Origin of the sequence: Aestuariivirga sp., assembly GCF_046093005.1 — a bacterium.
Classification (GTDB): Bacteria; Pseudomonadota; Alphaproteobacteria; order Rhizobiales; family Aestuariivirgaceae; genus Aestuariivirga.
Genome location: NZ_JBJTER010000031.1, coordinates 1 through 55,711, shown reverse-complemented (window position 1 = coordinate 55,711; position 55,711 = coordinate 1). Strand labels below are relative to the sequence as shown.

Below are 55,711 nucleotides of genomic sequence, written 5' to 3'. Positions count from 1 at the left end.
TCCCACAACCTCACCCATGCGCTTGCCTTTTCCGACCGGGTGATCGCGCTGGGCGGTGGCCGCATTCAGCTTGATGCGCCGTCCAGCGCCCTGAAGGAATCTGATTTGCGGGGTCTTTATGTCTGAAGCCACTCTCCCCGCGCGTCTCGGGCGGCCGAGCCCCTTCGCTTTCGTACTGGCGCTCGCCGCCGCTGCTTTCGTCATCGCCAGCTTCACCACCAGCGGCGTTTCGATCGATAAGCTGGTGCGCGGGCTTCCGGCGCTGGGGCGGCTGGTGGACCAGATGTTTCCACCATCCCTCGAGCGGATTGAACCGGTGCTGTGGTCGCTGCTGCAGACCTTCCAGATGGCCGTGGCGGGTACGGTCCTGGGCCTGATCCTCAGTCTGCCGCTGGCCATTCTCGCCGCGCCCAGCCTGTCGCCGCATCCGGTCATCGTATGGGCGGTGCGCGGCCTCGTGGCCTTCTTCCGCACCGTGCCGGATCTGGTCTGGGCCATCGTCTTCGTGATCGCGGTGGGGCTGGGGCCTGCTGCCGGCGTGCTGGCGCTGATGATCGACACCATCGGATTTGCGGCGCGCTTCTTCGCCGAGGCGATGGAGGAAACCGACAAGGGCCCGCGGGAGGCGCTCACCGCCATGGGCGCCAGCCGCAGCGGCATCATTTTTTCAGCGGTGATCCCGCAGGCGCTGCCATCGATGATCAACACTTCGCTGTTCTCGCTGGAGAAGGCGACGCGCGGCTCCGTGGTGCTGGGTCTTGTCGGCGCTGGCGGAATCGGGATCGAGTTGAAGGTCTCGCTAGAGCTGTTCGACTATGACCAGGCCGCGACCATCATCATCGCGATCTTCCTGCTGGTGCTCGCCGTCGAGCGCGCCTCCACCTGGGTCCGCGGCCGCGTTCTGTAGCGATCTCAGGAAAGCGCAGAATTGCGCCACGGCCTCATCGAGCGGGCCATCATTGACGATCCGGACGACTGTCATACCCGGCGGATAGTCCGGCACCTGGCGGGATACGCGCTGCATTGCCTGCCCGGCGCTCTCGCGCCCGCGGGCCAGGATGCGCGCCACCAGCACCTCTGGCGGCGCGGTGATCTCCACCACCGAGACGCGCGCAAAGCGGCCGCAGGCCTCGGCGATGGCGGCGCGCGAGCAATTGACCGCGACGATGGCGCCCGCGGCAATGTCGCCCTCCACAGCCTGGCCGATGCCATAATAGTTTCCATGCGCGCCCCACCACAGGCAGAACGCGTCTTCGGCGACGGCGATGGCGAATTCCATCTCCGTCATCGACACATGATCTTCGGCGGCCGGCATATTGAGACGCGTGACGAAGCGCCGGGGGAAAACAAAGCTCCGGTCAGCCTTCAGCGCATCCTTCGCCGCGTTCAGAACGCTGTCCTTGCCGGCGCCGCTGGGGCCGACGACGAGAACCAGATGTCCGGGTCTTGCCATCATCACATCACCCGCCGGCCTTCGCGCCAGACACGCCGCACGATGGGAATGCCACCTGCCACCCGCACCTGAAGAAAGTCCGCGCGCTTGCCGGGAGCGATGACGCCGCGGTCCTCGAGCCCCGCGGCGCGGGCGGGATTGAGGGTGATCAGCCTGATCGCCTCGGGAAGCGAAATGCCCGGCACCTCGGCCGCCAGCCGGAACACCGCCGGCAACAGGCTCGACGGCACATAATCAGAGGAAAGGACATCGAGATGACCATTCGCCGCCACATCGGCGGCGGAGATATTGCCTGAATGCGACCGGCCGCGAACCACATTGGGCGCGCCCATCAGCACCGCCAGCCCGTTGCGGTGGGCGGCGGCGGCGGCCTCCTGAGTGGTCGGAAACTCGGCAATCGACACGCCGTCGGCTATGGCCTCCTCGACATGGGCGAGCGTGGCGTCGTCGTGGCTTGCCACCCGCACACCCATGCTCCGCGCCAGTTCCAGAATGGCCTGCTTGTTGGCCGCCGCGTAGCGTGACTGGAATTCCCGGCGCTCGGCAATGTAGCCGTCCATCTGTTCCGGCAGCACCAGCTTCTTGCCCAGATAGTATTCCTTGAACTTCTCGATGGAAACGAACTGCCGGGCGCCCGGCGTGTGATCCATGATCGAGATGATATGCAGGGGGCCGGAGGCGGCCGTCATCCGCGCGGACTCGGCGGTGTCAGGGCATGGCAATTCGCAGCGCAGATGAATGAAATGTTCGGCCCTGAGCTGGCCCAGCTCCTGTGCCTCGACGATTGCCGTCGCCAGGGTCCGGGCATTCTGCGCCGACAGATCGCCCGGATCGAAAGTGCCGGCCCGCAACGCATCGAACACGGTTGTGATGCCCGCTGCGGCGATTTGCGCGTCATGCGCCATCACCGCCGGAACGGCCGGCCAGTTGACGCCCGGCCGGGGATGATAATGACTTTCGAGATGATCGGTGTGCAGCTCGACGATACCAGGAACCAGATAGTCGCCCTCGAAATCCTCGGCGGCTACCGCAGCGGGGCCCGCGGCCACTTCAGCGACCGCGCCATTCCTGACGCGCAGGGTTCCATCCACCACCTCATTGGCAAGCACGATCCTGGCATTGGTGAAAACCGTCTCGCTCATGCCGCCGCTCCCGCCGCTGACGCTGAAAGTGGCGCATAATTGGCCGCGAGAAACGGCGCGCCTGGCGCGGCTTCAACGAACAGCGTGAGGCCGGCAATGGCGATGGGCTCCGCGAGGGCCGGCGCGAAATGCGCGTCCGCGGCTACGGCCAGCCGCGATTCCTCGGGCGGATCGAGCCGTTCTGTCAGCGTCATGTGAAACCGGAATTCGTCCAGCACATAGGGGTAGCCCCAGCGCGTCAGATGCTGATCCTGGGTGGGCGTGAGCCGCGCCGCGCGGCGGCGGTTCAACTCTTCCTCGGTCGGCGGTAAGCGGAATCCGTCAAGCTCGCGCACGCAACGCGCGGCAAGACCGGAGAGCGCGGGCGATGGCCCCGACGGAACCAGAGCCAGAAATCCGCCGATCACGCCCACCTTCAGCCTGATGTTGAAGCAAGCCTCGCTTGATCCCAGCGACGCTACGGCCTGCGCCAACTCTTCCGGCGTCTTGTCATCGCGGAGCGGGAAGGGCGCTTTCAGTGTGCCATGGAACCCGTAGCGGCAAGGCTCCATGGTCATCCGCCCGATGCCCAGAACATTGGGCTGGTCAACGGCTTGCCCTGTCCAGGCATCGCGGCCAAGCCAGCGCGAGCCCAGCGCATGCAGCAGGCTGTCCGGCGGCGGCGCGAAATAGATGGCGTATCGCATGCCTGGCAACTCCTCAGGCCAGCGGAATGTCACGGGTGCAGGCCAGGCGGCGCTCGCGCTCGTCATGGAACACGCCGAGAATAGCGCTGCCGCGGGCTTGTGCCTCGGCGATCAGTTCCAGAACGCGCAGCCGGTTTTCGGCATCGAGCGAGGCGGTGGGCTCATCCAGCAACAGGACCGGAAAATGCGCCGCAAAGCCGCGCGCGATGTTCACGCGCTGCTGTTCGCCGCCAGAGAAGGTCATGGGCGAGAGCTTCCACAGCCGTTCCGGAATGTTGAGCCGTGCGAGCAGCAAGCGCGCGCGTCCCAGCGCCAGTTCCTCGGGCATGCCGCGGTCGAGCAGCGGCTCGGCGACGATCACCTCCGCGGGCACGCGCGGAATGACCCGCAGAAACTGGGTCACATACCCGATGGTCTGCTTGCGCAGCGCGAGGACCTGGCGCGGCTCGGCCTTGACGACGTCCGTCCACAGCCCGTTATCAAAGACGCGGATGGCGCCGCCGGTGGCCCGATAAGTGCCGTAGATCAGCTTCAGGAGCGAGCTCTTGCCGCGCCCCGAGGGGCCGGTGACGGCCACGGCTTCGCCCGGCTTTAGTTCGGCTGAAAGCCCGTCGAACACATCGATCCTGGCTCCCGACTGCTGGTGCAGCAGAAAGCTCTTGGACAGGTTTTCGATCGCCAATACCGCGCTCATCCGTCAGACCTGCAAAACCGAGGAAACCAGAAGCTGGGTGTAGGGGGCCTGCGGATCCTCCAGCACCTGATCCGTCAGCCCTTGTTCAATCACCTCGCCTTGCTGCATGACCATCATGCGCGTGGAGAGCAGCCGCGCCACCGCCAGATCATGGGTGACGACGATGGCGGCGAGATCGAGCCGCTTCACCAGTCCGCGAATGAGGTCCAAGAGCCGCGCCTGCACCGATACGTCGAGCCCGCCGGTCGGTTCATCCATGAAGACGAGCCGTGGCGAGGTGACCAGGTTGCGGGCGATCTGCAGCCGCTGGCGCATGCCGCCGGAGTAAGACCACGGACTGTCGTCGATGCGATCTTCCGGCACCTCGACGCGCTTCAGCCAGTCGACGGCGGTCTCGCGGATGTTTCCATAGTGGCGCGCGCCCACGGCCATCATGCGCTCGCCGACATTGGCGCCAGCGGAAACGCCCATGCGCAATCCCTCGCGGGCGTCCTGATGCACGAAACCCCAGTCGGTGCGCATCAGCAGGCGGCGCTCCGCCTCGCTCATCTCATCCAGCGCCACGCTCCGGCCATCGCGCATCCTATAGACGGATTTGCCCGCGCTTGCCGGCAGATGGCCGGAGAGGCAGCGCAGCAGCGTGGTCTTGCCCGAGCCAGATTCGCCGACGATCGCCAGCACTTCACCCGCGTGGAGATCGAAGGATACATCGCGGCATCCGACGCGCGGTCCGTAGAATTTTGAAATTGCGCTGACCGAGAGCAGGGCACTCATGACTTGCCCCGCCGTTCGGCGCAATAGTCGGTGTCCGAGCAAACGAACATTCTGCCGCCCTTGTCGTCCATGACGATCTCATCGAGGAAGCTGTCGCGCGCGCCGCACAGCGCGCAGGGCTTATCCCAGCGCTGCACCTCGAAAGGATGATCCTCGAAATCCAGGCTCTTGACCTTGGTATAGGGCGGGATGGCGTAGATGCGCTTTTCGCGGCCAGCCCCGAACAGCTGCAGCGCCGGGCAGTTGTCGAGCTTCGGATTATCGAACTTCGGGATCGGCGAGGGATCGAACACATAGCGGTCCGCCACCCGCGCCGGATAGGCATAGGTGGTGGCGATTTCGCCGTAATGCGCGATGTCCTCATAGAGCTTCACATGCATCACGCCATATTCCTCCAGCGCATGCATCTTGCGGGTTTCGGTCTCGCGCGGCTCGAGGAAGCGCAGCGGCTCCGGGATCGGCACCTGAAAGACGAGGATCTGGTCCTCGGTGAGCGGCGCTTCCGGAATGCGGTGGCGGGTCTGGATGACCGTCGCTTCCGCGGTGCGTTCGGTGGTGGCAACTCCCGCCGTCTTCACGAAGAACTTGCGGATCGACACCGCATTGGTGGTGTCGTCGGCGCCCTGGTCGATGACCTTGAGCGTGTCTTCCGGCGTCAGCACCGAGGCCGTTACCTGCACGCCGCCGGTGCCCCAGCCATAGGGCATCGGCATTTCACGGCTGGCGAAGGGCACCTGATAGCCGGGCACCGCGATGGCCTTGAGGATTGCCCGGCGGATCATCCGTTTGGTCTGCTCGTTCAGATAGGCGAAGTTGTAGGCAGGCGCGTTCATTCCGCCGCCTCCAGCTTGCCTGGGCCCCGGTCAATGTCGTCGCGCATGCGGCGGAGCATCACCAGTTCTGACTGGAAATCGACATAATGCGGCAGCTTCAGGTGCTCGACGAAGCCGGTGGCCTGCACATTGTCGGAGTGGGAGAGCACGAATTCCTCGTCCTGGGCGGGGGCGACGCGCTCCTCGCCAAGTTCTTCGGCCCTGAGCGAACGGTCGACCAGCGCCATCGACATCGCCTTGCGCTCACCCTGGCCGAAGCACAGGCCATAGCCGCGGGTGAATTGCGGCTTCACCGTCGCGGAGCCCTTGAACTGGTTGATCATCTCGCATTCGGTGACGGCGATCTCGCCGATCACCACCGCGAAGCCGAGCTCTTCGGGCGTGAAGCTCACCTCCACCATGCCGAAGCGGATTTCGCCAGCGAACGGATGGGTGCGGCCATAGCCGCGCTGGGTGGAGTAAGCGAGCGCCAGCAGGAAGCCCTCGTCGCCGCGCGCCAGGTTCTGAAGCCGCAGGTCACGGCCGGCCGGGAAGCTCAACGGGTCCTGGGTCAGGTCTTCCGGCTCCTGGTTGTCGCGCGAAGGCTGCTCCATCAGACCTTCAGCGCCGAGCAGTTCCAGCACGCGCGGCATATCCGCATGAAGCGGCGCCGGCGCGGCGGACGCCGTTTCAGGCGGCGCGTCGCCAGCCAGCGAAAAATCGAGAAGCCGGTGCGTATAGTCAAAGGTGGGACCAAGGATCTGGCCGCCCGGAATATCCTTGAAGGCGGCGGAGATGCGGCGCTTCACCCGCATGCGCGATGTTTCCAGCGGCGCGGCATAGCCGAAGCGCGCCAGCGTGGTGCGCGTGGCGCGGATCAGGAAGATCGCTTCGATCAGGTCGCCGCGCGCCTGTTTGACGGCCAGCGCCGCAAGGTCACGGTCATAGAGCGAGCCCTCGCACATCACGCGGTCGACGGCCAGCGTCAGCTGCTCAGCGATCTGCGCAAGGCTGAGGGAGGGCACCGAGGGGTCGCCGCGGCGCTCCTCGCCCAGCAGGCGGTGCGCGGCGTCGATGGCCTGTTCGCCACCTTTCACGGCCACATACATCAGGCGGCTTCCTTCAGTCGGATGGCGGTTGACCGCGGCAACGCGGCGATGGAGCTGGACGTGGCGAAGAACACATCGACACCGAGCGGAAACCGGGCGTGGTTGCGCTCAAGGGCTTGCCAGAACGGACTGCCGATGCCCGCCACGCCGAAGCCGGCGGGCGACGGAATACCGGGCCCGGCGATCTCGATCGCTCCGGTGTGAAAGCCCGGGACCTGGATCACCAGGCTTGCTGACCGGTCTGGGTATTCATGGGTTCCCTGGGCCAGGTCTTCGAGGGCCGGAGTATCATCATCCGCCGTGAGGAATAGGAACAGCGCCCGTGAAACATCGGTGACCAGGGGCGCTCCCGTATGAAAGCGCAGGTACTGAGCAAGTTCAGCATTGGCGAGGCGAGGTGAAAACCACACCGGCGTCTGGAAATCGCACAGCGTGAGCGCGATGGCCGCCGCCGCGGGCAGCAGCGGCGCGGGCGGCGTGAGCGCGGACGGCACACCGGTGACGACGCCAGGCCGCGCCATGGCTTTCATGATCGCCCGGAAGGCATGCGCCGCGTCCGCGGCAGGTTCGGCGAAGCCAGCCTCAGTCATCGCCGCGCACCATGGTGAAAAAGTCGACTTTGGTGGCAGCCGCCTTGGTCGAGGCCATGACATGGGTTTCCTGAAGGCTCTTCTCCAGCGGACGGATCACCGTTTCGGAGATTTCCGCGTGGCGCGCGGGCAATTGCAGCAGGCCGTCGCATATCGCCGCCAGATGGGCGTGGGCGGCGTTGCGGCCCATGACGTAGGCATGTCCCTCGACGTTCTCCGCAAGGCGCACGGCGCAGCGCGTCACAGTCGCTTCCCCAAGGTTGAAAGCGCCGCCCGTGGCGCCCATGCGACCGCGCAGCATGACCAAGCCGGTTTCCGGCGCGCGCAACACACGATGCGGCGTGCCGCTCAAGCCATTGGCGACGGCTTCAAGCCTGCTCCACGGCGACAATGCGAGAATTCGCATCCATGCCGCGCGCCCGGCAGAGCCGGACTCATTGTTAGCATCAAACATGACCCGTCTAACCAACCGAATGTAACGGCTGCATGACAACCCCTGACCGCTCGTATTTTTCGAGAAACGCCTCGGCCGAAAGGGCGCGGAAATCAGGCAGGGCCTGCTTCAGCTGCGCATGCGTCCAGTCCCACCAGGCCAGCGCCTGCAGGCGGTCGGCGATGGCCTGCGGATGCCGCCATTTGATGAGCCTGGCGGGGGCGCCCGCCACCACGCCATAGGGCGGCACATCCTTGGTCACCACCGCTTTCGCGGCGATGATGGCGCCATTTCCGATAGTCACGCCCTTCATGATCACCGCGCCATGGCCGATCCATGTGTCATGGCCGACCCGCACCGGCCGCGAGCGGCGCCAGTCGAAGACGGCGGTCTCGTCAGCCTCGTCCGGCCAGTAATAGCTGGAGCGGTACATGAAGTGATGCAGCGAGGCGCGGTGATAGGGATGTTCGCCGGGGTTCAGCCGGGTAAAGGCCGCGACATTGACGAACTTGCCAAGCTCCGAATATGCGATGTCGGCGTAGCGCGCCGTGTAGCTGTAATCGTCCAGCACCGATTCCAGAATATGGGCCCCCTCGCCGATCTCGACAAAATGGCCGAGCTGGCTGTTCCGCACATTTGCGCCGGGATGCAGGTAAGGCTGCTTGTCGAGTCTTGGCATGGCGAATCTCCGGCGCGAGTTTCTGCCGGCTGGAAATGACGGTAGTGTGAAGGCTGGCGGTTGCAGCTACCGCGCGAGGATAAGACCGCTCCTCCCCGCGTCACGAAATTGTTGAAAAATCACAAGAATTGTTGGTTCATGTGATTGATTGCCCATGCCTGCCCCGTCCTCACCGGCGCCGCCCTGGAACGGCTGGGGGACCACGGCATCATGTCCTGGGCCGGGGTAAACGGCGCCACCGGCGACGGTTTCCGCCCGCAAGCCGGAGAATACACTGGGCTTGCTCCCCTAAGGCGCTTCCGGCAGGCAACGCGAGGCGGCGTGAATTCACGGTGGCAGGGCCCGGCGAATGATCGCGGCGATCGCCTGCTCCCGCGCCGCCTCAGGCAAGTCCGTCAAATAGGGCAGCCTTCCCGCCACCATGAGGTCAGCAAGACCATGCGCCAGGGCCCAGGCGGCACTGACGTCAATGAGTGCTGAACGGTCCCGGCCTGGCGGGCCCCTCTTGCCCGTTACGCGGGCGACTTGAACGACGAGATCGTCAAATGCTGCCTCGGCCGCGCGGGACAGGTTTCCGTCGGCGAAGTCTGGACGCCGGGAGCCGAACATCAGCCTGAAGAGCGCCGGATTTTCGATTGCGAAAGCCAGATAGCCGAGGCCAGATGCCACCAGCTGTTCGCGCGGCGCGGGCCTGGCCTTTCGCCTGAAAGCTTCCTGCCGCGCCACAAAGCGCTCAAAACCCCGCGCGGCCAGCGCGGTCAGCAAGCCATCGGCATCCCGGAAGTGGTGCGCCGGCGCGGCATGGCTGACCCCGGCCCGCTTCGCCACGCCGCGCAGCGAAAAACCCTCGATGCCCTTCTCCGCGAGTTCCTTCCCGGCGGCGTCAAGCAGCGCTGCGGCCAATTCGCCGTGATGATAGGGGCGGCCCGCATCGGACAAGCGGCGCGTCTTCTTTCCGGGGGCTCCGGTCATGAAATTAACTGACCCCGGAAAGTTGTCACTGTCAAGATAATGCTTGACGCCCGGGGGCGCATTGCTAGTATCTTGACGTTGTCAAGTTTCCGGCGCGAGCCGGAGTCAGGAGATCGTCGTGACCCCCGAAATGCTGTTCGAGATCGCCAATCCAATCGCTCTAGCGGGGTGGCTTGCGCTCGCCTTCGCGCCCCTTGCGCCGCGGCTGGCGGGCATCGCTGGCGGCGTAATCGCGCCGCTTATTCTTTCCGTTGGATACACCGCGATCGTACTTGCGTTCTGGCATTCCGCGGAGGGTGGGTTCACCAGCTTGCCAAGCGTCGCCCAGCTGTTCGAGAGCCAGTGGCTGTTGCTCGCGGGCTGGGTTCACTTCCTCGCCTTTGACTTGATCGTCGGCGCGTGGGAGCTGCGCACCGCCAGACGCGAGAACATCCCGCATCTGATATTGCTGCCGTGCCTTCTCGTCACCTTTCTTTTCGGGCCGGCCGGATATCTGCTGTTTCAGGCGATCCGCGCATCGCTGAGAGCGACGAGAACCTCAGCGGGGGCGCCGGCATGAACAGTCTGGCAGCGGCCTCACCGCGCTACACCGCCCTTGCAATCCTCCTGGCGCTGGCGATGATTCCCGTCTTTGGCGCGGCGGCGCTGGACACGCGGCTCTTTCAGGGCATCGATGTCTGGATAAAGCCGCTGAAGTTCCTCACCGCTCTGGTGATCTATCTTCTGACGATCGCCTGGTTCGCGCGGTATGCGGCGCCTGAGATTACCGGCCGCGCCTGGTGGCGCTGGTATGAACGCGCCATCGTCGTGGGGGTGCTGCTGGAGATGATCTGGATCGGGGGAGCCGCCGCCATGGGTGTTGGTTCTCACTTCAACAGATCAACGCCGGCCATGGGAGCCATTTATGGTCTGATGGGTTTCGCGGCGCTGTTGCTCACATCCTCCAGCCTGACCCTGGCGTGGGCAATCCACCGGAACAAGAACAGCACGCTGCCGCCAGCCATGAGAACCGGCCTTGTGTGGGGTTTGACGCTGACTTTCGTTCTGACGGCGGTAACGGCGAGCAGGCTTTCGATGATGGGCAGCCACTGGATCGGCGGCGAGGCGAGCGACGCCGGCGGGCTGATGTTTTTCGGGTGGGCGCGTGATGGAGGCGATCTCAGGGTTGCCCATTTCTTCGCCACCCACGCGATGCATGCGGTGCCGCTGGCCGCGCTCTTGTGCGTACCCCTGTTCGGAGGCGCGGCGGTGGCGCCGGTAAGGGCGCTGGCGCTCGCCTATGCGGCGTTCGTCGGCTTTACAATGGTGCAGGCGCAGCTGGGTCAGCCGTTCCTTCCGGGACTTACGGCTCTTTTCCCATAGAACGGCGGGCTGGCAAAGCTATTGCGCGGCAGGGCTCGGCGGTTCTATCGTAGAAACACCGAGAGTAAAGGACGCCGCGCATGAACGTGATTTCCCGCCACCTCTGCGATCTCGGCCGCTTCGATGCCGATCCGGCCAAGTCCTACACGATCCCCGCCAACTACTATATCGACCCCGCCATCTATGAGCGCGAGAAGGAGTCGATCTTCTTCAAGGCGTGGAACTATGCCGCGCATGTGAGCCAGCTCGAAGCCGGCGGCGATTTCGTCACCCTGCGCATCGCCGACCAGAGCATCGTGGTGATGCGCGGCCAGGACGGCGTGCTGCGCGCCTTCTACAATGTCTGTTCGCACCGCGCCCATGAGCTGCTGCAGGGCTGCGGCCGCGCCAAGCTCATCACCTGCCCCTATCATGCCTGGACCTACCACACCGACGGGCGGTTGCGCTCCGCCGTGGGCCAGAAGCGGGTCGAGGGCTTCGCGGCCGGGGAATTTGCCCTGAAGCCGGTGCGGGTGGAGGAATATGCGGGCTTCGTGTTCGTGAACCTCGACCCTGATGCCCCGGCGCTGGCCACCCAGGCCAGCACCCTCGCGGCGGACATCAAGGGCTATTGCGCGGACGTTCCGGCGCTGAAATTCGCCCACCGCCTGACCTATGAGATCAAGGCCAACTGGAAGAACGTGGTCGACAACTTCCTCGAATGCTACCACTGCTCGATCGCCCATCCGGCCTTCGTCGATCTCGTCGACATCAAGAACTACAAGACCGAAACCTTCGATATCTATTCGAGCCATATCTCGCCCGCCGGCCGGGCGGACAACACCGCCTACCGCATTCCCGACGGCCCGTCGTCGAACTTCGCCGCCTGGTGGCTGTGGCCCAACGTGACCTTCAACGTGTTTCCGGGGGCCGCCAACATCACGGTCCTGCACATCCAGCCCACCGGCCCCGAGACCACGCTCGAGCATTTCGATTTCTTCTTCGCCTCCAGCACGCCGACGGCGGATGAGCGCCAGGCCATCGACTATCTCGACAAGGTGCTGCAGCCAGAGGATATCGGGCTTGTCGAAAGCGTGCAGCGCGGGCTTCATTCGCGCGGCTACAACCAGGGCCGGCTGATGGTGGACAAGGACCGCAGCTATAATTCCGAACACGGGCTTCACCATTTCCACGCGCTGGTGCTGAAGAGCCTCGGCGATCTTTAGTCCGCAGCCGTCTGGCTTGCGTCAGCGGCCGCCAAGGAGTGTGCGATGGAAAGACGCGATGCGATGATCACCATGGCGGCGGCGGCGTCCGGCGCGGCGCTTGGCTCGGGCCTTGCCGGCGCCCAGGCGGCCGCGCCCAGCGAGGGAAATGCCGTGGTCAATATCGCGCCGCCCGATCCCAACGCGTTCATTCCCGGGCGCTTCGCCGGCAAGACCTTCATCGTCACCGGCTCGGCGCGCGGCATGGGCGCCGGCGCGGCGCTCCGCCTGGCGCGCGAGGGCGCCAATGTGGTGGGCGTCGACTGGCTCAGGGACCTCGGCGAGGAAACCGCGGCCCAGGTGCGCCAGGCCGGCGGCCGCATGGTGTTCGTGCATGGCGATATCGGCGAGGCCGCCACTGGCGAGGCGGCGGTCGAAGCGGCGGCGGCCAATTTCGGCGGGCTTGACGGCGCCATCAACAATGCCGGGGTGATGGACGGCGTCTATTCCGGCGAGCCGCCGGATTTCGAGGCCCAGCGCCCACTCGTCTTCGCGCCGATCCATGAGGCGACCGAGGAATACTGGACGAAAGTCTTCCGCACCAATGCAACCGGCACCTTTCTCACGCTGCGCGCCCAGCTGCGGTTTCTGGTCAAGCAGCGGCGCGGCGGGGCGATCGTCAATGTCGGCTCCATCGCCGGCATGACCGGGCTTGCCGGCAACCCCGCCTATGTGGCGAGCAAGCACGCCCTGAACGGGCTCACCCGCAACGCGGCGATCGATTATGCGCCCTATGGCATCCGGGTGAATTCGGTGAACATGGCGGCGACCGACACCCCGATGGTGGCCCGCGCAGGAGCGCTGGTCGCGGCTTCGATGAAGGTTGCGCAGGGACCGGCGATGGGCAGCATCAAGACCAACAGCATCCTGTCCTACACCGCCACCGATCACCGCCCGGCAACGGTCGCCGAGCAGGTTGGCATGATGCTCTTCCTGCTTTCCGACGAGGCGGCGAACTTCACTGGCGCAATCTTTGCCACCGATGGCGGCTGGACGGCTTATTAGAGAAAGTGCCGGTCTGACTGAATCGCGCGGTACAGTGGCCGCGGACGTCCAGGCCGCGCCGCTTCAAAGAGACCGTTTCTTGCTCAACTGAAGGTCAATGCCTTGAACGCCCTGGTCTGCGCGGTGAGCGCGGTCTCGACCGGCAGCCGCTCCATCGACGAGGCGCCGTAGAAGCCGTGGCAGTTGCGGGTGTTGCGGAAGATGAACTCCGCATCAGCCGGCATTGACACCGGGCCGCCATGCACGATGACGATCGCCTCCTTGTTGACCCTGAGCGCCGCCTCCGCCCATTCATCGACCAGTGCTGGGCAATCGGCGAGCTTCAGCGCCGTCCTGGAGCCGATGCTGCCGCCGGTGGTGAGGCCCAGATGGCAGACGATGATGTCCGCCCCGGCCGCCGCCATCGCCGCGGCCTCGCCGGCATTGAACACGTAAGGGGTGGTCAGCATGTCCTTGTCATGGGCGAGCCGGATCATGTCCACCTCGAGCCCGTAGGACATGCCGGTCTCCTCCAGATTGGCGCGCAGGATACCGTCAATGAGGCCCACGGTTGGGAAGTTCTGCACGCCGGAGAAACCCAGCGCCTTCAGGTCATCGAGGAACTTGTCGAAGATGCAGAACGGGTCAGTGCCGTTGACACCGGCCAGCACCGGCGTTCGTTTGGTGACGGGCAGCACTTCGCGCGCCATCTCCATCACGATGTCATTGGCATTGCCATAGGCGAGAATGCCGGAGAGCGAGCCGCGCCCGGCCATGCGGTAGCGGCCCGAATTATAGATGACGATCAGGTCGATGCCGCCCTCTTCCTCGCATTTGGCGGAAAGCCCGGTGCCGGCCCCGCCGCCGATGATCGGGATGCGGCGGCGCTTCATGTCCTGGAACCTGGCGACAAGGGCCTGTCGTTCGAAACGGGGCATAGGGGGGTCCTCAACTGGTGGCGGGGGCAAGGCCCAGAATGGCGCGGGCTTCGGCGGCGCTTGCCGGGTGGCGGTCATGGCTGGCGCAGAGTGCGGCGAGGCGGGCCACCAGTTCGGCGTTGGAGGCGGCAAGGCGGCTCGCGTCCCAGCGGACATTGTCCTCAAGCCCCGTGCGGCAATGGCCGCCGCGTTCGAGGCACCAGCGGTTGACCTCCAGCTGGTGGCGGCCGATGCCCGCCGCGACCCAGGTCGATTCCGGGGCCAGCCGCGTCACTTCATCGACCATGAAATCGAAGGCCTGGCGCACCGCCGGCATGGCGTTCTTAACCCCCATCACGAATTGCACGTGCAGGGGCCGCCGCAACAGGCCCTCATCGGCGAGCGCCAGCGCCTGATAGAGCATCGAGAGATCGAACACCTCGATCTCCGGCTTGACGTTGTGGTCCAGCATTTTCCGCGCCAGAAAGCGGATGAGCTCCGGCGGATTTTCATAGATGATGCTGGGGAAGTTGCAGGAGCCCGTCGAGAGCGAGGCCATGTCGCAGCCCAGGTGCAGCATGCCGCCGCGCGCCGTGCCCTGGCCGGAGCGGCCGCCGGTCGAGAACTGCACGATCATGCCCGGGCAATGGCGGCGCAGGCCTTCGAGCAGCCTGGCGAAACGCTCCGGGTCGGAGGTCGGCGTCTGATCGTCGTTCCTCACATGCACATGGGCGATGCTGGCCCCGGCCTCGAAGGCGGCATGGGTCGATTCCACCTGTTCGGAAACGGTGATCGGCACCGCGGGGTTATGCTCCTTGCGCGGAACCGAACCGGTGATCGCCACCGTGATGATGCAGGGCGTGGTCATGCCTTCGCCTCATAAAGCAAGACCGTGGCCGATACCACGGGGAGCCGTATCGCCGGCGAAAGGCGGTTTCCAGGACCAGCGGGCGGCGGCGGCGCCCGCAACAACGGACATGAACGCGGCATCCGTATCTTTACCAACAGTGTAATGCACGCTTCCGCGGACGCGGCACCCGCGGGTTTTGATCGCTTCTCGGCGCGGCCGGGGAGATTGGCCAAACGCCGGCTCTATGCCGCCCACAAAGTCCTTGCATCCGGACGCCTGCTGGCGTTCAACTTGCCATCACGACTGGGTTATAAAGGCCAGACCCCCGATGACCTCGCTGTTGCCGCTGTCCCGCGCCATTGACCGGCTGAGCCAGTATGCGGCGGCGGTTGCGGCGGTGTTCGGTTTTCTGAGCTGCTTCATCAGCGCCGCCAATGCGGTATCCCGCTATCTGTTCGACGCCTCGTCCAATGCCTGGCTGGAAATCCAGTGGCAGCTTTTCGCCGCCACTTTCCTGCTCGGCGCCGCCTGGGTTCTCAAGCTCAACGAGCATGTGCGGGTTGATCTCATCTACAGCGGCCTTTCGCCCCGGGGAAGGCTGAAGGTCGATATCTTCGGCTTTCTGTTCTTCTTCTTCCCCTTCTGCATCCTGATGCTGGACATGACGGTGCCGTGGTTCTTGCGGAGCTACTGGTCCGGGGAGGGGTCGGCCAATGCCGGCGGCCTGCCGGTCTGGCCGGTGAAGGCCCTGCTGCCGGTTGGTTTCGCATTGTTGCTGCTCCAGGGCCTATCCGAATTCATCAAGCGCATCGCGGCGCTGCGCGGCGTCACCGGCCTCGTCGCCGGCTACGAGAAGCCCCTGCAATGATGGCGGAGGCTGCCCATGCTTGACTATGGCCTGCTGGCGCCCGCCATGTTCGCGGGCCTCATCATCTTCCTGCTGGTGGGCTTTCCGGTGGCCTTTTCGCTGGCCACGCTCGGATTGTTCTTCAGCTTCATCGCCATCGAGACCGGCTATTTCGGGGTTGAGTTCCTGCAGGCCCTGCCGGCGCGCGTCTTCGGCCTCATGTCGAATGAGCTGTTGCTGGCCATTCCGTTCTTCACCCTGATGGGCGTGGTGCTGGAGAAGTCCGGCCTCGCCGAGGATTTGATGGAAGGCTTCGGGCAACTGTTCGGCCCGGTGCCGGGCGGGCTTGCCCAGGCGGTGATCTATGTCGGCGCCATCCTCGGCGCCATCACCGGCACGGTGGCGGCGAGCGTCATCGCCATTGGCATGATCGCCATCCCGATCATGATGCGCTACGGCTATGACATGAAGATCGGCACCGGCGTCATCGCCGCTTCCGGCACCATCACCCAGGTGATTCCACCATCGCTGGTGCTGATCGTGCTGGCCTTCCAGCTGGGCGTGCCGGTGGGCGACATGTATCTCGGCGCCATCGGGCCGTCGATCGCCCAGGTGCTGCTGTTCTCGGGCTTCATCGCGCTGGTGTCGCTGTTGCAGCCGCACCGGGTGCCGGCGCTGCCGCCCGAGGCCCGGACGCTGAAGGGCTTCGCCCTTTGGTCCAAGGTGGCCTGGGGCATGGTGCCGTCGCTCGTCCTCATCTTCCTCGTGCTCGGCACCATCTTCATGGGCATCGCCTCGCCGACCGAGGCCGGCGCCATGGGCTCGATGGGCGCCATCATTCTGGCCATCGCGCATCGCCGCTTCACCCGCAAGATGCTGTGGGAATCGATGGACGGCACCATGCGCATCACCGCCATGGTGATCTTCATCCTGATCGGCGCCACGGTGTTCAGCCTGGTGTTCCAGGGCGTCAATGGCGGCAAATGGATCGAGCATCTGCTGAGCCACATTCCCGGCGGCCGCCTCGGCTTCCTGATCTTCGTCAACGTCTTCGTGTTCTTCATCGCCTTCTTCCTCGATTTCTTCGAGATCGTGTTCATCATCGTGCCGCTGCTGATTCCCACGGCGGTGGCGCTTGACATCGACCTTGTGTGGCTGGGCGTTCTCCTGTGCGTGAACATGCAGACGGCCTTCATGCACCCGCCCTTCGGCTTCGCGCTGTTCTATCTGCGCGGCATCGCGCCGCCTGAAATCAAGAGCCGGGACATTTACCTGGGCTCCATTCCATGGATCATCCTGCAGCTCATCCTGGTGGCGCTGATCATCACCTTCCCGGCCATCGTCGATTACTGGATCGCGCCCGAAGCGGTCCTGAACGTCGCCGACGTGCAGCAGCAGCTTGACCAGATCCAGCTGCCCACCATAGAAACCCCGTCCATTAATCCGTAATCCGGGCCGGGCCGTATCCCGCCAATAACTTGCAAAATGGGAGGACTGACATGAAAAGACGTAATCTTCTGACCGCCGCCGCCACCGGCACGGTCGCTGCCGCGGCGCTTGCCGCCCCGGCCATCGCGCAATCGTCGCCCAAGCTCAGCTGGCGGCTCACCTCCGGCTTTCCCAAGGCGCTGGACACCATTTATGGCGCCGCCGAGGAATTCTCCAAGACCGTGGCTGAGGCCACCGACGGCAATTTCCAGATCCAGGTCTTCGCGGCGGGCGAAATCGTGCCGATGCCGGAAGCCGCCGACACGGTTGCCGCCGGCACCGTCGAGATGACGCACACGGCGAGCTATTATTATTGGGGCAAGAACCCGGTCTATGCGCTGGGCACCGCCGTGCCCTTCAGCCTCAATGCCCGCGGCATGAACGCCTGGTTCTACCATGGCGGCGGCATCGACATGATGAACGAGTTCTACCACAGCCAGAACCTGCACATGCTGCCGGGCGGCAACACCGGCGTCCAGATGGGCGGCTGGTGGCGCAAGGAAATCCACAGTGTCGCTGACCTGCAGGGCGTCAAGATGCGCATCGGCGGCATGGGCGGCAAGGTGATGGAGGCGCTCGGCGTGGTGCCGCAGCAGATTCCGGGCGGCGAGATCTATCCCTCGCTGGAGCGCGGCGCCATCGACGCGGCCGAATGGGTGGGGCCTTATGACGACCAGAAGCTCGGCCTCAACAAGGTGGCCCAGTTCTATTACTACCCCGGCTTCTGGGAAGGCGGCCCGGCGCTCAACTTCATGATCAACCTCGCCAAGTGGAACGAGTTGCCGAAGAATTACCAGGCCATCGTGTCGGCGGCGGCCGCCACCGCCAACCTGTCGATGCTGGCGAAGTATGACGCCCGCAACCCGCAGGCCCTGAAATCGCTGATCGGCGGCGGCGCCCAGCTTCGCCCCTATCCGGATGACGTGATGGCCAAGGCCTATGAGGCGGCGAACGCCCTCTATGCGAAGATCTCGGCTGAGAACCCGGAGTTCAAGAAGATCCTGGAAAGCCAGTTCGCGTTCCGAAACGAAGCCAATCTGTGGAACCAGGTGGCGGAACTCACCTTCGACGTGTTCATGATCCGCAACCGCCCGAAAGGCTGATCAACGCCGCAGCGGGGGCCGGCGCCGTTACTTCAGGCCGGTTTCTGCGATTTCGACTGACGACATCTAACGTCCCCCGGGTCTTGTTGCCCCGGGGGGCTTTCATTGATGGAAGCCGTATTCTTCTGGCCAGGGCACTGCGCGCTGGACCATGATTGTGATCGGTCCCGCGAGGGCGCCATGCCGAAATTCGCCGCCAACCTGTCGATGATGTTCACCGAATGGAGCCTGCTTGACCGTTTCGCGGCCGCCGCCGACCACGGCTTCCAGGCCGTCGAAATCCTGTTTCCCTATGCCCATGCGCCAGACGAGATCGCCCGGCGGCTTGAGGATGCGAAGCTTGCGCTGGCGCTGTTCAACCTGCCGCCCGGCAACTGGGAGGCGGGTGAGCGCGGGCTGGCTGCCGTCCCCGGGCGAGAGGCGGCGTTCCAGGCGGGGCTGCAAACCGCCCTGCCCTATGCCGAGGCCTGCGCCGTCAAGCGCCTGCATCTGATGAGCGGGCACGGCGAGCGGGCCGACCCGAAGGCCCGCGAAGCCTATGTCAACGCCATCCGCCACGCCTGCGCCGTTACCGCGCCGCGCGGCATCGACATTCTGATCGAGCCGATCAACGGTCGTGATATGCCGGGCTATTTCCTGAACGACTTCGGCTACGCCGCGGAACTCATCCGCACCCTGGGCCTTCCGAACCTCAGGCTGCAATACGACATCTACCACCGCCAGATCCTGCATGGCGATGTGCTGCGGAGCCTCGAAGCTCTGCTGCCGCTGATCGGCCATGTGCAGACATCCTCGGTGCCAAACCGCCACGAGCCGGGAACGGGCGAACTCGATGACGCGCGGATTTTCCGCCATCTCGACGAGATCGGTTATGAGGGTTTCGTAGGCTGCGAATACCGCCCGGCGGGCGGAACGCTGGACGGTCTGTCGTGGATGAAGGCGGTTTGAGGCTCAGCCAAGCCTTGTGTGCACCGCCGCACTGTCCACGAGTTCGTCGAGCAGCGCCATGGTGGCCGCGCCGGAACTGGCGAAGGGGTCGAGCTCGGCGCGCACATGGTATTTGAGCAGCAGGCCGGGGTTGACCTTGGAAAGATCGACGCGGCCCATCGTCCAGTTCGAGAACTTGCGCTCGCGGATTTCCTCGAACACCAGAAGCCGCACATTGGCATGGCGCTGGTCCCGCACGATGGAATTATAGAGATCGCAGACCTCGTCGCGGCTGCCTTCCAGCACCTGGATGAAGACATCGCCACTGTGGCAGAGAATGCCGGTGATGCCGCGCGCCGGATTGTTGATCCGTGAGCTTTCGAGAATGTCCTCGATCATCGCGTTGGAGAGGTTCGAGGCAGCGCGGCTTGCGTAGACACAGCGGACCATCATGCTGGTAATCAGTCCTTCAAATTGACAAGCGAGAGGAATTCGCGGCGCAGCGACGGGTTCTTGAGGAAAGCGCCGCGCATCACGCTGTTCACCATCTTGGCGCCGGTGTCCTTGACGCCGCGCCAGTGCATGCAGAAGTGATCCGCCTCCATGACCACGGCGAGCCCGTCGGGCGCCACCTTGCTCATCAGCAGATCGGCCACCTGGGCGATGGCTTCCTCCTGAATCTGGGGCCGCGACATGATCCATTCGGCGAGGCGCGCATATTTCGAGAGTCCGATCAGGTTGGAATGCTCGTTCGGCAACAGGCCGATCCACAGCCGGCCCATGATCGGGCAGAAATGGTGGCTGCAGGCGCTGCGCACGGTGATCGGGCCGACGATCATCAGCTCGTTCAGATATTCGGCATTGGGAAATTCGGTAACCGGCGGCGGCGCCACATAGCGGCCGCGGAACACCTCGTTCAGATACATCTTGGCCACCCGCCGGGCGGTGTCCGGGGTGTTGTGATCATGCTCGACATCGATGACCAGGCTTTCGAGCACGCCCTTCATCTTGCCCGCCACCTCTTCAAGCAACGCGTCCATCTCGCCCGGCTCGATGAAGGCCGCGATGTTGTCGTTGGCGTGATAGCGCTTCTTGGCCGCCTCGATGCGCGCGCGGATGCGCGCCGAAACCGGACCGGCCTTGCCTTCAGGCGCATTCGCGGGTGGTTTGTCCATCGCCATTACTTAGCAGCGCCGTCCCGCCGATACAACCGTTCCGGCCTCAGGCGGCAATGCCGCGCGTCAGGAACAGGCTGTAGGGATCGGGGCGGTAGCCGCCAAACGGCCCGCATTCGGTAAAACCATGCGCCTTGTAAAGCGCCACCGCGGGCGCAAAGTAAGCGAAGGAGCCAGTTTCAAGACTCAGGCGCCTGAGGCCCCGCGTCCGCGATGTTGCGATGATATGGCGCAGGATCGCGCCGCCCACGCCGCGGCGGCGCGCGCTTTCCGCGGTGTGCATGGACTTCACTTCGCCATGCGTGCCGTCAAGCGGTTTCATGGCGCCAATACCCAGCAGCGTCTCGCCCTCCCATGCCGCCCAGAAATCAATGCCGGGCGCTGCGAGCTTATCGAGGCTGAACACATGGCAGCTGCCCGGCGGGGTCACCTCATGGCATTTGTCGTAATGATGGCGCAGCAGCGCCACGATGCGCCGGTCTGTCAGATCGCCGCGGATGATCTCCATGTCACACCATGAACAGAAGATATCTGGCGCCGGATTCCGCCGGCGTCTCGAACAGGCTTTCGCCATGCAACCGGTAGCGCAGGCAATCGCCTCGCGAGAGGCGATGGCGAATACCGTCCACGGTCAGCATCAAGGCGCCATCGCGCATCACCAGATGATGGTCGAGGCCGGGGCGCGGCGGGCGGTCATAGGCGATGCGGGTTCCGGGATTGAGGTCGACTTCGATAACTTCTCCGGCAAGGCCCGGCGCGGGTGGCGAGACGGCAAGGCGATGATAACCGGTCTCGGGGTCTGTCCAGGCCATCTGTTCATCGCGGCGGATGAGCGGCGTGAAGCCCTCCTCCACCAGGATCATGAGCCGCGACAGGGTGAGGCCAAAGGCAGCGCAGACCCGGCACAGCACGGCAGCGGTGGGGCTGACCTCGCCGTTCTCGATACGCGACAGGCTGGCGCGGCTGACCCCGCTCCGGCGGGCCAGTTCCTCCAGCGGCCACTGCCGTTCGCCGCGCAAGGCCCGGATCTGTTCAGCAATACGGCGTTCAACCGTCACTTGTTCCATATTTGAAATAACATCCCAAATACGGGACAAATCAATATGCCAAAAGGACTCTGGCTGATTCCCTTCTTGCACTGTAACGCTCAATCTGCCATAAGCAGATAGGACAGGGACACTGTCCTTTCGCGGCGATTAACAAGGTATGTGGACTCCCGGATGACCCGGAATACGGCCACCAAGACCCTGAGCGCAACGGCCAAAACGGCCGGCGCCGCCGCATGCCTGCCCCCGGCGGCGCGCCGCAAACGCACCTAACGGGCGAAGGGCTCAAAGGGCAGGATGCCCGGGAGTTCGATCGCCTGAACCGGTCCGGCAGCCGAGCCAAGGCTGCCCAGCCCGGCCAGATCGGCACCCCGCGCATCATATAAGAACGGCAATACCGGCCTCCGGCAGCGGAAGCCGGTGCGGCGACAAGGGTTGAGGAAGACGCAAGGAGTATCGGCCATGACCATCCAGTACCGGCCTGAAGGACTTCCCGAGGCGCATGGGCTTTACGACCCGCGCAACGAGCACGATGCCTGCGGCATCGGGCTGATCGCCGACATCCACAACCGCAAGAGCCATCGCATGATTGCCGATGGCCTGTCGATCCTCAAGAACCTCGAGCACCGCGGCGCGGTGGGCGCCGACCCCAAGGCTGGCGACGGCGCCGGCCTGTTGCTGCAGATCCCGCATGATTTCTTCGTGGAAGAGGCCGCGCGCCTTGGCTTCGAGCTTCCCGGCCCTGGCCATTATGGCGTCGGCCAGCTGTTCATGCCGCGCGAGCCCGTCTACCGCCAGGACATCGAGCGCATCTGGTGGGAAACCACCCGCGAGGAAGGCCTCAAGGTTCTGGGCTGGCGCGACGTTCCGGTCGATTCCTCCGTACTCGGATATTCGGTGAAGGGCACGGAGCCCGTACACCGCCAGGTGTTCATCGGGCGCGGGCCCACCATCCGCGACGAGGCGCATTTCGAGCGCAAGCTGTTCGTCTGCCGCAAGGTGGTCTCGAACCGCGTGCTCGATGTGCTTGGCCAGCGCGCCAGGACCTATTACCCGGTGTCGGTTTCGGCGCGCACCCTCGTCTACAAGGGCCTCGTCCTGGGCAAGGACCTCGGCGCCTATTACCGCGACCTGGAGGACGAGCGGCTTCAATCCGCCTTCGCCATGGTGCACCAGCGCTTCTCCACCAACACCTTTCCCAGCTGGCCGCTCGCCCACCCCTACCGCTTCGTCTGCCACAACGGCGAGATCAACACGGTGCGCGGCAACTATAACTGGATGGCGGCGCGCCAGGCCAACATGCGCTCCGACATTCTGGGCGAGGACCTCTCCAAGCTGTGGCCGATTTCCTATGAAGGCCAGTCGGACACCGCCTGCTTCGACAACGCGCTCGAATTCCTGACCATGGGCGGCTATTCGCTGCCGCATGCCATGATGATGCTGATCCCCGAGGCCTGGGCGGGCAACCCGCTGATGGACGAGGACCGCCGCGCCTTCTACGAATACCACGCCGCGCTGATGGAGCCGTGGGACGGCCCCGCCGCCATGGTGTTCACCGACGGCCGCATGATCGGCGCCACGCTGGACCGCAACGGCTTGCGCCCCTCGCGCTACCTGACCAGCGCGGATGGCCGCATCCTGCTCGCCTCCGAAATGGGCTGCCTGCAGTTCGCCGAGGAGAACATTACCCACAAGTGGCGGCTGCAGCCCGGCAAGATGCTGCTGATCGACCTCGAGCAAAAGCGCATCATCGCCGACGAGGAGTTGAAGAGGGAACTCGCTGCCGCCCACCCCTACAAGGACTGGCTGAAGCGCACCCAGATCGTGCTCAAGGACCTGCCCGCCCCAAAGACCAGGCGCGCCAGGTCCACCGTGGCCCTGCTCGACCGCCAGCAGGCCTTCGGCTACACCCAGGAAGACCTCAAGATCCTGATGGCGCCGATGGCCCAGACCGGACAGGAGGCTGTGGGATCGATGGGCAATGACGCGCCGATCTCGGCGCTGTCCGACCGGCCCAAGCTGCTCGACACCTATTTCAAGCAGAACTTCGCGCAGGTGACGAACCCGCCCATCGACCCGATCCGCGAGGAGCTGGTGATGTCGCTCGTGTCGTTCATCGGGCCCCGGCCCAACCTGCTCGATCTCAAGGGCACCTCGGCGCATATGCGGCTCGAGGTGGCGCAGCCCATCCTCACCAATGACGACCTCGAGCGCATCCGCACCATCGGCGCGGTGGCCGACAATCCATTCCGCACCGCCACCATCGACATCACCTATGATGTGGCCAACGGACACCAATACATGGAAGCCGCTCTCGATTCGGTGTGCGCTCTCGCCGAACGCGCGGTGAAGGACGGCTACAACATCATCATCCTGTCGGACCGCGCGGTTTCCGCCGAGCGGGTGCCGATCCCGTCGCTGCTCGCCACCTCGGCCACCCATCACCACCTGATCCGCAAGGGCCTGCGCACCTCGGTGGGACTTGTCGTCGAAACCGGCGAGGCCCGCGAAGTGCATCAGTTCTGCGTGCTGGCCGGCTATGGCGCCGAGGCCATCAACCCCTATCTCGCCTTCGAGACGCTGGAAGACATGCTGCCGACGCTCGAGGAGAAGATCACCGCCTACGAGGCGCAGAAGCGCTACATCAAGGCCATCGACAAGGGCATTCTCAAGGTGATGTCCAAGATGGGCATCTCCACCTACCAGTCCTATTGCGGCGCGCAGATCTTTGACGCGGTCGGGCTTTCCTCCGATTTCGTAAGCAAGTATTTCACCGGCACCTCTTCGCAGATCGAGGGCGTGGGGCTGCTCGAAATCGCCGAGGAGGCGTTCCGCCGCCATGAGGATGCCTTCGGCGAAAACCCCGTGTTCCGCGCCGCGCTCGACGTGGGCGGCGATTATGCCCAGCGCATCCGCGGCGAGGCGCATGTGTGGAACGCCGAGACCATCACCAACCTCCAGCACGCGGTGCGCGGCAACGCCAGGGACAAGTATCAGGCCTTCGCCAGGCTGGTGAACGAGCAGTCCGAGCGGCTGAAGACCATGCGCGGCCTGTTCCGCATCAGGTCAGCCGAGGAGATGGGGCGCAAGCCCATCGATGTGAGCGAGGTGGAGCCCGCTGCCGCCATCGTCAAGCGCTTCGCAACGGGCGCCATGTCCTTCGGCTCGATCAGCCGCGAGGCGCACACCACGCTGGCGATCGCCATGAACCGCATCGGCGGCAAGTCCAACACCGGCGAGGGCGGCGAGGAAGCGGACCGCTTCAAGCCGCTGCCCAACGGCGATTCGATGCGTTCGGCCATCAAGCAGGTGGCGTCGGGCCGCTTCGGGGTAACGGCGGAGTATCTCGTCAACTCCGACATGATGCAGATCAAGATGGCGCAGGGGGCAAAGCCCGGCGAGGGCGGCCAGCTTCCCGGCCACAAGGTTGACGCCACCATCGCCAAGGTGCGCCATTCGACGCCGGGCGTGGGCCTGATCTCGCCGCCGCCGCACCATGACATCTATTCGATCGAGGACCTGGCGCAGCTGATCTTCGACCTGAAGAACGTCAATCCGGCCGGCCAGGTTTCGGTGAAGCTCGTCTCCGAAGTGGGTGTGGGCACCGTGGCGGCGGGCGTGTCCAAGGCACATGCCGACCACGTGACGATCTCGGGCTATGAGGGCGGCACCGGCGCATCGCCGCTGACCTCGATCAAGCATGCGGGCCTGCCCTGGGAGATCGGCCTTGCCGAAACCCAGCAGACGCTGGTTGCCAATGACCTGCGCGGGCGCATCGCGGTGCAGGCCGACGGCGGCATCCGCACGGGGAGCGACGGGGTGATCGCGGCCTTGCTCGGCGCCGACGAGATCGGCTTTGCCACCGCGCCGCTGATCGCGGCCGGCTGCATCATGATGCGGAAGTGCCATCTGAACACTTGCCCGGTGGGTGTGGCCACCCAGGACCCCGAGCTCCGCAAGCGCTTCAAGGGCGAGCCCGAGCATGTGATCAATTATTTCTTCTTCGTCGCCGAGGAAGTGCGCGAGCAGCTGGCGGCCATGGGGCTCAAGAACTTCGACGAACTCATCGGCGAGACGCAGTGGCTCGACCAGTCAATGGCGATTGCCCACTGGAAGGCGCGCGGCCTCGATTTCAGCCGTATCTTCGCCAAGCCCGATGTGGTGGGCCCGGTCCCCACCCGCAAGGTGACGGCGCAGGACCACGGCATCGATCGCGTGCTCGACCGCAAGCTGATCGCCGCCGCCGAGCCGGCGCTGGCGCGCGGGGAAGCTGTGAGGATCGAGACGGAGATCCACAACTATGACCGCACGGCGGGCGCCATGCTGTCCGGCGAGGTGGCCAAGCGCTATGGCCATGCCGGGCTTCCCGAAGACACCATTATGGTGAAGCTCCGCGGCATCGCCGGCCAGAGCTTCGGGGCCTGGGCGGCGCGCGGCGTCACCCTTGAGCTCACCGGCGAGGCCAATGACTATGCCGGCAAGGGCCTGTCGGGCGGCAAGCTCATCGTGCGCCCGCATGACAAGATCGGCTTCGTGCCCGAGCGCTCGATTATCGTCGGCAACACCGTGCTCTATGGCGCGATCACCGGCGAGTGCTATTTCCGCGGCGTGGCGGGCGAGCGTTTCGCGGTCAGGAATTCCGGCGCCGTGGCGGTGGTCGAAGGCGTTGGCGACCATGGCTGCGAATACATGACCGGCGGCTGCGTGCTGGTGATCGGCGAGACCGGGCGCAACTTCGCGGCCGGCATGTCCGGCGGCGTTGCCTATGTGCTGGACGAGGGCGGCGATTTCGCCAAGCGCTGCAACCTGGCCATGGTCGACCTGCAGCCGGTTCCGGCCGAGGAGGCGACCCGCGAGAAGCTGCACCACGCGGCGGGCGACCTGCACAACCATGGTCTGGTCGACGTCACCTCGCACATGGACCGGCGCGACGCCGAGCGCGTGTGGGAGCTGTTGTCGCGGCACCTGCGCTACACGGGCTCATCGCGCGCCCGGACGATCCTTGACAACTGGGCCAGCTTCCTGCCGAAATTCGTGAAGGTGATGCCGGTGGAATATGCCCGCGCGCTTCAGGAGCTGGAAGCCGCGCAGAAGCACAGCGACGGCATGACGATCGGCGTCAAGAGGAGTGCGTGAGATGGGCAAGGTAACGGGTTTCCTCGAGATCGAGCGGCAGGACCGGAAATACACCCCGGCCGCTGACCGTGTGCGCAATTACAAGGAATTCGTGATTCCGCTTTCCGAAGAAAGCGTGAAGAGCCAGGCGGCGCGCTGCATGAATTGCGGCATTCCCTATTGCCACAACGGCTGCCCGGTGAACAACCAGATCCCGGACTGGAACGACCTCGTCTATCTCGGCGACTGGGAGGAGGCCTCGCGCAATCTCCATTCGACCAATAATTTTCCGGAATTCACGGGCCGCGTTTGCCCCGCGCCCTGCGAGGCCTCCTGCACGCTGAACCTCGAGGATACGCCGGTCACCATCAAGACCATCGAATGCGCGATCGTCGACAAGGCCTGGGAGAACGGCTGGATCAAGCCCGAGTCCTACCGCGGCAAGACCGGCAAGAAAGTGGCGGTGATCGGCTCCGGCCCGGCTGGCCTTGCCGCCGCCCAGCAGCTGGCGCGCGCCGGCCACAACGTGCATGTGTTCGAGAAGAACGGCAAGGCCGGCGGCCTCCTTCGCTACGGCATCCCCGATTTCAAGATGCAAAAGCACCTGATCGACCGCCGCCTCGCGGTGATGGAGGCGGAAGGCGTTACCTTCCACTACGGCGTCAACATCGGCGTCACCCAGGATGCCCGGCAGATCGCCGACAGTTTCGACGCAGTGGTGCTGGCGGGAGGCTCCGAGAAGCCGCGCGACCTGCCGATCCCGGGCCGCGACCTCGCCGGCATTCACTTCGCCATGGACTTCCTGCCGCAGCAGAACCGCCGCGTTTCCAAGGAGCCGCCACTCGACAACCGCCCGGTTCTGGCGGCGGAGAAGCACGTGGTGGTGATCGGCGGCGGCGACACGGGCTCCGACTGCATTGGAACCTCGGTTCGCCAGGGCGCGCTCTCGGTGACCCAGCTCGAAGTGATGCCAAAGCCGCCCGAGACGGAAAACAAGCTTCTCACCTGGCCGAACTGGCCGCTCAAGCTGCGCACGTCGTCCTCGCACATGGAAGGCGCGGAACGCGATTTCTCGGTGATGACCAAGGCGTTCTCCGGCGAAAATGGCGAAGTGAAAAAGCTTCACTGCGTGAAGGTCGATGCCGCCATGAAGGAAGTGCCGGGCAGCGATTTCGAGATCAAGGCCGATCTGGTGCTGCTGGCCATGGGCTTCGTCCATCCGGTGCATGACGGCATGCTCAAGGCGCTGGGCGTCAAGCTCGACGGCCGCGGCAATGTCGAGGCCAATGTCGCGAACTACAAGACCTCAACGCCGAAGGTGTTCTCGGCGGGCGACATGCGCCGCGGCCAGTCGCTGGTGGTGTGGGCGATCCGCGAGGGCCGCCAGGCAGCCCGCGCCGTGGACGAGTATCTGATGGGCGAGACCACCCTGCCGCGCTGAAGCAGCCTGCGTCATTTCCAGGTCATGATTGCCGTTGCAGTGTCTCCTCAGTTTTCGTTGCAATGCCGGCCGGGAATCGCCTGACGGTCAGAGCAGAATGCCTCTTCATGGCGCTTCCATTGTCCTGTCCCGCTGACGGAGCGGCAGAAGGCATGGGAGACATGACGGGAAGAACGGCGGCCGCGCTTCACCGCCCGCGCCATTGGGGCACCGGGCAGTCATTCTTGTGAGTATCAAGCCGCGTAATGCTCATCATGCCAAGATCTGATCCGGGCGTCCTCCTGCCACCGCCACGAACAGGATTGCCGGGTCAAGCGGGCGATGATGAGAGTTTGCTGTCTGGAACACCTGCGTTCAATTGATCAGCCGATGCTCCAGAGCGGCACAAGTTGAGCTGAAATCAATCTCAAGTTTTATCCTCCTCGCGGGGAGGGATCAGCGGATGCGCGCGCCGCTTTCGGCATCGAACACAAACAGCCGGTCCCTGGTGAAGGAAACCCCGACCGCCTCACCCGTGGCGCCGGCAAAATCCTTTGACGCCTTCACGGTGAGCATGTCCTGGCCAGCCTTCACGGTAACCAGCGTGTGGTCGCCGATCAGTTCGACTGCATAGATTTCGGCGCTCAAATGGCCCTGGCCGGTGGCGGTGACGGCGCAATCCTCCGGCCTTGCCCCGAGAATGGCTTTGGCAATGCGCCCCGCCACCGGAACATCCACACCGCCGCCGCGGGTCTGGAACCGGGATCCGTCAAGCGCGCCGTGGACCACGTTCATGGGCGGCGAGCCGATGAATTGCGCCACGAACAGGTTGGCGGGATCATTGTAGATTTTCGCAGGCGTATCCAGCTGCTGCAAGACGCCCTTTTCGAGGATCGCCACGCGGTGCGCCAGCGTCATCGCCTCGATCTGGTCATGCGTCACATAGATGGTGGTTGTGCCAAGCTCCGACTGCATGTGCTTGAGTTCAGCCCGCATATGGCCGCGCAGCTTGGCGTCCAGGTTGGAAAGCGGCTCATCCATCAGGAACACCGAGGGCCGCCGCACCATGGCGCGCGCCAGCGCCACGCGCTGCCGCTGCCCGCCGGAAAGCTGGCGCGGATAGCGGTCCAGCAGCTGGTCGATCTGCACCTGGGCCGCCGCCTCGCGAATGGCTGTGTCCTGCTGGTCCTTCGGCACCTTGCGCACCTTGAGCGGAAAGCCGATGTTTTCCGCCACCGTCTTGTGCGGGTAAAGCGCGTAAGACTGGAACACCATCGAGACGTCACGATATTTGGGCAGTACCTCGGTGACGTCGCGGTCGCCGATCAGGATGCGGCCGGACGAGGCCGTCTCGAGCCCCGCAAGGATACGCAGCGCCGTGGTCTTGCCGGGGCCGGACGCCCCGAGCAGCACCAGAAACTCGCCGGGCGCCACTTGCAGCGAGAGCTCCTCCAGAACCCGCACCGGCCCGAAGGATTTCGCGATGCGGTCGAACGTGACGGGTACGCCTGCCGATGAAGCCATTGCCGAACCCCTGCCCCCTCTTCCCTAACCCTTGACCGCGCCCAGCAGCACACCCCGGGCAATGAAGCGCTGCAGGATGATGGCCATGATGATAACCGGAATGATCATGATGACGATAACGGCGCACATTTCCCACCACAGGATGCCTTTTTCGCCGGCGTTCTTGGCGGCCACCATGATCGGCATGGTCTGCGCCCTGGACGTGGAAAGGAAGACGGCGAAGAGATATTCGTTCCAGTTCAGGATCAGCGTGAGCAGCGTCGTGGCGGCCAGGCCCGGCCGGGTCAATGGCAGCACGATCTCCCAGAAGATGCCAAAGCGGCTGGAGCCATCGAGCTGGGCCGATTCCTCCAGTTCGATCGGCAGGCTGGCAAAGAAATCATGCATCAGCCACACCACGATCGGGAGGTTGGCCACCGCATAGACGATGATCAGCGCCAGATGCGAGTCGAGAAGCCCCACCGCCTGGAACATCATGTAGATGGGGATGATCACCACGATGGGCGGCAGGATGCGCTGCGAGATGATCCAGAACAGAATGTCGCCGTTGCCGAGCGTGGACTTGAAACGCTTGCCGAAGGCGCGGGCCAGCAAGAAGAACAGCGCCAGCGCCACGGCGGCGCTCACATACCACGGAATGCCGGCATAGCTTGTGGCGGCGATCATGGCGAGCGCCAGCAGGATGAAGACGATGACGTTGCCGAATTTCGGCTTGTATTGCACGCGCGCCAGCGCATAGGCCGCCATGCTGCCCACCGCCACGCAGAGCGCCGTCGAGGCGACGCCGATCACCAGCGAGTTGGTGAAGGCGAGGTAGGTCTTGCAGATTTGCGGCTCCATCGGACTGAGAGCAATCAACGGCGACACCAGGAAGGCGAAGGCGTTGTAAAAAAGCAGCACGACTTGCCGGCCCACCGAATAGAGATCGCAATTGGCATCCGCCGTGAGATGCACGCGCCAGGCATCGAGATTGGGTTGGAAATCAACGAAAGGAATATAGAACGGCCCCTGGTTGACGGCAGCGGCGTCCTTGAAGGCGGTGATCACCACCCAGTAGATCGGGAAAATCACGAACAGCGACCAGAAGGCGAGCAGGCCGTAGGCGACGATTTTCGCAACCGGCGACATCTTGCCAACCGATGGCGGCTCGAACAGCCTCTCCATGAGACTGCGGCCGGATTCTTCAAACTTGAGGGACGAAGCGCTCATTTGGCCTTCCTCAACTGACCGAGCACCACATAGTTGAAGAACGAGGCGCAGACCACGACGGTGAGGATGAGCAACAGATAGGCCACCGCGGCGGAGGAGCCCATGTCATTCGCCCGCCAGAGGAAATAGGAATGCAGCGTCATCGACTCGGTGGCAATGCCGGGGCCGCCGGAGGTCATGATATTGGGCAGATCGACGATCTTGAAGGCCTCGATCATGCGGATCAGGATGACGGTCACGGCCACCGGCACGATCTGCGGCCAGGTGATGTCGCGGAAGATCTGCACGCCCGACGCGCCATCGACTTGCGCGGCCTCGACCTGGTCGCGCGAGACGTTCTCGAGTGCGGCCAGCATGACGATGAAGATGAAGGGAATCCACTGCCAGGAATCGCCCAGGATCACGAACCAGCGGGCGGCCCAGGCATCCGTCGACCAGGCCCAGTCGCGCAGCCCGATGGCGTCCCATAATGGCTGCAGCGGGCCCTTGGTGATGTCCAGCACCATCTTGAAGGCATAGCCGACGCCCAGGGGCGTGATCATCAGCGGGATGAAGAACAGCACCCGGAAGAAATTTTTGCCCGAGATCGGCTGCGAGCAAAGAAAGGCAAGCCCGGTGCCGATCACGAACTGCACGGTGCAGCCGACCACCACATAGAACAGCGTGGTCATCAGCGTGCCCCAGGGATTGCCAGAGAGCAGCGTGGCGCCGAGGATAAAGCCGAGGAACACGAACATGGCCGCCGAAATCAGCCGGCCCGCCATGCCGATCCACGATGCGCCCTTGCGCCAGGACCGGTACAGCCACCACAGCGCCAGCGCCAGCGCCACGAAGGAAAACGCCCAGCCCAGCAGGCTGACATTGGCGAGCTTGCCGAGGAAATGCGCCTGCTCGTTGCCGGAGAACTGGGCGAGGAAATTGTCGAACCAGACGAAACGGAACCTGAGGCCGTTGGCGGTGAATTTCACCCGGCTCAGCGCGAAGACAATGGAATAGAAGGTGGGAAAGATCGCGAAGATCAGAATGAGGATGACAGCGGGCGCGATGAAGAAGGTGCGCGAATGGCGGTCAACCCATTCGCTCCAGCTGCCGGCCCCAAACGGGCCAGCCGGGGAATTCCCCGGCTGGTATGTCGTTTCAGCAGATGGCATTGCTGGCGCTTAGAGGCCGAGCGCCAGGGCCTGAGCCTTGATCTGCTCGTCGCGGCCGAAGTCTTCCGTGATCTTTTCCCAGCCCTCTTCGATGTTGGCGAGGGCCTCGTCCACGGTGATTTCGCCGGCCAGATAGCGGGCGAGTTCGGTGTCGAGCACGACGCCGGTGTACTGCTGGGCGCCGGGGATCTTCATGTCAGACGCCATGTTGGGGTTGTTCAGCGCGCCGTTGATGGCGCCGAGATAGTTCTCGGCGAGCTCCTTCGGCATGCCGGCCTTCACCCACAGATCGGTGCTGGCGAGCTGCGACAGGCGGTAGGGGTTGTAGCCGGTGGACCCGATGGTCACGTCCACGTTCGACTGCGCCGGCTGGTTCATGTAGGAGAGGAAGGCATAGGCTGCGGCCTTCTTCTTCTCGTCCGCCTTGGCGTTGATGGCGCCGGCCCAGCCACCGAAGGCGGCGAACGGCGCGTAGTTGATGCCGTCAATCGAGTTCGGCGCGTTCTCCTTGGTCACCGGCACGAGCTTGCCCGTGGCGCGGTCCAGCACTTCCTTCGATCCCACCGCCGAGACGGCGTAGATCTTGCCCTTGACCTTCTCGGCGTCGGCATCGAGCTGCAGCGTGCCCGGATCGCCCCACTCGATGAGCAGGCCGCAACGGCCAGCCTTGAACACCGCGCGGGTATCGCCGATGTCCATGTTCAACTCTTCCGGCGGACCATACTTGCCGGTTTCCTTGTAGATCTCGAAGGCCTTCTTCCAGGCTTCGTTGTTGATCAGCGGCTTCATCGTGGCGTTGTCGAAATGGAAGCCCTGCGCCGTTCCCTGGGTCTGCACCAGTGACGAGGCGATCGTCTGGATGGCGAAATAGGACTGGGCGTTGCGCTTCTTGAAGATGCAAGAGCCGTAGTCCGCCTCGCCGTCGCCATTCATGTCCTGGCCATGGATCTTGGCGGCGATGTCGATGTAGTCCTGCCAGGTCTTGGGCGGCTGCAGGCCGGCCTTTTCCAGCACATCGGTGCGGTAATAGACCATCTGGAAGTCGCCATCGACCATGAGGAGCTTGGTCTTGCCGCCGATCTTCTGGCCGAACTCGCGGAAATAGGGCGCGATGTCAGCCATCTCGATCTTGGTGTCCTTGGCGACATGCGGGTCGAGGTCCTCCAGGAGGCCCGCCGCGTCGAGCTCGACGCCCCAGCCGGCGGCGAACACGCCCATGTCGATGGAGTTGGTGCCCGTCGTCCAGTCATTCTGGATCTTCGGGAAGATTTCCGCGAATGGCACTTCGTTGACGACGATCTTGGCGCCCGTCAGCTTCTCGAAATCAGCGCCGCGTTCCTTCAGCGGGCCGGCGATGACCGGGCCCGGACGCGTGAGAATGTTGACGGTGACGCCGTCAAACTCGCCGGCGCTGGCCGTTGCCGAAACCCCGGCCAAGGCAACAGCAGAGACGACGGCCATGGCGGCCGCCTTCATGATCTTCATTGGACTTCCTCCCTTTGGGTACAAAAAACAACTTATCTTCCGGAACCGGATTGGCACCGGCTTGATGCTTACTGTAGCCAAGTTTTCGAAGCTTGCAAGCCCGTCACGGCCGCCGGGCCTCTTGACGAGACGGTTGCGGGCGCGGCGGCCGGGGACTAATCTCATTCTGCAATCTTACAGGAGGCCCTTGCCATGATCCGTTCCCTGACACCTGCCCTCGCGGCACTCCTCTTTTTCGCGCCGGTGGCGATGGCCGACTCCGCTCCCTCGGCCGATGAAATGGCGAAGATCGAGGCAGCACTGAAGGCCTGGGGTTGCGCCGCCGGCAAGGCCGAGGATGTCGAGAAGGAAGACAGCGGCATCTATGAGGTGGATGACGGCAAATGCGCCGACGGCAAGGTCTATGATTTCCGGCTGAGCAAGGATTTCGCGGTCACCACCATCTCGGCTGACTGACGGCGGGCGGTTTTGGTAGCGGGGGAGGGAGTTGAACCCCCGACCCCAGGATTATGATTCCCGTGCTCTAACCAACTGAGCTACCCCGCCGGAGATGGCGCGCATATAGGGCCGCGGCGGCAAGCAAGTCAAGCCATTGGCGCTGATCCACCGCCGGGCCTCAGCGTAAGGCAGACATGACTTCACCCGCGATCTATTGGCTCCGCCAGGACCTGCGCCTCACCGACAATGCCGCGCTCACCGCTGCCGGGGCACAGGGTCCGGTGATCTTCCTCTATGTCCTCGACGATGAAACGCCGGGCGCATGGCGCAGCGGCGGCGCCGGGCGCTGGTGGCTGCACCACAGCCTTTCATCTTTGCGCGGGCGCGTGCCGCTGGTGCTGCGGCGCGGGCCGGCGGACCGGGAAATCGCCGCCCTGCTCGCCGAGACCGGGGCCGCATCGGTGCATTTCGCGCGGGACTATGCGCCCTGGGCCGGCGCGCTTGAGCGCAATGTGAAGGCCGCTTGCGAAGCGGCGGGGGCCTCTTGTCATCGCTATGGCGGCTTCCTGCTGCATGAGCCGGAGGCGATCCGCAACGGCTCGGGCGAGCCCTACCGGGTCTACACGCCGTTCTCGAAAGCCTGTTTCGCGGCAGGCGAGCCGAAGCCCCTGAAGCCCGTGCCGCGCTTCACGGCCTTCACCGGCGCAGTTAAAAGCGACCGGCTGGAAGACTGGGGCCTGTTGCCCAACAAGCCTGACTGGGCCAAGACCTTCCCGGACCTTTGGACCCCGGGCGAGGATGGCGCGGCGGCCCGCCTCAAGGATTTCATCAGGACCGGCCTCGCGGACTACGCCGATGAGCGGGACCGGCCCGACCGCGACGTCACCTCAAGGCTCTCGCCACATCTGCATTTCGGCGAGATCAGCCCGGCCCAGGCCTGGCACGCGGTGCGCAGAGCACAGCTGGCGGCTGGCGGAAAGCTCGACAAGACAGCCGAGAAATTCCTGAAAGAGGTGCTGTGGCGGGAATTCTCCTATCACCTGCTCCATCACTGGCCCAGCCTGCCCGCCGAACCGTTCCGGCGTGAATTCCGCGGCTTTCCCTGGCGCGACGATCCGGCCGGCCTCAAGGCCTGGCAGCGCGGCCAAACCGGCTATCCGATCGTCGATGCCGGCATGCGCGAATTATGGGCCACCGGGATCATGCACAACCGGGTGCGCATGATCGCCGCCTCGTTTCTGATCAAGGATCTGCTGATCCCCTGGCAGGAGGGCGAGCGCTGGTTCTGGGACACGCTGGTCGATGCCGACATCGGCAACAATGCCGCCAGCTGGCAATGGGTGGCGGGCTGCGGCGCTGACGCGGCGCCCTATTTCCGTATCTTCAACCCGGTGCTGCAGGGCATGAAGTTCGATCCGCAAGGCGCCTATGTGCGCAAATGGGTGCCGGAACTGGCGCGTCTGCCCGATGAGTTCATCCACCGGCCCTGGGAGGCGCCCCGCCTGGTGCTCGCCGCCGCCGATGTCGAACTCGGGCGCAACTATCCCAATCCCATCGTCGACCATGGCAAGGCGCGGGATGCCGCGCTTGCCGCATTTCAGGAGTTGAAGGGCGCCGCATGACCAGGCTCGTGGGATACAGCGGATCGCTCCGCAAAGCCTCCACCAACACCGGGCTGCTGCGCGCCATCGCCGAGCTGGCGCCGGCGCATGTGAGCATGGACGCCGCAAGCCTCGCGGGCATTCCGCTGTTCAACGAGGATGACGAGGCGGCCAACGGCAAGCCCTCAGCCGTGGCGGCCCTCGATGCGAAGCTTCGCGCCGCCGATGGCATCATAATCGCCTGCCCGGAATATAATTTCTCCATGCCGGGCGTGCTGAAGAACGCCAATGACTGGCTGTCGCGCGGCGGCTCGCCGTTCCGCTGGAAGCGCGTGGGCATCATCGGCGCGGGCGGCGGCCAGTTCGCCGGCACGGCGCGCGCGCAATATCACCTGCGCCAGAATCTGCAGGCGCTGCAGGCCATCGTCATGCCGCGGCCCGAAGTGTTCATCACCAACAACGAAGAGAAATTCGACGCGGCCGGCAACCTCACAGACGCCGAGACCCGGCGCTACCTGGCGCGCTGGCTCGAGGCCTTCCTCGAATGGGTTGAGAAGAAGCCTTAGGCTGCTTTCTGCTTTTACTGAACCGGCCTGTATTTTTTCCGCCGTCATGCCGGCGCAGGCTGGCATTCAGCTTCCTGGTGTCAAAGCTGGACCCCGGCCTTCGCCGGGGTGACGCCGAGCTTAGGATGATGGTTCAGGCTAAACTCAAAACGCTCCAACAGAATCATATCGGTCTTTGAAGCCGTCATGCCGGCGCAGGCCGGCATCCAGCTTCCTGGTGTCAAAGCTGGACCCCGGCCTTCGCCGGGCTGACGCCGAGCTTAGGATGATGGTTCAGGCTAAACTCAAAACCCTCCAACAGAATCATATCGGTCTTTGAAGCCGTCATGCCGGCGAAGGCCGGCATCCAGCTTCCTGGTGTCAAAGCTGGACCCCGGCCTTCGCCGGGGTGACGCCGAGCTTAAGATGATGGTTCAGGCTAAACTCAAAACGCTCTAAGATAGGTTTGTCTCTCTCAGGCTATGCGGTGACAGCCGTGCGGCGCGCCAGCGGGGAGGAACCTGGCGGTGAGATCGACAGGCTCGACGGCCCCGGGCGCGGCTTCTCAGCCAGCCTGTGAAACCAGCTGTGCCGCCAGATCGCGCCCGCTGACATGCCGGTTGACCGTCTCGCCCGCCACGATTGTCAGCGCAATGTTGGGTTTCGAGGCGGTGTACAGGATGCGCGCCAGGATCTCGTCAGGCGCGAGGTCAGGCTCGATCAGCCGCACTGTTCCATCCCGGGCTGCGGTGTCGATGACGATGGCATCAAAGCTTTGACCCACGGCGAAACGGCCGGAGTTCTGTTCCAGCACATCGGCGCCACCCGCCGTGGCGAGATGGAACGCTTCCCGCCAGCTGATGCGCGATTGCGGAGCGCCGCGGTCGCCCGGCGGCCTTCGGGCGTCGACGCCGTCCTCCAGCATGCGCGAGGCGGCCACCGCCATGCGCATGCCGTCAAAGATCGAGGCGCTTGGTCCGCCCGCAATATCGCTGCCGAGCCCCAGCCGGAGGCCCTTCTCCAGGGCGGCCCGCAGGGGAAACACGGCATTGGCGAAATAGGCGTTGGACAACGGGCAATGCGCGATGCCGGCGCCGCGCGCCTTGATGAGGTCCATGTCGGCCGCCGAGAGATGGTTGGCATGAGCCAGCACGGTGCGCCGGGTCAAAAGGCCGAATCTGTCAAGGCTCTCGGCATCGCTGCAGCCATGGCGTTCCAGCACGTGGCGGTGTTCCCAATCGCTTTCCGAACAATGCGTCTGAACGTGGCACTGGGTCTCGCGGGCAAGCGCGCCAAGCCGCGCGAGCACATCATCGCTGCAACTGGGAATGAAGCGCGGCGTGATCACCGGCTTGACCCGGCCCTCCACGTTCCTAGGATCATGCCGGATGAAATTGATCAGGTCACGGGTCCCGGCCTCGGCCTGCGCGGGCGAGGCATCCCGGTAGTAACCGGGGCAGGCAACGGGATCGTCCATCACCACCTTTCCGACATAGGCGCGGATGCCCTTGTCCATGGCAAGGCCGGCCAGAAGCCGCGTTGCCTCATCATGAATGGTGGCGAACATCACCGCGGTGGTGGTTCCATTGGCTGGCAAATCGTCGATCAGCTGGCCATAGGCCCTGGCGGCGAAGTCAAGGTCGGCATAACGGGCTTCAAGCGGAAAAGTGTATTTGTGCAGCCAGTTTTCCAGTGGAACGTCGAGCGCGGCGCCCAGCTGCGGGTATTGCGGCGCATGGATGTGGAGATCGACAAACCCAGGCAACAGCCAGCAGCCGGGCGGCAGCGTCACCAGGACCCCTGCCCGCGCGGCGGCCTCGCGGCTAGGCGCAAAGCCGGGGTCATCCGCGGAAATCACGGCCTCGATGACCCCCGTGTCGCCGATGCCGAGCAGTGCCCCTTCACGAGCTTCGGTGACGCCGGGCGCCGGCGCGTGAAAGAAGCTCGCTTGCAGAACCCGGTTGCGGAAGCTCATGGCAGATGAGGGGACGGCCGCCATGACGGGACCGTCCCCTTCCAGGCCTATTGCGGAATGCGGGTTTCGACGCCCTTGACCAGCCAGTTGATGCTGGCCATGTCGCCGTCGGATATCACCACGCCCGCTGCAAGTTTCTCGTTACCGTCCTGGTCCACGACCGGCCCGGTCAGCGGGTGGAACGTCCCGGCGGTGATGGCGGCAACCGCGTCATCGGTGACCTTCTTCTGCTCCGGCGTCAGGTTGGGTGTCAGCGACGCGACACGAACCGCACCATCCTTCATGCCGCCCCAATAGGAGGCGCCCTTGAAGTTGCCGGCCATGGCCTGGCCGACCATGTCGATGAAATGCGGGGCCCAGTCGATGCCCATGCCCATCAGATATTTCTTGGGCGCGTGCTTCGACATGTCGGACGAGGTGCTGATCGAGTAGACGCCGAGCTCGTCGGCGAGCGCCACCACTTCGGGCGTGTCCTGATAGAGCGAGAACAGCACGTCCGCCTGTGCGGCAACCAGCGAGCGCGCCGCTTCCTGGCTCTTGTTGGGGTCGAACCATGAGTTCAGCCACACGACCTTGACCGTCACATCCGGATTGGTCTTCTGGGCGCCCAGCGTGAAGGCATTGATAATGCCGATCACCTCCGGGATGGGATAGGCGGCGACCACGCCAAGCACCCTGGACTGCGTCACATAGCCAGCCGCCAGGCCGGCGATGTAGGCGGTTTCATAGTTGCGCGTCTGGAAGTTGCCGAAATTGGGCGCCAGCTTGTAGCCGCTGGCGTTGATGAAGGAAACTTCCGGATGCTCCTTGGCGAGCTTCACGCCGTCATTCATGTAGCCGAAGGAGCCGATCATCAGGAATTTGGCGCCATCGGCGATCATCTGGTTCATGGTGCGGGCGGCATCGGGGCCTTCCGGTATGTTTTCGGCGGTGACGATTTCCACCTGGTCGCCGAACTTCTCCGCCACCTTGCGGCGCCCCTCGTCGAGTTCATGGGCCCAGCCCACGTCGCCGACCGGCGAGGGGTAGATGAAACCGAGCTTGAACTTATCCGCCGCATGGACGCCGCCGATGGTGACGGTGATAGCAAACGCCGATGCGCCGGCGGCAAGCAATTGTCTTCTGGTGGTCATGGAAGGTTTCCTTTCAGGTTTCAGGTGTCGGGTCTGTAGATCTGGCCCAGCGCCATTGGCCGGCTGAGCCGCAGGCGGTACTGGTTGCGTGAAATAGACGCCAAAAGAACGATCGTCACAAGATAGGGCGAGGCCGAGAGCAACTGAGAGGGAACCCGGACCCCGAGGCTCTGCAATGACAGTTCCAGCAGGGTGACGCCGCCGAACACATAGGCCCCAAGCGCGATGCGGAAGGGCAGCCAGGTTCCGAACACGACCAGCGCCACGGCGATCCAGCCTCTTCCGGCAATCAGGCCCTCAGCCCAGATCGCCGTGTAGGCGATGGACAGATAGGCGCCGCCAATGCCGGCCATGGCGCCGCCGAACAAGATGCAGAGAAAGCGGATCGTGCGCACCGGCAAGCCATTTGCCGCGGCGATCTTCGGGTTTTCGCCCACCGCCCGTATCAGCAGTCCCAGCTGTGTACCGCGGAATACATAGGCCAGGATGAACACCAGAAGGATTGCGAGGTAGACCATCACGTCATGGCGGAACAGGATCGGGCCAAGGATCGGGATGTCCGACAATCCCGGCGCATCGAGCTTCGGCAGCTTGGCGATGGTCATGCCCTCGAAGGGCTTGCCGACAAAGGCCGAAATGCCGAGCCCGAGAATGCCCGTCGCCAGACCTGCCGCAACCTGGTTGGCGTAGAAGAACAGGACCAGCACCGCGAAGATCGCCGACACCGCTGCCCCCGCCAGGGCGCCTCCGGCAAATCCGGCAAGATGCGAGCCCGAAGTCAACGCCACGCCAAAGGCGGCAGCGGCCCCTGTCGCCATCATGCCTTCCACCGAGAGGTTGAGCACGCCCGCACGCTCCACGACCATCTCGCCCAGCGCCGCGAACAGCATGCCGGTCGCGGCCGCCAGCATGCCGCCAACGATGAACACCAGGATATCGGCGCTCATGTCGGCAGCGCCTTCCGCCACGTGATGCGGTGGGTGAAGAGAAGTGCCGCCGCCAGGTAGAACACCAGCAGCATGCCCTGCAGGATGGTGGCCGAAGCGTTGGGCACCCCCGCCGAGACCACCGCGAAATCGCCGCCGACATAGAGCAGCGCCATCAGCAGGGCGGCCATCACGATGCCCACCGGGTGCAGGCCGCCGAGAAACGCCACGATGATCGCGGCGTAGCCATAGCCGGGCGAGAGGTTTCTCTGCAGCATGCCGAGCGGCCCCGCCACTTCGCCCACGCCGGCAAGGCCCGCGCAGGCGCCGCCGATGAGCAGGCTGAGCCAGATCGAACGCGCCGCAGAATAACCGGCATAGCGGGCCGCATCGGGCGCCAGACCGCCCACCACAAGCCGGAAGCCCTGCATGGTGCGGCTCATGAACAGCCAGGCGAGCAGCGTGGCGGCGAGCCCCACAAGAAGCGAGGTGTTGGCGCGGGTGCCCGGAATGAGCGTTCCGAACAAGGCGGCATCGCCGAACACGATCGACTGCGGGAAATTCATGCCCATCGGATCGCGCAGCGGACCGGTGACCAGATAGTACAAGAGCTGGATGGCGACGCTCGACAGCATGAAGCTTGTGAGGATCTCGCTGGCCGAAAACCGTACCCGCAGAAACGCGGCAATGCCCGCCCACAGCGCACCGGCCACGGCGCCGGCCAGCATCATGGCCGGAAGCAACAGGGGTGAGCTTGATGTTTCGTTGAGGATCGCAACGGTTCCGCCGGCGATGGCGCCAATGGTCAGCTGGCCTTCGGCGCCGATGTTCCACACATTGGCGCGATAGCCGATCGCCAGGCCCTGGGCGATGAGAATGAGCGGCCCTGCCTTCAGCAGGATTTCGCCAATGCCGTTGAGGCTCGACAGCGGCTGGATGAAGAAGGAATAGATCACCGCCGAAGGCGACTTGCCGATTGCCGCAAGCAGAGCCGTGCCGAACACCAGCGTCAGGGCGACAGCCAGCAGCGGCACCACGAAGGCCATGGCCGGCGCCCTCTCGCTGCGCGGTTCAACCCTGACATCAAGCATGTGCGGCCGCTTCCGCAACAGCGGGCGCGATGGAAGCCGCCCCAGCCATGGCCAGTCCGATCGCGTTCCGGTCAAAGGGCCGCCGGAAGGACGCGGAGAGCGCGCCCCGGAACATCACCTGGATGCGGTCGGCAACTTCGAGCAGTTCATCGAGATCATCCGAAACCACCAGAACGGCCGCGCCATTGGCTGCGAGATCGATGAGCTTCTGGCGGATGGCGGCGCTGGCCCCGACATCGACGCCCCATGTGGGTTGCGCCACGAGAAGCACCCGCGGCGCCAGCAAGACTTCGCGGCCGACGATGAATTTCTGCAGATTGCCGCCGGAAAGGCTGCCGGCCAGCGCATCCGGGCCACCGCAGCGCACGTCGAAATCCCGGATGACAGTGCCTGCCCGCGCCTTGACCGCCGGGAAGTCGATGAAGCCGTGGCGGGCCATCGCATCCGCCGGCGCCGTTACCATCGCCTTGGCTGCCAGCGGCATGGCTGGCACGGCGCCGCGGCCAAGCCGGTCCTCGGGCACGAAGGCCAGGCCCTGCTTGCGCCGCGCGCCGGCATGGGTGTTTGCCACCGGTTGGCCGTTGAGGGTGATGCGCTCGCGGCTTGAAGCGGCCAGCGGCGTCTCGCCGGAAATCGCCTTGATGAGTTCGGCCTGGCCATTGCCAGAGACGCCGGCAATGCCCACCACCTCGCCCGGCGCCACGGTCAGCGAAACCTGCCGCAGCGCCATGCCGAAGGGGTCGGAGGATTCGAGGCTCAGGCCATCGACGGTGAGGGCGGGGCTTGACCCGGCCTGATGCGCCATGCGCCGCGGCGCCGGTATCGCCGTGCCGATCATCAGCCGCGCCAGTTCGCTTTCCGGGGTTGAGGCCGGATCGACGGTGGCCACGACCTTTCCGGCCCGCAAGACCGTCGCGGTGTGGCAGAGCTGGCGGATTTCCTCCAGCTTGTGAGAGATGAAGATGATCGCGCGGCCGCTGTCCGCCAGGCGGCGGAGCGTCTTGAACAGTTTCGGTATGCCGGACGGCGGCAGAACGGCCGTGGGCTCGTCAAGAATGATGAGTTCGGGGTCCTGCAACAGGCAGCGGATGATCTCAACCCGCTGGCGCTCCCCCACCGACAGGCCATGGACGGGCGCGTCCGGGTCAACCGCCAGGTCAAGGCCGGCGCCGATCTCCCGGATACGGTCCGCCAGTCCGCGACGCGGCGCCGCGAAGCTCATGTTCTCGGCAACCGTCATGGTCTCGAACAGCGAGAAGTGCTGGAAGACCATGCCGATGCCGAGCGCGCGGGCTTGCGCCGGGCCGCGCGGCGCCACCTTCCGGCCTTTCCATATTATGGTGCCGGAATCGGGCGGCGTGACCCCGAAAATGATCTTCATCAGTGTTGATTTGCCGGCGCCGTTTTCACCAAGAATGGCGTGTATGTGGCCGCTGCGGAAAGAGATCGATACATCGTCATTGGCGGCAACCGAGGGGTAGCGCTTGCTGATGCCGTTGAGTTCCAGCAGCGTCGCGCCAGCCTGCTGCACGTCCTGCGGCATGCCACTCTCTCCAAAGCCTGCGCGCAGGATGGCGCAAAACGTCATGGACAACAATGGCCACCGCTCTAGTATTCAACAGGACGGCTAGCCGGAGGTCGTGATGCGGGAGCAGCTTGCGGGGGCGGAACGGGTCAGCGATCTCTGGCACGTCGTGGGCGCGCTTGACGAGATGCCGCGCGGCACGGTGCGGCTGACCCGGCTCATGGGTGAGGATGTGGCGATCGCGGTTGCCGCGGACGGCAGGCCGCTCGCCTGGCGGCCGGCCGCTGGCCTCGTGGACGGCGCGGCGCTCGACACCGCCGGGGTCAGCAATCCCCTGCCCGTGCGCCGCGACTTTGGCTATCTGTGGACCTCGCTGGGCCAGCCGGGCCCAAGCCTGTTCGCCATCCCGGAATATGACGAGCCGGACCGCCGCAACATGAACGCCGCGACGTTCCGCGTGCATGTGTCAGCGCCGCGGGCCGTCGAAAACTTCCTCGACATGGGCCACTTTCCCTTCGTGCACACCAACTACCTTGGCGTTGAAAGCCATCCCGAGGTGAAGGACTATCAGGTGGAAATCTCCCACGACAATGACGAGATCATCGCGACCCGCTGCCGTTTCTTCCAGCCGATGGCGGCCGCCACCGCGAAGGGCGGCATGGAAGTGGAATACACCTACCGGGTGCCGCATCCCTATTGCGCCATTCTCTATAAATCGAGCCCGCCCGCCCCCGGCCGGCATGACGTGATCTGCATCTTCCTGCAGCCCATCGACGAGGAACATGTGGCCGCCAACATGCTGATGAGCATGATCGACCATGAGAGCAGCGACACGGCGATCAAGGCCTTTCAGCAGAAGATTTTCGCCCAGGACAAGCCGATCCTCGAAAACCAGATCCCGAAGCGCCTGCCGCTTGATCCGCGCGCCGAGATGCCGGTGCGCGCCGACAAGGCTTCGATCGCCTACCGCCGCTGGCTGGCTGAGCACGGCTACACCTATGGCACCGTGCCACAGGGATGAGCGCCGGCATGTTCACCGCTTCCGCCGATCAGTGGTATCCCATCGCGGCCAGCGCCGATCTTCCGCCGCGCCACGTCTATCACGGCGAATTGCTGGGCCAGGAACTGGCCGTCTGGCGGGCCGACGACGGCTACGTGAATGTCTGGGAGAACCGCTGCCTGCACCGCGGCGTGCGGCTCAGCATCGGCCTCAATCTCGGCCAGTCGCTCAAATGCCAGTATCACGGCTGGCTCTACAGCTCGCGGACCTCGAACTGCACCTATATCCCTGCCCATCCGGAAAATGCCCCGGCCCGTCTCATCTGCAACAGGACATTTCCGGCCGCCGAACGCTATGGCTTGGTGTGGTCGCGGCTTGAGGGCGAAGGCGACCTGCCGGAGATTCCGGGACTTGCGGAGCAAGGGCTGGTCCTGCGCGGTATCCCGGTGAAAGCTTCAGCGGAAACGGTCATCGCCGCGCTCCGCGCGGAGGGTGGAAGGCAGGCCGGCGCCTGCGCCATTGAGCTCGATGGCGGCGGCCTGGTGGCCTTTGCGCAACCGCAGAACCAGGACAGATCGATCCTGCGCGGCATTGCCCGCGGCGTATCAGCGGATGCGGCTTTTGCCCGGCTGAAAGATCTCAATGGCCGGTTCAAGGCTCTGCGTGACAGGCTGGAGAACCGCCCGTGATCACCCTTTACGACTACGAACTCTCCGGCAATTGCTATAAGGTGCGGCTGTTCCTGAATATCCTCGGGATTGCGCCGGACATCAGAACCGTCGATTTCTATCCGGGACGCGAACACAAGAGCAAAGATTTCCTGAAGATCAATCCGCTGGGCCAACTCCCGGTCATCGACGATGACGGCCTGGTGCTGCGCGATGCGCAGGCCATCCTCGTCTATCTGGCCGCGCGTTATGACCGATCGCAAAAATGGTATCCCGCCGGCGATGCGGCGGCACTCGGCAAGATTGCCATGTGGCTGGCCTTCGCCGACGGCATCACCGCGACGGCCTCGGCGGCGCGGCTGCATGACGGATTGTTCTACGATCTCGACGTGGACGCGGCCCGCGCCGGCGCCCACCGGTTATTTGAAATACTTGATGAGCACCTCTGGTTCGGAGAGCGGCAGGGTAATGGCTGGCTCGTTGAAGGCGGCCATCCGACGATCGCCGACATCGCCTGTTTTCCCTATGTGATGCTGAGCGAAGAGGGCGGCATCTCGCGTCAGGACTATCCCGCCATCCGCCGCTGGACGGACCGCGTCAAACGCATTCCCGGCTTCATCGTCATGCCTGGCATCTTTCCGGCAGCGCCTGAGACAGGCTCTCCAGACGCCGTCGGCCCTGACCGGCATTGACAGTCACGACCGGCCTCCGCCGTGGCGTATCACGGACCTGCTCCGCACGGCATGGGCCCAAACACTGACCGGCTCCTATTGCTTACTCCAACCGTCATGCCGGCCCGGGATCTCCACCGGGGCTGGCGCTGTGTGGATCAGTCAACCAGTCCGTGAACCCTGGCAAGGCCTTTGAGGAAGGGCACGCCCTTGGCCAGCACCTCATGCCGGTCCCGCGCTACGGGGCGCCAAACGGAGAGCGCAGCGGCGATCTCCGGCGGGAGGGTGACGAAGCTCTCGACCACGAGGTGGCCCTTGAAGCCCGTTTCAGCCAGAGCCCGGCAGACATCGTTCCAGTCCACCGTTCCGGTGCCAGGCACGCCGCGGTCGCTCTCGGACATATGGATATACGCGCATTTCCCGGCCGCCGCGCGCAGGCCGTGGCCGATCCCCTTTTCCTCGATATTCATGTGGTAGGTGTCGAAGTGAATCGTCACATTCGGTTCGCCGATCATCTCAAGCAGGGCGAGCGCCTGGTCCGAGGTGTTGAGGAGATGCGTCTCATATCTGTTGCAGGGTTCGATGCCGAGCGTGATGCCCAGCTTGCGCGCATGCTGGGCCGCCGGTTTCAGCGCCTTCACGATGTTGTCGTATTCGCGCTTTTCGGGCGGCCTGCCCGAGCGGTACCCCAGCGCCCCGAAAGTGACGCCGCCCAGGAACCGGCATCCCACTTCGGCGGCCTTGTCGAGTGCCTTCTTGACGAAGGCTTCGGCGGCTTCCGGTTTTTCCGCCGCCATCTTGTCTCCCGGCAGGCAGAGTGACGCGGTGGGCTCAATGCCATATTTCTCGAACAGCTTGCGTGAATGCGGCGCATCGACGCCTTCCGGCGCGAGCAGCGGGAATTCGATGCATTGAAGGCCGTGTTCGGCGGCCTCGGGGATGGCGAGTTCAGCCGCTTGCCTGGTCCATTCGGCGGCCCATAGGCTCGCATGCATGCCGATCAGAACATTTCCCATATCATTTCTCCAGAGCTCTAGTGGGCGCCCACGATGTATTCGACGACTTCGCGCATCTTGGTGTTCGCGGTCACGAGATCCGCTTCCATCCGCCCCTGGCGGAGCACCGCGATGCGGTCGGTCACTTCCATCACGTCATTGAGGCGATGCGAGATCAGGATGACGGCGATCCCCTCGTCACGGAGCTGGCGGATCAGCTTGAGTACACTTTCCACCTCGCGCACCGCGAGAGCCGCCGTGGGCTCGTCCATGATCACGAGCCGCGGGTTGAAGGTGAGCGCGCGGGCGATGGCCACCGTCTGCTGCTGGCCGCCCGAGAACAGACCGACGGGCCTGTGGATCGAGGGAATGCGGGCCCCCAGCCTGCCGATCATTTTCCGCGCATCGGCGTCCATCCGGTCCTTATCGATGACCGGCGGCAGGAAGCCGAATGGCCGCTTCAGCGGTTCGCGTCCCAGGAAGATGTTGCTGGCCACGTCTTGCTGCTTGGCGAGCGCCAGATCCTGATAGATCATTTCTATGCCGATGGCGCGCCGCGCCCCCGGCGGCAGCCCGGTGATGTCCTGGCCGCCGAAGCTGATGGCTCCGCCATCGATGGAATAGATGCCGGTGATCGTCTTCATCAGCGTCGATTTGCCGGCGCCATTGTCGCCGACCAGGCCGACAACGGTGCCGGCCTCGACCGCGAAATCCACGCCCCGCAGCACCTCGACCGCGCCGAAGCGTTTGGTGATGCCCTTGACCGCGAGCAGACTCACGCTTTCTTTTCCTTCCCGGTCTGCAGCTGGTCGATGTACACGGCGAGGATCAGCACGACGCCGATCGCGACCTGTTGCCAGAAGGATGGAACCGCCAGCAGATTGAGACCATTCTGCAGAACGCCCATGATCAGCGCGCCCACCATGGTGCCGAGGATCGAGCCCTTGCCGCCGAACAGCGAGGTGCCGCCGATGATCGCCGCCGTGATGGCGGTAAGCTCATAGTTGAGGCCCGCCGTGGGGTCGCCCGCGTTAACGCGCGCCATGAAGATGAGGCCCGCGAGACCGGCCATGAAACCCGAGATCGCGTATAGCTTCCAGCGTAGCCGCTCAACGGGAATGCCGGTGGCGCGCGCCGCGGCTTCGTTGTCGCCCAGCGCCAGCGTATGGCGGCCGAAGCGCGTGTAGGCCAGCAGGTAATGCGCGACGATGGCGGTGAGCAGCAGAATGATGACCGGCGCCGGAATGCCGAATGGACGGCCCTGGCCGAGGAACACGACGGGCGCGGGCAAACCATAGATGGCGCCGCCATTGGGCGCGATGATCAGCGCGAAGCCGCGCGCGATCCCCAGCATGCCGAGCGTGACGATGAAGGCCGGAATGCGGGTGTGGGTGACGAGGAAGCCGTTGACGGCGCCCGCCAGCGTTCCGGCCGCCAGGGCGCCAATGATGGCGAAGGGCCAGGGCATGCCGAGGACCACGACCAGATAGGCGCCGACAACGCCCGAGAACCCCAGCACCGAACCGAGCGACAGATCGAGGCCATTCGAGCTCAGGATGAGCGTTGCGCCGATGGCCAGCACCCCGATGGTCGATGTGGCGAGCAGAATATTGAGAATATTGCTGACCGACAGGAAGAAAGGCGACAGCACCGACATCGCCACGCACAGCGCCAGCAGCACGATGATCGATTCGAGCCGCACATGCAGCCGCGTATCGAAAAAGAACTGCAGCCTGCGCCAGGTCGTGGCGGCATTGGCCGTGGCTTCACGCGTCATCAGGCCGGTCCAGCGCGGAGGGTCAATTGCATGAACAGCGATCCGCCATTCCGGTTTCCCGGGAATGGCGGACCGGCTTCCGGCCTGATTACTTCACGAACTCGAGCATCGGCTCCTTGCCGTCCTCGATCACCTGCTTGGTGAGAACGAGCGTCGGCACGAAGACCACCTGATCGACCTTACCGCCTTCGACCACCTTCTTGACGTTCTCGACGGCCTGCTTGCCAACCAGGTAAGGCAGCTGCGCCACCGAGGCGGTGAGGCGGCCCTCCTTGATCGACTTCACGGCGTCGGAGTTGCCGTCCACGCCGATGATTGTTACCTGTTCGCCCTTGCCGGCCGCGAACACGGTTTCGACGGCGCCCAGCGCCATGCCGTCATTGGCGGCGAAGATCGCCACCAGGTCCGGGTGCTTGGTCAGGATGTCATTGGTGATGTTGGCGGCCTTGCCGCGGTCCCAGTCGCCGGGAAGCGAAGCCACGACCTCAAGCCCCGGGGCCAGTTCCTTGAGCTTGTTGGCAAAGCCGTCAGCCCGCTTCTTGCCGGTGATGTTGCCGGACAGGCCTTCGATCACCAGAACCGGGCCCTTGGCGTCCTTGCCGACCTTGCTCACCAGATACTCCGCGCCCTGCGCCCCGGCCGCCATGTTGTCGGAGCCGATATGAAAGGCGATGTTCACGCCCGCGTCCTTGGTGACGGCCGGATCGAGATTGTTGTCAAGATCGACGACCGGGATGTTCATCTCATTGGCGCGCTTCAGGCACGGCAGCAGGATGGTGGAGTTGATCGCCGCCGTGATCATCACCGCGGGCTTGCGCTCCAGCATGGTGTTGCAGGTGTTGAGCTGCGGCTCCGCCGCCTGATCGCTCTCCACGGCCTGGAGATAGTATTCGACGCCGGCAGCTTCGGCTCCCGCCTTGACGCCCTGCTCCATGGCGCCCCAGAAGGGGTTGGCCAGGGTCTTCATCAGAACGCCATAGAGCGGCTTGTCCTGCGCCTGGGCGGCAGAACCCAGAGCCAGGAGCGAAGCGGCAAGCACAGCGGTCTTCAACATCCTCATAGTGTCCTCCTTTGTGATCGAACGTTGCGTGTTTGTCCGAAGATTGGCAACGTTGCGGCGACTATAGTGATGAACCAGCCATTGTGCAAACAACCCGGCGGATCGCCCGGGCCACAGGCGGGCCCCGTCCGAACGAGCGGGGCGCAACGACTCGGCAATTGAACCTGCGCCGCGGCGGCGGCGGCATGGTGTAACACCTGGGGCTCGCGGGTCTGACTCACGGCAGGGGTTCCCGTGGATTTAGGATTCTGATTCATCTGGCGCGGCGAGGATTCGCGCCATGACATCAGCAGTGCCCTTGCGGACGGACTTTTCGGCACGTGAACTTCGCCGTTTGGCGAAGCAAACTCGGGACAACAATCACAGCCGGCGGCTCATGTCGCTGGCGGCGTGCCGGAACACTCTTGAAAAAGCTGGGGATCTCGCATGTCAGCACCGGTCCGCGCCACGCCCGGGCAGGACGGTGAAACCATCGCGGCGTTAAAAAGAACTTCCCGCCAACGCTGAGTGCCCATCTGGCTGATTTTCGCGGGAAAACACCCGCCGGGATATGGTTCGAGGACGAGGCCCGCGGCGGCCATAACAAGGGCATCGTCCGCAAATGGAGCGGACGCGGATCGAGGCCCGGCAGCGCTGGCACGAGCCAGAGCCTCAGGACTGCGGATGTCCACCACAGGCTTGCTGCCATCGCGGCATACACCGGCACCATGAGGCGCGCCTCACAGACAGCCCATTGACGCGCACCCACAGGAACATATTCTTTCTTCGACGCGCCGGATGCGAGCGCGGCGATCAGGCGGCATGCGGCAATCCGATATGGAACACCCGGGACATGTCAGAACCGGCTCCTGATGGTTTCGGGCTTTACAGCGGACAGTTCGCGGCCCCCGCTCCGGATGTCTGTCCAACGGTGATGAGCGAGGCGAAAGCCGTCTCGTGAGCGGCCTCGTGCTCGAGCGTGAACGGAAAAACCAGCGGGATGCCTTGCACGGGATGAAGCAGCCTCCAGCCCGGAACCCCAAGCGCGATCGACGTCCCGCACAGAAAAATCAGGCTCCGCCTGCCGGGGCGTCCCGCGAGCTGGCGTCACCGCGCGGTGATCAGAATTCCAGCCGCGCGGTCAGGCCCCCGGCATGGCTCTGGATCGTCTCCCCGAAACTGCCGTCATAGTAGATCCGGCCCGAAACGCCGTTGGCGGCGAAGACGTCAATCCCGGCGGACACATCCGCCATGACCTGGTCCAGTTCCGAGCGTGCCTCATAGGCGGCCACATCCGCCGGACCCGCAGCATAGCGCCAGGCAAGGTCGAAACCGGTGTCCCCGAACACCGTGGCGCCTGCCCGCAGAAACGGCCGCAGAACAACGCCATTATCCAGCGCAACATCGCCGCCGATCTCAAGCCGTGGCAAGGCCGAGAGTACGGCCTTCTCTTCTCCCTCCGCCCTGACGGCGCCGTCCGCGCCGCCCTCCTCTGAGAAATCGCCATACGTCATCCACGTTGCGTCAAGATCGATAAGTGGCTTGAGGTACCACCATCCATACTCAAACAGGTAACCGGCCCGCAGCTTGCCATGCACATAGCCGATGTCATGATCCGCTTTGGCTGTGCCGCTGCTGGTGTCGCGGCGCGAATCGAGCGAGCCCGTGCCCGCTGACGCCGCGGCCGCCAGCAAAACCGGCCCAGCGGTATAGGTGAGCGACGCGCCGGCATTCCAAAGCGGTCCTGACGTGGTGGCATCGTCGCCCTGGTCCAGATTGCTGTTCTCGTAGCGGACGCCGAGGCCGAGCCGGAACTCATCCGAAAGCGCCACCTGCCCGCCGCCGCCGATCCACCAGGTTGTCTGGTCCCAGCCGGGGTTGCCGTTGGCGGCATTGGCATCGAGGTAGCCGCCGCCGCTGTCCATCCACAGGCATTGGCCTTCGGCGATTGCCGCATAGGCGCCGGATGAGCGCGGGCAGCCAATCAGCGTGTCGGAAAAGTTGAGAGCGCTCAACGCCGCCGCAACCGCCCAGTCGGGGACGATCTCGGACGGGGTTACCGGGGGCGTCGGCTGCTCCGCCGTGAACCTGAGCACCAGGTCCTTGCCGACGACGGCCAAGGATGCCGTATAGCCGGGCGTTGGCGCGATGATAAGCGCGAGGCCCTTGGCGGTCACTCCGCCCGTGGTCTCCAGGATTACAAATTCCTGTTCGGCATCAACCACCGTTCCGGCCCACTGGCTGGCCACCACCGTGCCTTTCAGGTTGGCCTTGCCGTCGAGCACCAGCACATCTGACGACCGGTTCGCCGCGACACTGTCAGGCCTGAAATCGACGAAGAACACGCCGTCCGCCGTCTGCGTGACAGGCCCCGCGACGTTGATCTGCCCGATTGATCCGCTGCCGGGGATCAGGCCTGGCGTGGAAGAATTGCCAGGCGAGATCGTTCCGGCATTGGTGGTCAGACCCGCCGCGCCGTTGAAGAGTGATCCGATGCCGGAGAGCAGAGCGCCATTGGCGATGATCACGTCTTCCGCCCGCACGCTGGACGCGGCCTCAGACAGGTTCAGTTCACCCTGGTTCAGCGTGACAGACGTGCCAGCCCCGCCGCCGGTGTCCAGCGTCGCCTGGCTCGCCGGATCGCTGGCCGCCGCGAGCCGGATCGTACCGGCCGAGCCCGCTTCGCGGTTCAACTCAACCGTCTCGAAGCCCGTGAAGGACGACTGCGTCAGCGTCCGGGTGGCGGCAGCCGCCGTCTCGATCTGCAGGAAGTCGATCCCGCTGTCGCCCGCGACAGCGCCCGTCTGCTCACCCGTGGCCCGCAGGATGTAATTGTCATTATCGCCGCCCAGCGCCACGGCGGTGGTCATCGCGCCCGCATTGTCGATGCTCTGCGTGCCTGCGCCGCCAAGCAGGGTGCCATTGCCGCTATTCACCTCCACCGAAGCCCCGGCCCTGTTCAGAAGCGAGGTATTCGCACCTGACATATACATGGCTGTGGAGGCGGTCAGCACATCGCGGTTATCCAGCGTGCCCGCCCGCACATCCCACGCCGCAAGGCTGGTTCCGTCTTCGAGGATGAGGGTACCATCGCCAGTCTTGTCGAGCGAGCCCGTGCCGCTCACCGTGCCGGCCAGCGTCATGGTGAAAGCCTGTGTATCGATGGCGCCTGTGCCGCTCACGGCGATGCTGTTCCCGAGCGTCAGATCGGCAATCATCGCCCGCAGCATGGTGGTATCCGCCATGGCAAGCCCGCCCGTGCCCAGCGCCGTGTTACTGCCGGCCCCCAGCGTGCCCTCGTTCAGGTTCACGCCGCCGCCAAACTCATTGGCGGCCATCAGATTGAGCGTGCCGCCGCCAATCTTCTTGAGTGAGCCCGTGCCGCTGACCACGTCATCCAGGGTCAGGGTAAAGGCCTGCGTATCGATTGTTGACACGCCGTTCATGATCACCGTGTTGCCGAGCGTCAGGCCAGCGGCCATCGACCGCAGCGTCGTGCCACCCGCCATGGTGAGCGTACCCATGCCCAGCGCCGTGTTGTGGCCGGCGCCCAGCATGCCGTCGGTCAGGTTCACGCCGCCTGCAAAATCATTGGCGGCCATCAGATCGAGCGTGCCGCTGCCAGTCTTCTTGAGCGTGCCCGAACCACTCACCTCACCGTCCAGCGTCAGGGTAAAGGCCTGCGTATCGACCGTTGATACGCCATTGACGGTGACCGTGTTGCCGAGCGTCATCCCGGCCGCCGCCGCTTGCAGCGTTGTGCCGTCCGCCATGGTCAGCGCGCCCGCGCCCAGCGCCTGATTGTCGCCAACCCCCAGCGTGCCCTGATTCAGCAGCACGCCGCCTTCAAAGTCATTGGCAACCGACAGGATCAGCCTGCCCGCGCCATCCTTGACAACGCCCACCGTACGCGGGCCATCCGACAGATCGGTGGCGATCTCCGCTGTAAGACCCGCCTCCACCGTGATAAATGCGTCGTCCCCGGAGGGATTGAGCAGAAGGCCGCCGTTTGCTCCTTCCTGCAGGACATATCCACCGGTTTTGAAGGTCAGTCCGTCGACGATCTGCTGCCCCACCACGCTGACATCGCCGCCGTTGTCGCCCCAGAAGATCGCCGTGCCGCTCTGCGGCCATGGGTTGTTGGAGAGCCCGTCCGATATGGTCCAGTTTTCATTGGTTGTGTTCCAGGTGCCTGGGCCGCCGTCCACCGTGCCGTCGGGCGGTGCACCCGTCCCGCCATCCCAGTAAACGCCAACCGCCGAGAAACGGAGCACCAACTGCGTCCCGCCAAAGACCTCCAATGACGCCGTGAAGCCTGGATTCAGGGTCTCGTTCTCCAGGACCAGAGAAAGACCATCGTCGGTCAGCACCCCGCCTGTTGTCTCCAGAATCACAAACTGCTGGTTGGTGTTGACCACCGTCGAGTTCCACTGGCGGGCCAGGACGGTTCCGGAGAGATTGGCGTCTCCGGATACCACCATGACATCCGACTGGCGCTGACCTTGGTTGAAATCAGGCTGGAAATCGACGAAAAACACGCCATCCGCCGTCTGGGTCACATCGCCCGTAACAGCGGTGGTGAACAGCTTCGCATCGCCACCGACAGTCAGCTTTCCCGCATTGGTGAGCGTCTCGCCGTCGCCAAGCACCACCGTGTTGCCGGTAATGAACAGGCCGGTCTGCTCATTCAGGAAGCTGTCAGCGCCGGCGCCCAGGTTGACGCTCCCGATCACCGTGCCGGCATTGGTCACCGTCTCGCTGCCTGACTCGCCGCGGATGGCGAGGTCAGCAAGTCCGCCCGCATTCTTGACCACACCGCCGGCAAGGACGGCAAGACTGTTCGCGGACCCGTTCAGCATCCCGTCGCCAAACTCCACACCCGCGAAGCCGGCAGCGCCCGTGATCACGCCGCCTGCCGTGACATCGAGATTGCCCGCGCCCACCGCCACCACCGCCGACTTTTCGGACGACGTCACGCTGCCTGCCGTGGCGGCCACCTTCACCTCGCCGCCAGGGTTATAGGCGAAGATAGCTTCCCGCCTTGCCGTCACATCGCCCCCGGTCTTCACCGAGACCAGCGCCGCGCCGAAAAAGGACTTTGCATAGATTCCGCGGGCGGCGATGGATTCGATGGTGCCTGTCAGGTCGACAGTGACGTCACCGAAATCCGATGCCGCGTAAACACCATGGGCCGCGGTATTCGTGGCGCTGTCTGCATAAACATTCGCGCTGCCCAATACGCTGACGGTGTTGGACCCTCTGTTACGGGCGTAGATTGCGCTATCTTGAAGCGATGTGACACTGCCACCGCTGGAATCGATTGTCAGGGCGGCATTGTTGGTGCTATAGGCAAAGATGCCTTGTTCTGCTCCGGAAACGTCTCCCCCGGTCGTAATCTTGATTTCGGCGCCGGCGTATGAGAAAGCGTAGATCCCGCGCGCGTAAACCGATTCAATGTCTCCGGTGACGTCGATCGAGATATCTGCCGATCCGCCCGTATAGGCGGTGATGCCATTGGCGGCGTATCGCACCTGGGGCACATCCTGGCCCTGCGCGAGAATGTTGACGCTGCCGGAGATTTCGATGTTTCCCACACCGAACGGGTTGGTGTTGGCATAGATTCCGGCCCTGTCGGACGTTATGGTGCCGGCATCGGCTGTGATCTTGATATCGCCGCCGCCCGTCGCTAGCGTGAAGATACCGGCGCTTCGGACCGACTCGATGTTACCTGTGGTTCCAACGACAATGTCTCCCGAGTTGCTGGTTGCACGGATGCCATGAAGAACGGCACTGATGGGCCCATCGCTGAAGACCTTCACCTCGCCGTTGTTTCCGTCGGCGAAAATGCCTTGCGAAGCCGTCGCCGTAATGCTGCCCGCGCTGCGGATATAAACAGAATTTCCCCGCACCGACATGCCGTTGCCGGCAGACAGCGCCCCCGTGCTGTTGACTGTGACGGAGCTTGTGGTCTGCCGGCCGCGGGCTTCGATCGCAATTGAACTTAGACCGGAGCCTGCGGCGATGTTGCCGGTGCTGGTCACCGAGACGGAACTCTGCTGGCTGGTAGCCGAGATGCCCGACCCGGTTGCAGTAATGCCGTTGGTTACGTTACTGACAACAGTGGCCATGCCCGTATTGGCGGCGGCCCGAATGGCGTCTCCGGTTGCCGTGATCTTTTTGTCGCCGGCGTCTACATCGACAGTGGCGGATGTCGGTGATAAGATGCTGACAAAACCGGTGATGTTCTGGGTGAGATCAAGAACCTTCAGTGTGGTGTAGCCGGTAAAGGCGGTGTCGGCGTCGTTGTCGATGCGAACGCCGGCCGCGACATTGCCGGTGCAGGTGACGGTCTTGCTAGGGCTGGCTCCTGAAACGCTGCAGGGGGACGATGTGAATGGCGGCACGGCCTGCGCACCGGCGGGGCTCGGCGACATCAGTACGAGCGCGCCCAATGCAGCCGAGGCGAACAATGCTGACCGGGTGGTCTGCGTTGGCACAACCACACCCTCACGCTGACAAGCGCCAGCGCGTTGACCTATTCTCATCACCTTCCCCGTCAACAACCCGCCGGCTCTGCATTTCCATGCTTGCCGGCTTTATTTTTGAGAGGTTCCTACCATAACGTCAGGCATCAAACAACCCGTTAAAGTTGTATTTTCGGATAAATTGGTTCTTACCCCGCGGAATGTGGCCAATCCGCCACATCTACCCATTCAGCAGCCAAGCTGCCGCGAACATTTCTGGTGGGCGGACGCTGACGGGGCATTTCCGAGCGAGCTTGGCCCGAGCCGGAACGCCCGCTTCGCTCAGAACCCGATGCGCAGCCGCAGGCCGCCGCCGTGGCTCTGGGATGTCTCGCCGAAGCTGCCGTCATAGTAGACCCGCAGCGAGTTGCCTTCGGCGTTGAACACATCAATCCCCGCCGAGATATCGAAAGTCACGGGGTCAAGTTCCGTCTTGGTGACGAAGACGGATGGTTCTTCCGGCGTATCCACGAACTGCGACGACAGGCTGAACTGCGAGTCGCCATAGAAGGTGGCGCCGAGTTGCAGCATCGGGCGGAAGATCAGGCCGTCCTCCGTCTCCCACTGCCCGCCCATCTCGATCCGCGGCGTCACCGAGAACAGGTTTTCCGT

The 55,711-nt window shown here is 64.3% G+C and carries 52 protein-coding genes, 1 tRNA gene and 1 pseudogene (1 of these 54 cut by a window edge); 18 read left to right on the top strand and 36 right to left on the bottom strand.

All coding sequences use genetic code 11. The features are described 5' to 3' along the window. On the top strand, positions 1-126 hold the end of the coding sequence (locus ACKOED_RS02705; protein ID WP_408915038.1) for a phosphonate ABC transporter ATP-binding protein. 660 nt of this gene lie to the left of the window's left edge; 126 of the gene's 786 nt are visible here — the last part of the coding sequence; its start codon lies beyond the left edge, outside the window; the stop codon is at positions 124-126. Next, positions 119-907, top strand: coding sequence for a phosphonate ABC transporter, permease protein PhnE (phnE, locus tag ACKOED_RS02700; RefSeq protein WP_408915037.1), 789 nt, complete (start codon positions 119-121; stop codon positions 905-907). The genes ACKOED_RS02705 and phnE overlap by 8 nt, the downstream gene beginning before the upstream one ends. Here phnE and phnN read toward each other — a convergent pair. The 11 genes from phnN to ACKOED_RS02645 all read right to left on the bottom strand — a co-directional run bounded on the left by phnN (position 800) and on the right by ACKOED_RS02645 (position 9,344). Beyond that, positions 800-1,456: a phosphonate metabolism protein/1,5-bisphosphokinase (PRPP-forming) PhnN gene (gene phnN, locus ACKOED_RS02695; protein ID WP_408915036.1), complete on the bottom strand. Its 657-nt coding sequence runs from the start codon at positions 1,454-1,456 to the stop codon at positions 800-802. The genes phnE and phnN overlap by 108 nt on opposite strands. Further along, positions 1,456-2,595: an alpha-D-ribose 1-methylphosphonate 5-triphosphate diphosphatase gene (locus ACKOED_RS02690; protein WP_408915035.1), complete on the bottom strand. Its 1,140-nt coding sequence runs from the start codon at positions 2,593-2,595 to the stop codon at positions 1,456-1,458. The genes phnN and ACKOED_RS02690 overlap by 1 nt, the downstream gene beginning before the upstream one ends. Next, positions 2,592-3,281, bottom strand: a complete 690-nt coding sequence (locus ACKOED_RS02685; RefSeq protein WP_408915034.1) for a DUF1045 domain-containing protein — start codon at positions 3,279-3,281, stop codon at positions 2,592-2,594. Before ACKOED_RS02685 ends, ACKOED_RS02690 begins: the two co-directional genes overlap by 4 nt. 13 nt (positions 3,282-3,294) lie before the next feature. Further along, positions 3,295-3,975, bottom strand: a complete 681-nt coding sequence (phnL, locus tag ACKOED_RS02680) for a phosphonate C-P lyase system protein PhnL (protein WP_408915033.1) — start codon at positions 3,973-3,975, stop codon at positions 3,295-3,297. Between the two features lie 3 nt (positions 3,976-3,978). Continuing rightward, positions 3,979-4,749 (bottom strand): phosphonate C-P lyase system protein PhnK, encoded by a 771-nt coding sequence (gene phnK, locus ACKOED_RS02675; protein WP_408915032.1) that lies wholly within the window; start codon positions 4,747-4,749, stop codon positions 3,979-3,981. After that, positions 4,746-5,582: an alpha-D-ribose 1-methylphosphonate 5-phosphate C-P-lyase PhnJ gene (locus ACKOED_RS02670; RefSeq protein ID WP_408915031.1), complete on the bottom strand. Its 837-nt coding sequence runs from the start codon at positions 5,580-5,582 to the stop codon at positions 4,746-4,748. The genes phnK and ACKOED_RS02670 overlap by 4 nt, the downstream gene beginning before the upstream one ends. After that, positions 5,579-6,670, bottom strand: a complete 1,092-nt coding sequence (locus tag ACKOED_RS02665; protein ID WP_408915030.1) for a carbon-phosphorus lyase complex subunit PhnI — start codon at positions 6,668-6,670, stop codon at positions 5,579-5,581. Before ACKOED_RS02665 ends, ACKOED_RS02670 begins: the two co-directional genes overlap by 4 nt. Further along, complete coding sequence (gene phnH, locus ACKOED_RS02660; protein ID WP_408915029.1) at positions 6,670-7,260, bottom strand: phosphonate C-P lyase system protein PhnH; 591 nt, start codon at positions 7,258-7,260, stop codon at positions 6,670-6,672. Before phnH ends, ACKOED_RS02665 begins: the two co-directional genes overlap by 1 nt. Then, the gene (gene phnG / locus ACKOED_RS02655; RefSeq protein WP_408915028.1) at positions 7,253-7,666 is read right to left on the bottom strand and encodes a phosphonate C-P lyase system protein PhnG; all 414 of its coding nucleotides are present in this window, start codon (positions 7,664-7,666) and stop codon (positions 7,253-7,255) included. The genes phnH and phnG overlap by 8 nt, the downstream gene beginning before the upstream one ends. Positions 7,667-7,721: 55 nt before the next feature. Beyond that, positions 7,722-8,372 carry a DapH/DapD/GlmU-related protein gene (locus ACKOED_RS02650; protein WP_408915027.1) on the bottom strand — a complete coding sequence of 217 codons (651 nt, stop codon included), beginning with the start codon at positions 8,370-8,372 and terminating at the stop codon, positions 7,722-7,724. A gap of 327 nt (positions 8,373-8,699) precedes the next feature. After that, positions 8,700-9,344 (bottom strand): TetR/AcrR family transcriptional regulator, encoded by a 645-nt coding sequence (locus ACKOED_RS02645; protein WP_408915026.1) that lies wholly within the window; start codon positions 9,342-9,344, stop codon positions 8,700-8,702. A 130-nt stretch (positions 9,345-9,474) separates the two neighbouring features. Here ACKOED_RS02645 and ACKOED_RS02640 point away from each other — a divergent pair, with 130 nt between their 5' ends. The 4 genes from ACKOED_RS02640 (at position 9,475) to ACKOED_RS02625 (ending at position 12,955) form a co-directional block, all read left to right on the top strand. Then, the gene (locus tag ACKOED_RS02640) at positions 9,475-9,903 is read left to right on the top strand and encodes an ABA4-like family protein (protein ID WP_408915025.1); all 429 of its coding nucleotides are present in this window, start codon (positions 9,475-9,477) and stop codon (positions 9,901-9,903) included. Further along, positions 9,900-10,706, top strand: a complete 807-nt coding sequence (locus ACKOED_RS02635; protein ID WP_408915024.1) for a hypothetical protein — start codon at positions 9,900-9,902, stop codon at positions 10,704-10,706. The genes ACKOED_RS02640 and ACKOED_RS02635 overlap by 4 nt, the downstream gene beginning before the upstream one ends. Before the next feature lie 80 nt (positions 10,707-10,786). Continuing rightward, positions 10,787-11,911, top strand: a complete 1,125-nt coding sequence (locus ACKOED_RS02630; protein WP_408915023.1) for an aromatic ring-hydroxylating oxygenase subunit alpha — start codon at positions 10,787-10,789, stop codon at positions 11,909-11,911. A gap of 45 nt (positions 11,912-11,956) precedes the next feature. Then, on the top strand, positions 11,957-12,955 hold the full coding sequence (locus ACKOED_RS02625) for an SDR family NAD(P)-dependent oxidoreductase (RefSeq protein ID WP_408915022.1): 999 nt from the start codon (positions 11,957-11,959) through the stop codon (positions 12,953-12,955). 83 nt (positions 12,956-13,038) lie between these two features. Here the strand turns inward: ACKOED_RS02625 and ACKOED_RS02620 are convergent, their stop codons facing one another. Together ACKOED_RS02620 and ACKOED_RS02615 are read right to left on the bottom strand one after the other, a co-directional pair. Continuing rightward, on the bottom strand, positions 13,039-13,872 hold the full coding sequence (locus ACKOED_RS02620) for a phosphoenolpyruvate hydrolase family protein (protein ID WP_408915021.1): 834 nt from the start codon (positions 13,870-13,872) through the stop codon (positions 13,039-13,041). 10 nt (positions 13,873-13,882) lie between these two features. Continuing rightward, positions 13,883-14,719, bottom strand: a complete 837-nt coding sequence (locus tag ACKOED_RS02615) for a 3-keto-5-aminohexanoate cleavage protein (protein ID WP_408915020.1) — start codon at positions 14,717-14,719, stop codon at positions 13,883-13,885. Positions 14,720-15,029: 310 nt separating this feature from the next. Between ACKOED_RS02615 and ACKOED_RS02610 the strand changes: the two genes are divergently transcribed. The 4 genes from ACKOED_RS02610 (at position 15,030) to otnI (ending at position 19,087) form a co-directional block, all read left to right on the top strand. Then, entirely contained in the window at positions 15,030-15,569 is a 540-nt protein-coding gene (locus ACKOED_RS02610) for a TRAP transporter small permease subunit (protein WP_408915019.1), read from the top strand. 15 nt (positions 15,570-15,584) lie between these two features. Further along, complete coding sequence (locus ACKOED_RS02605; RefSeq protein ID WP_408915018.1) at positions 15,585-16,997, top strand: TRAP transporter large permease subunit; 1,413 nt, start codon at positions 15,585-15,587, stop codon at positions 16,995-16,997. A gap of 50 nt (positions 16,998-17,047) precedes the next feature. Continuing rightward, positions 17,048-18,139 (top strand): TRAP transporter substrate-binding protein, encoded by a 1,092-nt coding sequence (locus ACKOED_RS02600; RefSeq protein ID WP_408915017.1) that lies wholly within the window; start codon positions 17,048-17,050, stop codon positions 18,137-18,139. A 180-nt stretch (positions 18,140-18,319) separates the two neighbouring features. Next, positions 18,320-19,087 (top strand): 2-oxo-tetronate isomerase, encoded by a 768-nt coding sequence (otnI, locus tag ACKOED_RS02595; RefSeq protein ID WP_408915044.1) that lies wholly within the window; start codon positions 18,320-18,322, stop codon positions 19,085-19,087. 3 nt (positions 19,088-19,090) lie between these two features. Here otnI and ACKOED_RS02590 read toward each other — a convergent pair whose 3' ends face one another. The 5 genes from ACKOED_RS02590 to ACKOED_RS02570 all read right to left on the bottom strand — a co-directional run bounded on the left by ACKOED_RS02590 (position 19,091) and on the right by ACKOED_RS02570 (position 21,682). Continuing rightward, a complete protein-coding gene (locus ACKOED_RS02590; protein WP_408915016.1) occupies positions 19,091-19,519 on the bottom strand; it encodes a BLUF domain-containing protein in 429 nt (142 codons plus the stop codon). Between the two features lie 8 nt (positions 19,520-19,527). Then, positions 19,528-20,241 (bottom strand): GTP cyclohydrolase I, encoded by a 714-nt coding sequence (gene folE / locus ACKOED_RS02585; protein WP_408915015.1) that lies wholly within the window; start codon positions 20,239-20,241, stop codon positions 19,528-19,530. Positions 20,242-20,287: 46 nt separating this feature from the next. Next, positions 20,288-20,749 (bottom strand): GNAT family N-acetyltransferase, encoded by a 462-nt coding sequence (locus ACKOED_RS02580; RefSeq protein ID WP_408915014.1) that lies wholly within the window; start codon positions 20,747-20,749, stop codon positions 20,288-20,290. Between the two features lies 1 nt (position 20,750). After that, positions 20,751-21,308: a helix-turn-helix domain-containing protein gene (locus ACKOED_RS02575; protein WP_408915013.1), complete on the bottom strand. Its 558-nt coding sequence runs from the start codon at positions 21,306-21,308 to the stop codon at positions 20,751-20,753. Positions 21,309-21,556: 248 nt separating this feature from the next. Further along, entirely contained in the window at positions 21,557-21,682 is a 126-nt protein-coding gene (locus tag ACKOED_RS02570; RefSeq protein ID WP_408915012.1) for a hypothetical protein, read from the bottom strand. A gap of 67 nt (positions 21,683-21,749) precedes the next feature. Here ACKOED_RS02570 and gltB point away from each other — a divergent pair, with 67 nt between their 5' ends. Both gltB and ACKOED_RS02560 read left to right on the top strand, forming a co-directional pair. Beyond that, complete coding sequence (gltB, locus tag ACKOED_RS02565) at positions 21,750-26,423, top strand: glutamate synthase large subunit (RefSeq protein ID WP_408915011.1); 4,674 nt, start codon at positions 21,750-21,752, stop codon at positions 26,421-26,423. A gap of 1 nt (position 26,424) precedes the next feature. Continuing rightward, a complete protein-coding gene (locus tag ACKOED_RS02560; RefSeq protein ID WP_408915010.1) occupies positions 26,425-27,843 on the top strand; it encodes a glutamate synthase subunit beta in 1,419 nt (472 codons plus the stop codon). Between the two features lie 435 nt (positions 27,844-28,278). Here the strand turns inward: ACKOED_RS02560 and ACKOED_RS02555 are convergent, their stop codons facing one another. From ACKOED_RS02555 to ACKOED_RS02540, 4 genes are read right to left on the bottom strand one after another with little or no spacing between them, the layout of a single operon-like run. Next, the gene (locus tag ACKOED_RS02555) at positions 28,279-29,346 is read right to left on the bottom strand and encodes an ABC transporter ATP-binding protein (RefSeq protein WP_408915009.1); all 1,068 of its coding nucleotides are present in this window, start codon (positions 29,344-29,346) and stop codon (positions 28,279-28,281) included. Between the two features lie 24 nt (positions 29,347-29,370). Continuing rightward, positions 29,371-30,555 (bottom strand): carbohydrate ABC transporter permease, encoded by a 1,185-nt coding sequence (locus ACKOED_RS02550; protein WP_408915008.1) that lies wholly within the window; start codon positions 30,553-30,555, stop codon positions 29,371-29,373. Beyond that, the gene (locus ACKOED_RS02545; RefSeq protein WP_408915007.1) at positions 30,552-31,706 is read right to left on the bottom strand and encodes a carbohydrate ABC transporter permease; all 1,155 of its coding nucleotides are present in this window, start codon (positions 31,704-31,706) and stop codon (positions 30,552-30,554) included. The genes ACKOED_RS02550 and ACKOED_RS02545 overlap by 4 nt, the downstream gene beginning before the upstream one ends. A gap of 9 nt (positions 31,707-31,715) precedes the next feature. Continuing rightward, positions 31,716-33,191, bottom strand: a complete 1,476-nt coding sequence (locus ACKOED_RS02540; protein WP_408915006.1) for an ABC transporter substrate-binding protein — start codon at positions 33,189-33,191, stop codon at positions 31,716-31,718. Between the two features lie 192 nt (positions 33,192-33,383). Here ACKOED_RS02540 and ACKOED_RS02535 point away from each other — a divergent pair, with 192 nt between their 5' ends. After that, on the top strand, positions 33,384-33,647 hold the full coding sequence (locus tag ACKOED_RS02535) for a PepSY domain-containing protein (RefSeq protein WP_408915005.1): 264 nt from the start codon (positions 33,384-33,386) through the stop codon (positions 33,645-33,647). Positions 33,648-33,660: 13 nt separating this feature from the next. Here ACKOED_RS02535 and ACKOED_RS02530 read toward each other — a convergent pair. Then, positions 33,661-33,737: transfer RNA gene (locus ACKOED_RS02530), tRNA-Met, on the bottom strand. Between the two features lie 86 nt (positions 33,738-33,823). Here ACKOED_RS02530 and ACKOED_RS02525 point away from each other — a divergent pair. Further along, on the top strand, positions 33,824-35,251 hold the full coding sequence (locus ACKOED_RS02525) for a cryptochrome/photolyase family protein (protein ID WP_408915004.1): 1,428 nt from the start codon (positions 33,824-33,826) through the stop codon (positions 35,249-35,251). Further along, positions 35,248-35,796, top strand: coding sequence for an NADPH-dependent FMN reductase (locus ACKOED_RS02520; protein WP_408915003.1), 549 nt, complete (start codon positions 35,248-35,250; stop codon positions 35,794-35,796). The genes ACKOED_RS02525 and ACKOED_RS02520 overlap by 4 nt, the downstream gene beginning before the upstream one ends. Before the next feature lie 80 nt (positions 35,797-35,876). Here ACKOED_RS02520 and ACKOED_RS02515 read toward each other — a convergent pair whose 3' ends face one another. From ACKOED_RS02515 to ACKOED_RS02485, 7 genes are all read right to left on the bottom strand, one after another. Beyond that, complete coding sequence (locus ACKOED_RS02515) at positions 35,877-36,002, bottom strand: hypothetical protein (protein WP_408915002.1); 126 nt, start codon at positions 36,000-36,002, stop codon at positions 35,877-35,879. Positions 36,003-36,016: 14 nt separating this feature from the next. Then, positions 36,017-36,142: a hypothetical protein gene (locus ACKOED_RS02510; protein ID WP_408915001.1), complete on the bottom strand. Its 126-nt coding sequence runs from the start codon at positions 36,140-36,142 to the stop codon at positions 36,017-36,019. 198 nt (positions 36,143-36,340) lie between these two features. Next, positions 36,341-37,774 (bottom strand): guanine deaminase, encoded by a 1,434-nt coding sequence (guaD, locus tag ACKOED_RS02505; protein WP_408915000.1) that lies wholly within the window; start codon positions 37,772-37,774, stop codon positions 36,341-36,343. A gap of 23 nt (positions 37,775-37,797) precedes the next feature. Next, a complete protein-coding gene (locus ACKOED_RS02500; protein WP_408914999.1) occupies positions 37,798-38,883 on the bottom strand; it encodes a BMP family ABC transporter substrate-binding protein in 1,086 nt (361 codons plus the stop codon). 20 nt (positions 38,884-38,903) lie between these two features. Continuing rightward, on the bottom strand, positions 38,904-39,830 hold the full coding sequence (locus ACKOED_RS02495; protein ID WP_408914998.1) for an ABC transporter permease: 927 nt from the start codon (positions 39,828-39,830) through the stop codon (positions 38,904-38,906). Further along, positions 39,827-40,900 carry an ABC transporter permease gene (locus tag ACKOED_RS02490; RefSeq protein WP_408914997.1) on the bottom strand — a complete coding sequence of 358 codons (1,074 nt, stop codon included), beginning with the start codon at positions 40,898-40,900 and terminating at the stop codon, positions 39,827-39,829. The genes ACKOED_RS02495 and ACKOED_RS02490 overlap by 4 nt, the downstream gene beginning before the upstream one ends. Continuing rightward, a complete protein-coding gene (locus tag ACKOED_RS02485) occupies positions 40,893-42,443 on the bottom strand; it encodes an ABC transporter ATP-binding protein (RefSeq protein WP_408914996.1) in 1,551 nt (516 codons plus the stop codon). Before ACKOED_RS02485 ends, ACKOED_RS02490 begins: the two co-directional genes overlap by 8 nt. A 100-nt stretch (positions 42,444-42,543) precedes the next feature. Between ACKOED_RS02485 and ACKOED_RS02480 the strand changes: the two genes are divergently transcribed. From ACKOED_RS02480 to ACKOED_RS02470, 3 genes are read left to right on the top strand one after another with little or no spacing between them, the layout of a single operon-like run. Further along, positions 42,544-43,446 (top strand): aromatic ring-hydroxylating dioxygenase subunit alpha, encoded by a 903-nt coding sequence (locus ACKOED_RS02480; protein WP_408914995.1) that lies wholly within the window; start codon positions 42,544-42,546, stop codon positions 43,444-43,446. An 8-nt stretch (positions 43,447-43,454) separates the two neighbouring features. Next, positions 43,455-44,114, top strand: a complete 660-nt coding sequence (locus tag ACKOED_RS02475; protein WP_408914994.1) for a Rieske 2Fe-2S domain-containing protein — start codon at positions 43,455-43,457, stop codon at positions 44,112-44,114. Then, a complete protein-coding gene (locus ACKOED_RS02470) occupies positions 44,111-44,785 on the top strand; it encodes a glutathione S-transferase family protein (RefSeq protein WP_408914993.1) in 675 nt (224 codons plus the stop codon). Before ACKOED_RS02475 ends, ACKOED_RS02470 begins: the two co-directional genes overlap by 4 nt. A gap of 137 nt (positions 44,786-44,922) precedes the next feature. Here the strand turns inward: ACKOED_RS02470 and ACKOED_RS02465 are convergent, their stop codons facing one another. The 6 genes and pseudogenes from ACKOED_RS02465 to ACKOED_RS02440 form a co-directional block, all read right to left on the bottom strand. Continuing rightward, a complete protein-coding gene (locus ACKOED_RS02465; protein WP_408914992.1) occupies positions 44,923-45,780 on the bottom strand; it encodes a sugar phosphate isomerase/epimerase family protein in 858 nt (285 codons plus the stop codon). A 17-nt stretch (positions 45,781-45,797) separates the two neighbouring features. After that, on the bottom strand, positions 45,798-46,538 hold the full coding sequence (locus ACKOED_RS02460; RefSeq protein WP_408914991.1) for an ATP-binding cassette domain-containing protein: 741 nt from the start codon (positions 46,536-46,538) through the stop codon (positions 45,798-45,800). After that, complete coding sequence (locus tag ACKOED_RS02455) at positions 46,535-47,536, bottom strand: ABC transporter permease (RefSeq protein ID WP_408914990.1); 1,002 nt, start codon at positions 47,534-47,536, stop codon at positions 46,535-46,537. Before ACKOED_RS02455 ends, ACKOED_RS02460 begins: the two co-directional genes overlap by 4 nt. 88 nt (positions 47,537-47,624) lie before the next feature. After that, a complete protein-coding gene (locus tag ACKOED_RS02450; RefSeq protein WP_408914989.1) occupies positions 47,625-48,590 on the bottom strand; it encodes a substrate-binding domain-containing protein in 966 nt (321 codons plus the stop codon). 1,106 nt (positions 48,591-49,696) lie between these two features. Continuing rightward, on the bottom strand, positions 49,697-55,072 hold the full coding sequence (locus ACKOED_RS02445) for an autotransporter-associated beta strand repeat-containing protein (RefSeq protein WP_408914988.1): 5,376 nt from the start codon (positions 55,070-55,072) through the stop codon (positions 49,697-49,699). Between the two features lie 309 nt (positions 55,073-55,381). Next, positions 55,382-55,711, bottom strand: a pseudogene (locus ACKOED_RS02440) (hypothetical protein); the annotation flags it as partial.

Excerpts from the sequence above, each read along its gene's own strand:
- ACKOED_RS02560 (WP_408915010.1), top strand. The coding sequence starts at position 26,425 with ATGGGCAAGGTAACGGGTTTCCTCGAGATCGAGCGGCAGGACCGGAAA.
- ACKOED_RS02620 (WP_408915021.1), bottom strand. The coding sequence starts at position 13,872 with ATGCCCCGTTTCGAACGACAGGCCCTTGTCGCCAGGTTCCAGGACATG.
- ACKOED_RS02630 (WP_408915023.1), top strand. The coding sequence starts at position 10,787 with ATGAACGTGATTTCCCGCCACCTCTGCGATCTCGGCCGCTTCGATGCC.
- phnH (WP_408915029.1), bottom strand. The coding sequence starts at position 7,260 with ATGACTGAGGCTGGCTTCGCCGAACCTGCCGCGGACGCGGCGCATGCC.
- ACKOED_RS02520 (WP_408915003.1), top strand. The coding sequence starts at position 35,248 with ATGACCAGGCTCGTGGGATACAGCGGATCGCTCCGCAAAGCCTCCACC.
- otnI (WP_408915044.1), top strand. The coding sequence starts at position 18,320 with ATGCCGAAATTCGCCGCCAACCTGTCGATGATGTTCACCGAATGGAGC.
- ACKOED_RS02465 (WP_408914992.1), bottom strand. The coding sequence starts at position 45,780 with ATGGGAAATGTTCTGATCGGCATGCATGCGAGCCTATGGGCCGCCGAA.
- ACKOED_RS02650 (WP_408915027.1), bottom strand. The coding sequence starts at position 8,372 with ATGCCAAGACTCGACAAGCAGCCTTACCTGCATCCCGGCGCAAATGTG.
- ACKOED_RS02450 (WP_408914989.1), bottom strand. The coding sequence starts at position 48,590 with ATGTTGAAGACCGCTGTGCTTGCCGCTTCGCTCCTGGCTCTGGGTTCT.
- folE (WP_408915015.1), bottom strand. The coding sequence starts at position 20,241 with ATGGACAAACCACCCGCGAATGCGCCTGAAGGCAAGGCCGGTCCGGTT.
- ACKOED_RS02510 (WP_408915001.1), bottom strand. The coding sequence starts at position 36,142 with ATGCCGGCCTTCGCCGGCATGACGGCTTCAAAGACCGATATGATTCTG.
- ACKOED_RS02480 (WP_408914995.1), top strand. The coding sequence starts at position 42,544 with ATGCGGGAGCAGCTTGCGGGGGCGGAACGGGTCAGCGATCTCTGGCAC.
- ACKOED_RS02605 (WP_408915018.1), top strand. The coding sequence starts at position 15,585 with ATGCTTGACTATGGCCTGCTGGCGCCCGCCATGTTCGCGGGCCTCATC.
- phnK (WP_408915032.1), bottom strand. The coding sequence starts at position 4,749 with ATGAGTGCCCTGCTCTCGGTCAGCGCAATTTCAAAATTCTACGGACCG.
- ACKOED_RS02500 (WP_408914999.1), bottom strand. The coding sequence starts at position 38,883 with ATGACCACCAGAAGACAATTGCTTGCCGCCGGCGCATCGGCGTTTGCT.
- phnN (WP_408915036.1), bottom strand. The coding sequence starts at position 1,456 with ATGATGGCAAGACCCGGACATCTGGTTCTCGTCGTCGGCCCCAGCGGC.
- ACKOED_RS02685 (WP_408915034.1), bottom strand. The coding sequence starts at position 3,281 with ATGCGATACGCCATCTATTTCGCGCCGCCGCCGGACAGCCTGCTGCAT.
- ACKOED_RS02475 (WP_408914994.1), top strand. The coding sequence starts at position 43,455 with ATGTTCACCGCTTCCGCCGATCAGTGGTATCCCATCGCGGCCAGCGCC.
- ACKOED_RS02610 (WP_408915019.1), top strand. The coding sequence starts at position 15,030 with ATGACCTCGCTGTTGCCGCTGTCCCGCGCCATTGACCGGCTGAGCCAG.
- ACKOED_RS02625 (WP_408915022.1), top strand. The coding sequence starts at position 11,957 with ATGGAAAGACGCGATGCGATGATCACCATGGCGGCGGCGGCGTCCGGC.
- phnG (WP_408915028.1), bottom strand. The coding sequence starts at position 7,666 with ATGCGAATTCTCGCATTGTCGCCGTGGAGCAGGCTTGAAGCCGTCGCC.
- phnL (WP_408915033.1), bottom strand. The coding sequence starts at position 3,975 with ATGAGCGCGGTATTGGCGATCGAAAACCTGTCCAAGAGCTTTCTGCTG.
- ACKOED_RS02590 (WP_408915016.1), bottom strand. The coding sequence starts at position 19,519 with ATGATGGTCCGCTGTGTCTACGCAAGCCGCGCTGCCTCGAACCTCTCC.
- gltB (WP_408915011.1), top strand. The coding sequence starts at position 21,750 with ATGACCATCCAGTACCGGCCTGAAGGACTTCCCGAGGCGCATGGGCTT.
- ACKOED_RS02580 (WP_408915014.1), bottom strand. The coding sequence starts at position 20,749 with ATGGAGATCATCCGCGGCGATCTGACAGACCGGCGCATCGTGGCGCTG.
- ACKOED_RS02575 (WP_408915013.1), bottom strand. The coding sequence starts at position 21,308 with ATGGAACAAGTGACGGTTGAACGCCGTATTGCTGAACAGATCCGGGCC.
- ACKOED_RS02525 (WP_408915004.1), top strand. The coding sequence starts at position 33,824 with ATGACTTCACCCGCGATCTATTGGCTCCGCCAGGACCTGCGCCTCACC.
- ACKOED_RS02665 (WP_408915030.1), bottom strand. The coding sequence starts at position 6,670 with ATGTATGTGGCCGTGAAAGGTGGCGAACAGGCCATCGACGCCGCGCAC.
- ACKOED_RS02555 (WP_408915009.1), bottom strand. The coding sequence starts at position 29,346 with ATGGCTTCATCGGCAGGCGTACCCGTCACGTTCGACCGCATCGCGAAA.
- ACKOED_RS02635 (WP_408915024.1), top strand. The coding sequence starts at position 9,900 with ATGAACAGTCTGGCAGCGGCCTCACCGCGCTACACCGCCCTTGCAATC.
- ACKOED_RS02545 (WP_408915007.1), bottom strand. The coding sequence starts at position 31,706 with ATGCCATCTGCTGAAACGACATACCAGCCGGGGAATTCCCCGGCTGGC.
- ACKOED_RS02670 (WP_408915031.1), bottom strand. The coding sequence starts at position 5,582 with ATGAACGCGCCTGCCTACAACTTCGCCTATCTGAACGAGCAGACCAAA.
- ACKOED_RS02515 (WP_408915002.1), bottom strand. The coding sequence starts at position 36,002 with ATGCCGGCCTGCGCCGGCATGACGGCTTCAAAGACCGATATGATTCTG.
- ACKOED_RS02640 (WP_408915025.1), top strand. The coding sequence starts at position 9,475 with ATGCTGTTCGAGATCGCCAATCCAATCGCTCTAGCGGGGTGGCTTGCG.
- ACKOED_RS02550 (WP_408915008.1), bottom strand. The coding sequence starts at position 30,555 with ATGAGCGCTTCGTCCCTCAAGTTTGAAGAATCCGGCCGCAGTCTCATG.
- ACKOED_RS02540 (WP_408915006.1), bottom strand. The coding sequence starts at position 33,191 with ATGAAGATCATGAAGGCGGCCGCCATGGCCGTCGTCTCTGCTGTTGCC.
- ACKOED_RS02690 (WP_408915035.1), bottom strand. The coding sequence starts at position 2,595 with ATGAGCGAGACGGTTTTCACCAATGCCAGGATCGTGCTTGCCAATGAG.
- phnE (WP_408915037.1), top strand. The coding sequence starts at position 119 with ATGTCTGAAGCCACTCTCCCCGCGCGTCTCGGGCGGCCGAGCCCCTTC.
- ACKOED_RS02645 (WP_408915026.1), bottom strand. The coding sequence starts at position 9,344 with ATGACCGGAGCCCCCGGAAAGAAGACGCGCCGCTTGTCCGATGCGGGC.
- ACKOED_RS02535 (WP_408915005.1), top strand. The coding sequence starts at position 33,384 with ATGATCCGTTCCCTGACACCTGCCCTCGCGGCACTCCTCTTTTTCGCG.
- ACKOED_RS02490 (WP_408914997.1), bottom strand. The coding sequence starts at position 40,900 with ATGCTTGATGTCAGGGTTGAACCGCGCAGCGAGAGGGCGCCGGCCATG.
- ACKOED_RS02455 (WP_408914990.1), bottom strand. The coding sequence starts at position 47,536 with ATGACGCGTGAAGCCACGGCCAATGCCGCCACGACCTGGCGCAGGCTG.
- guaD (WP_408915000.1), bottom strand. The coding sequence starts at position 37,774 with ATGGCGGCCGTCCCCTCATCTGCCATGAGCTTCCGCAACCGGGTTCTG.
- ACKOED_RS02600 (WP_408915017.1), top strand. The coding sequence starts at position 17,048 with ATGAAAAGACGTAATCTTCTGACCGCCGCCGCCACCGGCACGGTCGCT.
- ACKOED_RS02495 (WP_408914998.1), bottom strand. The coding sequence starts at position 39,830 with ATGAGCGCCGATATCCTGGTGTTCATCGTTGGCGGCATGCTGGCGGCC.
- ACKOED_RS02615 (WP_408915020.1), bottom strand. The coding sequence starts at position 14,719 with ATGACCACGCCCTGCATCATCACGGTGGCGATCACCGGTTCGGTTCCG.
- ACKOED_RS02485 (WP_408914996.1), bottom strand. The coding sequence starts at position 42,443 with ATGCCGCAGGACGTGCAGCAGGCTGGCGCGACGCTGCTGGAACTCAAC.